This window comes from Actinacidiphila yanglinensis (assembly GCF_900107965.1).
Taxonomy (GTDB): Bacteria; Actinomycetota; Actinomycetes; order Streptomycetales; family Streptomycetaceae; genus Actinacidiphila; species Actinacidiphila yanglinensis.
On the sequence record NZ_FNVU01000002.1, the window covers coordinates 1 to 56,451 of the forward strand.

Genomic DNA, 56,451 nt, shown 5'->3' on the forward strand with positions numbered 1-56,451 from the left:
CGGATGGCGGCCGGTGGGGGGCCGATCCAGGTGAGGTCGGCGTCGAGGACGGCTTGGGCGAATTCGGCGTTCTCGGAGAGGAAGCCGTAGCCGGGGTGGATGGCGTCGGCGCCGGATTCCTTGGCGGCTGCCAGGACTTTGCCGATGTCGAGGTAGCTGGTGGCGGGGGTGTCACCTCCGAGTGCGTATGCCTCGTCGGCCACGCGGACGTGGACCGCGTCGCGGTCGGGGTCGGCGTAGATCGCGACACTGCCGATACCGGCATCCCTACACGCACGAGCGACACGGACCGCGATTTCACCGCGGTTGGCGATGAGCACCTTGCGCACGATGGCTCCCTCCTTGGAACAAGCAGAGTTTAGGCAATGGCCACACTTGAAACCGAGGCACCCCTGCACGTGAGGTTGCCCACACGGAGGGTGATCCAGGGGCCCGGGGAACCCATGAAAGCCTGCTCCTCCCAAGGTACGGCGCGGGTCGGCGCAATGTCCCGTACTCCCGCGTGTGCGGCGGATCTCGCACACCGGTGGGCCCTTCGGGCGCCGATCCTTTGTCGAGTTCCTACGAAGAGAGCGCGGAAAGTTTGCCGCCCCACCTCCCCGGACGAGTGGTTGTGCCCGGGGCCTTGCCGCGGGCGATACCCGTGAGTAGCCTGCGAGCCGCGGGGTACCAGGGGTAACTCCCTTGATATACCCGGCGGGTCGGCCCGCCGCCGGATCACGGCACGGGCCGCGCCCGGACCGCACACGAGAAGGGGGACAGGGTGCGCAGAGGAATAGCCGGCGCCACCGCCGTGGTGCTCGTACTCGACGCTCTCACCATCGCCCTGGTGAACTGGATACTCGGGCTCGCGGTCCGCCGCCAGCGGATGTCGCTCGGCGGGCTGCACGCGCACGCCATGGCCCTCGGGTCGTGGGTGGCCGGCGGCGTCTTCGCCCTCTTCCTGCTGTGCTGCGCGGTGCTGGTGGCCCGTATCGCGCTGCGCGACCGCATGGCCGGCCGGGTCGGCCGGATCGTCCTCATCGTCTGCGCCGTCATCCACGGCGTGCTCGGCGCCGCCGTCGTCGGCCTCGTCGGCTGGTACGCCTTTGCGGTGATGATGGTGATACTCGCCCTTCTGGTGGGCACCCTTCTGCTCTACGCGCCCGAGGACGAGCCGGCCAGCCAGGCAGCCCCGGCCACGTAGCCCGTCCGGCCACGTAGCCCGTACGGCCCCCCGGCCCCCGCCCGACGGGCTACGTCCACAACGCGGTGATGCGGATGTCCAGTTCGGCGAGCAGTGCGCGCAGCAGCGGCAGGGAGAGCCCGATGACGTTGCCCGGGTCGCCGTCGATCCCCTCGATGAAGGGCGCCGAGCGGCCGTCGAGCGTGAAGGCGCCGGCGACGTGCAGCGGCTCGCCGCTGGCGACGTAGTCGGCCACCTCGGCGTCGTCGGGGGAGCCGAACCGCACCGTGGTGGAGGCCGTGCGCGAGCGGCGGCGGCCGGCCCGCGTGTCGATGACGCAGTGTCCGGTCCGCAGGACCCCGGTACGTCCGCGCATGGCCCGCCAGCGCTCGGTCGCCTCGGCCGCGTCCTTCGGCTTGCCCAGCGCGTGGCCGTCGAGGTCGAGCACGGAGTCGCAGCCGACCACCAACTCCCCGCCGTCCAGCAGCCCGCCGTCCGCGACCGCGGTCGCCTTCGCCTCGGCCAGCACCCGGGCCAGCTCGGCGGGGGAGGGCGCGGTGATCGCCTCCTCGTCGACGCCGGAGACCACCACGCGGGGGTCGAACCCGGCCTGCTGCAGCAGCCCCAGGCGGGCGGGCGAGGCGGACGCGAGGACAAGGGTGCGGCGGGGTGATGACGTCATCGGGCCATCGTAGGGATCCCGGGGCGCGACGGGTGCACGGGAGCCGCCGGCTCACGCCCGCCAGGCGGTGAGCGCCGTCACCACGGCCGCCGCGATCGCGAGCACCAGCATCGCCCGGCGCACCCTCACCTGGGCCCGGCGCAACTCCTCGTCCCGTGCACGCGGTTGATCATCGGACCAGAGCATGCGGACAAGGGTGGACCGCGCCGCGGCCTCCCGCCTGAGTACGGGTACTCAGCCGGGCGGGCGGCGTGACCGCAGGTCAGGGGATGTTCAGGCCGGCCAAACCGACCTGCGCCACGCGGTCGGCCCCGGCCGCGGCACGGCGCCGGGCACCGTACGGGCCGGGTCGGACCAGGCGCCGCGGGCGGCCGGCGGGCCGCCGGTGCCCGGCTCCAGCGCGGCGGCCCGCGCCTGGACCAGCGCGACGACCGCCGCCAGTTCCTCCGGGGTCGGCCGGCCCCGTTCCACCTTGATCATCATCTGTCCGGTCCTCCCTACAGCGGGATGTTGCCGTGCTTCTTGGGCGGCAGGCTCTCCCGCTTGTTGCGCAGCGTCCGCAGCGCCTTGACGAGTTGGGCGCGGGTCCTGGACGGCTCGATGACGGCGTCCACGTAGCCCCGTTCCGCGGCGACGTAAGGATTCAGCAGGGTGTCCTCGTAGTCGGTGATGAGCTGCTGGCGCAGCGCGTCGGCCTCCTCGGGGGTGGCCGCCTCGGCGAGGGTGCGGCGGTGCACGATGTTGACGGCGCCCTGCGCGCCCATGACCGCGATCTGGGCGGTCGGCCAGGCCAGGTTCAGGTCGGCGCCCAGGTGCTTGGAGCCCATCACGTCGTACGCGCCGCCGTACGCCTTCCGCGTGATGATCGTGATGAGCGGGACGGTCGCCTCGGCGTAGGCGTAGATCAGCTTGGCGCCGCGCCGGATGATGCCGTCCCACTCCTGGCTGGTGCCGGGCAGGAAGCCGGGGACGTCGACGAAGGTCACCACGGGGATGTTGAAGCTGTCGCAGGTGCGCACGAAGCGCGCGGCCTTCTCGGAGGCGTTGATGTCCAGGCACCCGGCGAACTGCAGCGGCTGGTTGGCGACCACGCCCACCGGCCGCCCCTCGATCCTGCCCAGGCCGGTGATCACGTTCGGTGCGAAGAGTGCCTGGGTCTCCAGGAACTCCCCGTCGTCCAGCACGTGTTCGACGATCTTGTGCATGTCGTACGGCTGGTTGGCAGAGTCCGGGATGAGCGTGTCCAGCTCGCGGTCCTCGTCGGTGGTGGCGAGGTCGGACTCGGCCGGGAAGGCGGGCGGCTCCTCCAGGTTGTTGCTCGGCAGGTAGGACAGCAGCGCCTTGACGTACTCGAACGCGTCCTTCTCGTCGCCCGACAGGTGGTGGGCGTTGCCGGAGGTGGTGTTGTGGGTGCGGGCGCCGCCCAGCTCCTCCATGCCGACGTCCTCGCCGGTGACGGTCTTGATCACGTCCGGACCGGTGATGAACATGTGCGAGGTCTGGTCGACCATCACCACGAAGTCCGTGATCGCCGGCGAGTAGACCGCGCCGCCCGCGCACGGGCCGACGATCAGGCTGATCTGCGGGATCACCCCGGAGGCGTGGGTGTTGCGGCGGAAGATCTCGCCGTACAGGCCGAGCGAGGTGACGCCCTCCTGGATCCGCGCGCCGCCGGAGTCGTTGATGCCGATCACCGGGCAGCCGGTCTTCAGCGCGAAGTCCATCACCTTGACGATCTTCTCGCCGAACACCTCGCCCAGCGCCCCGCCGAAGACCGTGAAGTCCTGGGAGAACACCGCGACCGGGCGGCCCTCGACGGTGCCGTAGCCGGTGACCACGCCGTCGCCGTACGGGCGGTTCGCCTCCAGCCCGAAGTTCGTCGACCGGTGCCGGGCCAGCTCGTCCAGCTCGGTGAAGGAACCCTCGTCCAGCAGCAGGTCGATCCGCTCACGGGCGGTCAACTTGCCCTTGGCGTGCTGCTTCTCCACCGCCCGGACGGACCCCGCGTGCGTCGCCGCCTCGATCCGGTGGCGCAGGTCGGCGAGCTTCCCCGCAGTCGTATGGATGTCGTACTCCGGCTCGGCCATGGAGGTGGCTCTCCTGCTCTCGGCGGGTCGCACGCGTACGGTCCGCGCGTACGTGACTGGCGAGTAACGCTGCTGAGTAGCGTAGTGGTGACGCATCCGTACGAGCACTGCGGCGTTCACCACATCGCCGGCGGGGTTCCCGCGGCCGAACTCGTAGGGTGGGGGGATGACGTCCAGCCGCTGGTCCGACCTGGAACGACCGCCGCTCAACGCCGGTGCCCTGCGCAAGGCGGTGGTCACCCCGGAGGCGGTATGGACCTCGCTGGAGGTCGTCGAGGCCACCGGTTCGACCAACAGCGACCTGTCCGCCCAGGCCGCGCGGGGCGCGCCCGAGGGCGCGGTCCTCGTCGCCGAGGAGCAGACCTCCGGGCGCGGCCGGCTGGAGCGGCGGTGGAGCGCGCCGGCCCGCTCCGGGCTGTTCTTCTCCGTGCTGCTGCGCCCCGGTGAGGCCGTCGCCACCGCCGACGGCATCCGCGGCCCGGTCCCGGGGCACCGCTGGGGCTGGCTGCCGCTGCTGGCCGGTGTCGCCACCGCGACCGCGCTGTCGCGCGCCGCCGGCGTGGACACCGCACTCAAATGGCCCAACGACCTGCTGGTCACCGTCGACGGCGAGGAGCGCAAGGCCGGCGGCATCCTCGCCGAACGCGTCGGCGAGAGCGCCGTCGTCGTCGGGATCGGCGTGAACGTCTCGCTGCGCGCCGAGGAACTGCCGGTCCCCACCGCCACCTCGCTCGCGCTCGCCGGCGCCCCCGGCACCGACCGCGACCCCCTGCTGCGGGCCGTCCTGCGCTCGCTCGCCGACTGGTACGACGCGTGGCGGGCCGAGGGCGGCGACCCGGCCGCGTCCCGGCTCCAGCAGACCTACGCGGCCGGTTGCGCCACCCTCGGCCGCCAGGTGCGGGCCGAGCTGCCGGGCGGCCGGGAGCTGTCCGGCACGGCGGTCGCCGTCGACGGCGACGGGCGGCTGGTGATCGCCGGGGCGCACGGCGAGCAGCCGGTCGGCGCGGGCGACGTCGTCCATCTGCGCCCTGTGCGCCCCACCGAGGGAGAGTGAGCCAGGGCACACCTGCCGTATCGTTGAGGGGCTGCGTCGTCTCGATGATCGGAAGGGCTGTGCGCAGGGACTCTTCAGGGGCCGGGCGGTAGACGTGGACAACGACAGCCCCCCACCGACCTCCTCCGGCGGCGACGCCGCCCCCGACGGTGTGCGTGCCGCCTCCGACGGCGATGCCGCGCCCGCCGATGCCCGCCGTGACGCCTCCGGCGATGCGGCCGGGCAGGAACCCGAGGGCGCCGGACCCGACAGTCCGCGTGCCGAGAGCGACGCGGAAGCGGAAGCGGGGCCGGCGGGCGGGAGCGACGGCGGACCCGGCGACGCGGCCGGGCAGTCGGGCGGGCCGGATGATCCCGGCTCGGGTGATTCCGGTTCCGGTGATCCGGGTGATCCGGGTGAGGCAGAGGGCGGCGAGGGGTTCGGCGAGTCCGGGCCGGAGCGCGGCGAGCACCCGCTGGCGCTGCGGCTGGAACAGCTGATCCTGGGCGCGCCGCGCCGCTACACCCCGTTCCAGGCCGCCCGCACCGCGGGCGTCTCCATGGACCTGGCCTCCCGCTTCTGGCGGGCCATGGGCTTCGCCGACATCGGCCAGGCCAGGGCGCTGACCGAGGCGGACGTCCTGGCGCTGCGCCGCCTGGCGGGACTCGTGGAGGCGGGCCTGCTCAGCGAGTCGATGGCGATCCAGGTCGCGCGCTCCACCGGGCAGACCACGGCGCGGCTCGCCGACTGGCAGACCGACTCGTTCCTGGAGGGCCTCACCGAGCCGCCCGAGCCCGGCATGACCCGGGCCGAGGTCGCCTACCCGCTGGTCGAGTTGCTGCTGCCCGAGCTGGAGGAGTTCCTGATCTACGTGTGGCGCCGCCAGGTCGCGGCCGCCACCAGCCGGGTCGTCCAGTCCGACGACGAGGAGGCCGTGGACCGCCGGCTCGCCGTCGGCTTCGCCGACCTGGTGGGCTTCACCCGGCTCACCCGGCGGCTGGAGGAGGAGGAACTCGGCGAGCTGGTCGAGGCGTTCGAGACCACCGCCGCGGACCAGGTCGCCGCGTACGGCGGCCGGCTGATCAAGACCCTCGGCGACGAGGTGCTCTTCGTCGCCGACGACCCGGGTACGGCGGCGGAGATCGGCATAAGGCTGATCGAGACGCTGACCGGGGACGAGACGATGCCCGCGCTGCGGGTGGGGATGGCCTTCGGCACCGTCACCACGCGGATGGGCGACGTGTTCGGCACGACGGTCAACCTCGCGTCCCGACTCACTTCGATAGCGCCCCGTGACGCGGTCCTCGTCGACGGGGACTTCGCGGAGGCGCTCGGGGCGGCCGGCGAGGCTCCGCTGTCGGAGGCCGACGTCGACGCGGCCTCGGAGAAGTACCGCTTCGCGCTCCAGCCGATGTGGCGCCGCCCGGTGCGCGGGCTCGGCGTGGTCGAACCCTGGCTGCTCTCCCGCCGGGAGAGCTGAACCGACCTCCCCGGACCTCCCCGGACGGCCCCTCGCCGCCCCAGGCAGCGCCCCTCCCGGAGCGCGTCTCCGCGCCCGGACCGCGTGACAGGATGAGGAAATGGCTGACCAAAGGTTCGGGGAGTTCGTGATGGTGCGGCGGCACGCGGAGCGTGTCGCCGAAGTGGTGCTGGACCGTCCCGGGGCGATGAACGCGGTCTCGACGCAGATGGCCCTCGCCCTCGCGGAGGCGTGCGGGACGGTCGCGGCCGACGACACCGTCAGCGTGGTGGTGCTGACCTCGTCGAGCGACCGCGCCTTCTGCGCGGGGGCGGACCTGAAGGAGCGGAACTCGCTGAGCGACGCGGAGCTGCTGCGGCAGCGCCCGCGGACCAGGGCGGCGTACGGCGGCGTACTCGACCTGCCGATGCCCGCGATCGCCGCGGTCGGCGGCTTCGCCCTGGGCGGCGGGTACGAGATCGCGCTCGCCTGCGACCTGATCGTCGCCGACGAGTCCGCGGTGCTCGGCCTGCCCGAGGTGTCGGTCGGGGTCATCCCCGGTGGCGGCGGCACCCAGTTGCTGCCGCGCCGGGTCGGTGCGGCCCGGGCCGCCGAACTCGTCTTCACCGCGCGCCGGGTGCCGGCCGCCGAGGCGCTGGAACTCGGCATGGTCGACCAGGTCGTCCCGGCGGGTGAGGCGCGCGGCGCCGCGCTCGGCCTCGCGGAGCGGATCGCGGGCAACTCCCCGGTGGGACTGCGCGCGGCCAAGCGGGCGCTGCGGCTCGGGCACGGGATGGACCTCCCGGCAGGGCTCGAGGTCGAGGACGCGGCCTGGCGCACCGTCGCGTTCTCCGCCGACCGGGCGGAGGGCGTCGCGGCCTTCAACGAGAAGCGGTCCCCTTCCTGGCCGTGACCCGCCGCGGTGCCCTTCCCGATCGTCGCCGCGCGCCATCGCCGCGTCGCAGCCCAGCTCGGCCACCAGCCGCTCGGCCTTTCGCGCCGAGCCGGTCGTGCCGGTCACCCGCCCCGCGCCCAGCAGCCGCGCGATTCTGTCCGGCGAGGCCGCCCACGGCGCCGGCCGCACCCGTGACGCCGGCTGCGGGACCCCGTCGCGGGCGGCGATCCGTACCCGAAACGGCGCCTTTCGCGGTGCGCAGGTCCGTTCGGCCCAGCGGCACGCGGCTCGGCGGTCGCGGCGGCGAAAAGGTCCCTAGCCTGGGGTGATGGCGGAAGGGACAGCCGACGCGCGGCTGCGGGCGGTGGTGGAGCTGGCGCAGGCGCTGGCGACGGCGCAGACTCCGCGCGCGGCTGTGCGGGCCGGGGCGCGCCGGGCCCGGCTGGCGATGCAGGGCACCTTCGCCGCGGTCTCCGCCTGGGAGCGGGAGACGGGCCGGCTTCGGGTGCTGGTGAACGACGGCGAGCTCGCCCCGGGCGAGGAGGCGGAGCCCGCCGACGAGTCGTACTCGGTGCACGACTTCCCGGAGATCGCCGAGTTCCTGCACGGGACCTGGGCCGCGGGGGGCGAGCCGCACGCCTGGGTGGAGACGCGCGAGGCGTCCGGTACGTCGCCGGGCGGCGGGAGCTGGGGTCGCGCGGCCGCACTGCGGCGCCGTGGGCGGGGCAGCTGCGTGGTCGCCCCGATCGTGCTGCACGGCCGGGCGTGGGGCGAGCTGTACATCGCGCGCCAGGTGGGGGAGCCGGGCTTCGACCGTACGGACGCCGACTTCGCCACCGTGCTGGCCGCGCTGATCGCCTCCGGCATCGCCCAGAGCGAGCGGCTCGCCGAGGTCCAGCTGCTCGCGTTCACCGATCCGCTCACCGGCCTCGGCAACCGCCGGGCGGTCGACGTGCGGCTGGACGAGGCGCTGGAGCTGTACCGGGAGCAGGGCGCGGTGGTGAGCCTGGTGGTCTGCGACCTCAACGGGCTGAAGCAGGTCAACGACCAGCTGGGGCACGCGGTCGGCGACAGGTTGCTGGAACGGTTCGGCTCGCTGCTGTCGCTGTGCGGGGCGATGCTCCCCGGCAGCCTGGCGGCCCGGCTGGGCGGGGACGAGTTCTGCATCGTGGCGGTGGGCCAGACCGCGGACGAGGTGGTGCGGGCCGCGGACGAGTTGTGCGTGCGGGCGGCCGAGCTGGAGGTCGGCGACGGGGTGGCGTGCGGGATCGCCTCCACCGGGGACCCGATCGGGCCGGTGCGGTCCGCGCGGCGGCTGTTCCGGCTGGCGGACGCGGCGCAGTACCGGGCGAAGGCGCTGCGCGCCGGGCACCCGGTCGTCGCGGGCCGGGAGGGGCCGCAGGATCCGGTGGTGCGGCTCGCGGATTCGCCTCCGGCGCGGCCCGAGGGTGAGCGGCGCCACCTCCGTGGGCGGCGGCCCTGAATTTTCGGGGTGCCCCTGACCCGCCCGGCTGCCCCGTCCTGCCGGTTGAGGGACCTTGCGGTCCGCCGTGGCTTTTCGCGCAGTTCCCCGCGCCCTGGGTAGGTGCGGCTCCCTCCGCGAAAAGAAGCGCCACCACTCCCAGGGTGGGTGCGGGTGCCTCCGCGAGAAGAGGGTCACCACCAAGGGGCGCAGGGAACGGCGCTCCCCCAGAGCTCCGCCTGGGTGGGGGTGTCCCCGGGGGAGCCAGGGGGAGTACTCCCAACCCGCCACCGGCAGGTGGTCCCGGAACCGGCGGACCGGGGCAGCCCGGGGGGACAGGGGGCCGCCGATGACAGCGCGGGATTCAGTGCTTAGGGTGCGTGAATATGGATATGCAGAACGTGGTGGTGGGCGCCCGCGGCGTCGCGGCGGAGGACGTGCTCGCGGTCGCGCGCGGGGGAGCGCGCGTGGAGATCTCGGCGGACGCGCTGGAAGGGGTGGCGCGGGCGCGGGACGTGATCGACGCGCTGGCCGCCAAACCGGAACCGGTCTACGGCGTGTCGACGGGCTTCGGCGCCCTGGCGGTACGCCACATCAGCCCGGAACTGCGGGCGCAGCTGCAACGCAGCCTCGTCCGTTCGCACGCCGCGGGGATGGGCCCGCGGGTGGAGCGCGAGGTGGTGCGCGCGCTGGCGTTCCTGCGGCTGAAGACGCTCGCGTCGGGCCGAACCGGGGTGCGCCCGGTGGTCGTGGAGACGATGGCGGCGATCCTCAACGCCGGCATCACCCCGGTGGTGCACGAGTACGGCTCGCTCGGCTGCTCCGGCGACCTCGCGCCGCTCGCGCACTGCGCCCAGGTGCTGATGGGCGAGGGCGAGGCGGAGGGTCCGGACGGCGTGGTGCGCCCGGTGGCCGACCTGCTCGCCGAGCACGGCATCGAGCCGGTCGAGCTGCGCGAGAAGGAGGGCCTGGCCCTCATCAACGGCACCGACGGCATGCTCGGGATGCTGGTGATGGCGTGCGCCGACCTGGCCGCGCTGTTCACCGCCGCCGACGTCACCGCCGCGCTGACGCTCGAAGCGCTGCTCGGCACCGACCGCGTGCTCGCGCCGGAACTGCACGTGATCCGCCCGCACCCCGGGCAGGCGGCGAGCGCGGACAACATGCTCAGGGTGCTGGCGGGGTCCGGGCTGACCGGGCACCACCAGGACGACGCGCCGCGCGTGCAGGACGCGTACTCGATCCGCTGCGCGCCGCAGGTCGCCGGCGCCGGGCGGGACACCCTCGCGCACGCCCGGCTGGTCGCCGACCGCGAACTGGCCGCCGCCATCGACAATCCGGTGGTCATCGACACCGGGGGTCCCGAAGGCGCCCGCGTCGAGTCGAACGGGAACTTCCACGGCGCCCCGGTCGGCTACGTGCTGGACTTCCTCGCGATCGCCGCGGCCGACCTCGCGTCCATCGCGGAGCGGCGCACCGACCGGCTGCTGGACAAGAACCGCTCGCACGGGCTGCCGCCCTTCCTCGCGGACGACCCGGGGGTCGACTCCGGCCTGATGATCGCGCAGTACACCCAGGCGGCGCTGGTCAGCGAGATGAAACGGCTCGCGGTGCCCGCCTCGGTCGACTCGATCCCGTCCTCGGCGATGCAGGAGGACCACGTGTCCATGGGGTGGTCGGCGGCCCGGAAGCTGCGTACCGCGGTGGACGCGCTGACCAGGGTTGTCGCGGTCGAGATGTTCGCGGCCACCCGCGCGCTGGAGATCCGGACGACCGGTACCGAGCTGCGGCCGGCGGCCGCCTCCGCGGCCGTTCTCGCGGCCGTCCGCGCCGCCGGGATCCCCGGGCCCGGGCGGGACCGCTTCCTGGCCCCCGACCTGGAGGCCGCGTACGTCTTCGTCCGCGACGGTTCCCTGGTCCGGGCCGCGGAGAGCGTGACGGGGCCGCTGGCGTAGGGCGGGTCGCGCGAGCTGCGGGTCCGCGAGGTGACTGCCGTTCCCCACGGGTGAACGGCGCGTCCTCGCGGGCCCGTTGGCATGTCCGGCGGCAGGTGGCCGCGGCGGGGCGGGCTCGCGTTTGACAATAGGCAGGTAATTACCTGCATAATAGAGGGGTGAGCCTCGAAGCAGGAGCGATCGACTCGGTCTTCAAAGCGCTGGCCGACCCCACCCGGCGCAGGATGCTGGACCGGCTGCGCGAGCAGGACGGCCAGACGCTGCGCGAGCTGTGCGAGCGCCTGGACATGGCGCGCCAGTCGGCGACGCAGCACCTCGACGTCCTCGGGCGGGCCGGTCTCGTGACCGTCGTCCGGCGCGGGCGGGAGCGGCTCCACTACCTCAACCCCGTGCCGATCCAGCAGATCGAGGAGCGCTGGATCTCGGAGTTCGACAGGCCCCGGCTGCAAGCGCTCAGCGCCATCAGGAACCAGGCAGAGGAGTACGCCATGACCGACACCACCACCACCGTGCCGAGCTACGTCTACGTCACCTACATCCGGGCGAACGCCGAGCAGGTGTGGAAGGCCCTGACCGACGCCGACCTGACGGCGCGCTACTGGGGGCACGCGAACGTCTCGGACTGGCAGCCCGGTTCACGCTGGGAGCATCGGCGCGTCGACGGGTCGGGCGCGGTCGACGTGGTCGGCACCGTCGTCGAGGCCGAGCAGCCGACCCGCCTGGTGATCACCTTCGAGGACAGCCCCGACGCCGAGCCCGCGCGGGAGCCGTCCGTGGTCACCTTCCTCGTCGAGCCGCACGAGGACATCGTGCGCCTCACCGTGACGCACGAGAAGCTGCCCAACCTGGAGATGTTCGGCGGCATCTCGCAGGGCTGGCCGGCCGTGCTGGCGAACCTCAAGTCGCTGCTCGAGACCGGCGACGTCCTCCCGCAGTCGCCCTGGGACATGCGCCCCGCCCACACCTGAGACCGCCATGTGCCGCGTGGCGCCGTCCCGCCCCGCGGGCTCCGCCCGGGGTCCGGCGCTCCGGGTGCCGCGCGGCACGCGGCGTACGACCGAAGAAGGCGGCGTAGGACCGCGGAAGGACGAGGAGATGCTGGACACCACCCCGCTCCACCACGCGTACGGCGCGCTGCTGTCGGCCGCCGATACGGTGACCGGCACCGGCGGGTGGCCGGCGCCCGCACCGCCGGACGGCGAATGGAACGCCGGCCAGATCCTGGCGCACGTCTCCCTGATCAACGCGGCCACCCTCGCGGCCGTCTGCGCCGTCTCCGCGGCGGCGCCCGCGACGTACGACACCCGCACCGCGCACGACACCTGGACCCTCGCCCGGGTGATCACGCGCGCCGGGGGCGCCGCGGGGCTGCGCGAGCGCATCCGCCGCCAGGGCGAGGCGCTCTGCACGCTCGGCGGGCCGGCGCTGAGCGAGGCCGAACTGGACACGCCGGTACCCGCGCTGCTGCTGTCCGGCGGCGCTGTCCTGGTCGATCGGCCAATGCCGCTGCGCGACCTGATCACCGGCCTCGCGGAGGCCGAACTTCCCGGGCACGCTGAGCAGTTGCTGGCGCTGCGGGCCTAGGGTCCGCGCTTCCGGGGCGCAGGGCGCCGCCGCTGAGGAGCGCACGGCAGGGACGTCGGCCGCAGGCGGCGGTGGCGGCGCAGGGCGCAGGCTACCCGCGGACGGGTGCGCGTGAGGGTCCTGTTTCCCTCCGTGCACGGAAGATGCCAGGCTGTCGCCGTGAAGGGGAACGTTCCTCAGGAGACGACGAGCTTCGTCGGCCGTGGGCCCGAACTCGCCCGGCTGGACGAGGCATTGGCCCAGCACCGGCTGGTGACGCTGACCGGTGCGGGCGGCGTCGGCAAGACCCGGCTGGCACAGCGGGCGGCGGCGGGCGTGGCGGCCGGGCGGGTCGCGGCCGACCGGCGGCGCACGGCCGGCGAGTGGGCCGGCTCCGCCGACGGCACCGGGGGCTCCCGGTTCCCCGACGGCGCGTGGTGGGCCGACCTCAGCACTCTCGACAGCTCCGAGCTGCTGCTCGCCACCGTCAGCGACGCCGTCGACCTCGCCGACCACTCGCTGCGGATGCCCGTCGAGGCGCTGAGCGAGTGGCTCGCCGACCGGCGGCTCCTGCTCGTCCTCGACTCCTGCGAGCATCTGGTGGAGGCGTGCGCCCATCTCGTCGGGGAGTTGCTGACCGTCGCCCCCGGCCTGACGGTGCTGGCCACCAGCCGCCGCCCGCTGCAGTCGGCCGCGGAGCAGTTGCTGGAGGTCCTGCCGCTGCCGGCAGGCGGCTCCGAGGCGATGGCCCTGTTCACCGACCGGGTGACGGAACGGCTGGGCGTGGCGCCGCTGCACGAGCCGGGTGCCACGGCGGCGGCCGAGGCGATCTGCCGCCGCCTGGAGGGCATCCCGCTGGCGATCGAACTGGCCGCGGCGCAGGTCGGGCCGGTCCCCGTCACCACCGTCGCCGAGGGGCTCGGCTCGCGCTTCGACACCCTGGCCGCCTCGGGGTTCGTCTGGCCGCGGCGGCACCGGGCGCTGCGCACCACGATCGGCTGGAGCCACGAGCTGTGCGCGCCGCTGGAGCGGCTGCTGTGGGCCCGGTTGAGCGTCTTCCGCGGCTCCTTCGACCTCGCGGCCGCGCAGGCCGTCGCTGCTGGGGGTCCCCTCCGCGCCGAGGACGTGGCGGCGACGCTGGACCGGCTGGTCGCCCAGTCCGTGGTGCACCGGGTGGGTGCGGCGCCCGTGTCCGCGGCCACGCCCGGGTCCGTTCTCCCGTCCGCCCCCGCCTCCGGAGCGGCGCCCGGCTCCGGCGGCCGCTACCGCATGCTCGACACCATCCGCGAGTTCGGCCAGACCTGGCTGGAGGAGCTCGGCGAGGTGGCCGGCACCGCCGAGCGGCACGCCGACCACTTCACCCGGCTCGCTCGCCGGGCCGACGCCGGCTGGTCCGGCCCCGACCAGCTGCTCGGCTACCGGATGATCGAGGACGCCCACCCGGACCTGCGCGCCGCCCTCGACCACTGGCTCGTCCACGACCCGGCGACGGCCGCCGAACTCGCGGGCCTGCTGGTCTACTTCTGGACCTGCTGCGGCCACCTCAAGGAGGCCAGGTCCACGCTTGAACGGACCCTGGCGGCGCACACCACCCCCGACACCGCCCACGTGCGCGCCCTCATCGGCCTCGGCGCGACCGTCACGCTCCTGGGGGATTACGAGCACGCGGCCGAGATCGACGACCGCGTGCAGGCCATGATCGCGGCGGACGGCGACGCCGACGACCGGATCGCCGCCGCCTGCCTGACCGGCCTGCTCGGCCTCCTCACCGGGCGGTCGCAGAAGGCGCTGGACGCCGTGCGCGAGGCGCTGGGGTCCGCCGGGTCCGCTGCGGGCGCCGCCCTCGACACCCCGGACCGGCTGCGCTGCCGCCTGGTCGAGGTGCTCGCGCTCACCGCGCTGGGCGACTTCGCCGAAGGGCGGGCTCGCGCCCTGGAGTTGCGCCGGCACTGCGTGGCGATCGGCGAGCTGTGGACGCGCTCGTACCTGGACTACCAGCTCTCCGTCGTCGCCCTCTTCTCCTCCGCGCCCGCGGAGGCCGTCGCCTACGCGCGGACCATGCTGGAGAGCAAGCAACTGCTCGGGGACGCCTTCGGCATCGCGCTCGGCCTCGACCTGCTGGCCGCGGCCCTGGCCGCCGCCGGCCGTCCCGAACAGGCCGCGTCGGTCTACGGAACCGGCGGAGCGTACTGGCGCAGTGTCGGCCACCCGCAGCGCGGGGCGCCGGAGCTCCAGCCGGTCCGGGAACGCTGCGAGCAGACGTCCCGGGCCGCGCTGGGCGACGACGGGTACGCCGACGCCTACGCCCGGGGTGCCGCCGCCGACGGGCCGACCGCCCTGGCCGCCGCCCTCGTGCCCGACGGCGTCGGCCAGGACTGACCGGCCGCCGGGCTCCGGAGGGGGCGTCAGATCCGGTTGAAGATGGTGGAGTAGGCGTAGCCGGCCGGCTTGTCGTACGCGTCGACCTCCCAGAAGGCCAGCTCCTGCACGCCCTTCGAGGCGGCGAAGCTCTCCAGGCTGGAGGCGTCGGACTGGGTGAAGTCCTCGTCGTCGTCGTTCTGGCCGGCGATGGGGGTCAGGCCCATCCGGGCCCAGTTCTGCGCGGCCGAGCCGCCGTAGATGCTCGCGAACTGCTTCTCGGCGGCGGTGGCGCCGGACTCCGCGTCCGCCAGCGGGTTCTCGCCGTCGCCGAAGTCCATGGTCATGAGGTTCACCGCGGTGGTGTTCACTCCCGCCGACTTCGCGTTCTTGAGCAGGGTGGTGACGTCCGACTCCATCCCGTCGGGGTCCACGGCCACCGTCCAGTCGACCTGCACGGACGGGTCGGCCTGCTGGAGGGCCGCCAGGGCCTGGTCGCGGCGCTGGTTGGCGTTGCCGTCGCCGAGGGTGTCGCCCTCGATGTCGAAGTCGAGACGGGTGACGCCGTAGGTGCTGACCACCTTCTGGTAGGCGGCGGTGAGGCTGGAGACGGTGGTGCAGGTCTGGGCGAGTTCGTTGCTGCCGGCGCCGCCGAAGGAGATGATCACGTTCCCGCCGGCCGACTTGACCGCGTTGATCTGCGAGCTGAACGCGCCGACGGAGTCCCCGCCGTCCTCCCACTGCAACGTGCAGCCGGACTTGGAGGTCAGGAAGGCCAGCGTGTAGTTCTTCAGCCCGCTCTTGCTCTGGTCGGCGGCCATGTCCTTGGCCGTGGAGGAGTCGATCTGCAGGTACGGCGCGGCGAACTGCGCGGGCAGGGCGGCCGGGGCGGCGGCGTGGGCGCCGGGGGAGGCGACGAGCATCGCGAGCACCGGGCCGACGGCCGCGGCGGCGGCGAGGGCAGGGCGAACGGGGGACTTGGCCATGGTGAAACCTCTCGTGGGGGCGGAGGAGACAGTGGGGGGCAGCGCAGGACGGCAGGGGCGGACCGGGCCCCGGCGGCGCCGGACAGACCGGTTAGGAAGATTTCCTAACCATCAGGATGGTTGATCTGTTGGCCCGTTCACGTCAAGGGGCGCGCGGAGGGAAATCCGTCGCGGGCATTCAGGTGAATGAACCGCGGCCATGTTCCTGACCGCGGTTCGGGGATGATGCAACGGCGCCGCGACGCTGTCATGAGGGCGTCGCGCGGGGTGTCGCGAGTGTCTGTCGCGGGAGTTCAGAGGCTCCCGGGCTCGGCGCTGTCCGGCTCGCCGTCGTCGGCCGCTTCGGCCGCCTCCAGGGCGTGGCGGGAGCGGCGGGTGGCGTTGACCACGAGGCCGGCGCCGGCCAGCAGGAAGACCGCGCCACCGATGACGTACGGCTTCGTGTCGATCATCCCGGTCTCGGCGAGCCCCCCGGCCGGATCGGCCTGGGTGGTGGCGGCGGACCGGGCGGGCGCGGCGCCGGACGTCGCGGCCGGGGCCGCGTGGGCCGAGGGGACGAAGTAGAGCGCGGCCAGTACGGCAGCGGCGGCCGCGGCGACGTACGGGCGGGGCGAGGCCATCTGATCCCCCAGCGGATGCGGCGAGTTGACCGTGGGGGCCGATCGTAGTGACTCCCGGTGGCCGGGGGGAAGCCGTGGACGGGGTCGCGGGTGGTGCGCGGGGCGTGACCGGGGCGTCGCGGAACGCCGCGTGACGGTCATCACGGATGGTGCGTGTCAAAGCCCACAATTTCCCTGAGAACGGACATATCTGGCGTCGGTCCTGTTTCCATGGATGACGGAAGAAGCCCCGCGCCGCTCGCTCGGCCGCGGGTGACCGCGACCATGGGAGAGATGCGTGACGCCGCCCGACACCGGAAACACCCCCGCCTCCGAAGCCCCCGACGAGCACGGCCCCAGCGTGGCCGCGCGCCGCAGGCGGACGGTCTTCCGCCGCGGCACCCTCGCGGCGCTCGCGGTCGTGGCCGGTGGCGCGGTCGCGCTCACGGCATGCGGCGGGCACAGCGGCAAGAGCAGCAGCCAGCACGCCGCCGCGACCGTGTCCTCGACGCCCAGCAGCTCCGCCAGTACTACCGCCTCCGCGCAGGCCACCCAGTCCCGTGAGGACGCGCAGGCGGCCAAGCACACCTCGGACGCGAAGATCACCATCTCGCCGAAGAACGGCACCACGGAGGCCGCTGTCAGCGGGGCCGTGAAGGTGAGCGTCACCGGCGGGAAGCTGACCAAGGTGACGATGACGGCGACGTCGTCCGGCCACACCGTGGCCGGGAAGATATCCGCCGACGGCAAGACCTGGCAGCCGAACGCGGCGCTCGGGCACGGGCTCCAGTTCAAGATATCCGCCGAGGCCGGCGACGCGCAGGGCCGGACCGCCGCCGCTCAGGCCACGTTCGCCACCAAGGCGGTCAGCGGCAGCTTCGTCGGCTACTTCACGCCGGAGGACGGCTCCACGGTGGGCGTGGGCATGCCGGTCTCGATCAACTTCAGCAAGGCCATCTCGACCTCCGACCGGGCGGACGTGCAGCGCGGCATCAGCGTGCAGTCCAGCAGCGGCCAGCAGGTCGTCGGCCACTGGTTCAGCTCCACTCGGCTCGACCTGCGGCCGCAGACCTACTGGCAGGCCGGCTCGCACGTCACCCTGAACCTGAACCTGGCCGGCGTCGAGGGCGCCCCGGGCGTCTACGGGACGCAGCACAAGACCGTCGCGTTCGACGTGGGCCGCTCCCAGGTCTCCACCGTGGACGCCGCCACCCACATGATGACCGTGGTCCGCGACGGCCAGGTGATCCGGACGGTGCCGATCTCCGCCGGCGGCACCGGGCACACCACCTACGACGGCCAGATGGTCATCGAGGAGAAGGACCAGACCACCCGGATGAACGGGGCGACGGTCGGCTTCACCGACGACGACGGCAAGGGCGAGTACGACATCCCCGACGTCCCGCACGCCATGCGGCTGAGCAACTCCGGCACGTTCATCCACGGCAACTACTGGTCCGACAAGTCGGTGTTCGGCACCGCCAACACCAGCCACGGGTGCATCGGGCTGAGTGACGTCAAGGGCGGCAAGGACGGCACCACCGACGCGGCGTGGTTCTACAACAACTCGCTGCTCGGCGACGTGGTCGTGGTGAAGAACTCGCCGGACAAGACCATCCAGCCCGACAACGGCCTCAACGGCTGGAACATGTCGTGGAGCCAGTGGGTGGCCGGCTCCGCGCTGTGAGTCAGTCCGCGGTGTGTATCCAGGCGGCCGGGTCGTCCAGCACGGCCCGGACCGCGCTGTAGGCGGCGCCGCGCAGCACACCGTCCCGGCCGAGCCGTGAGGTGACCACGTCCTCCGGGCGCCACTGGCGGTCGGTGACGCGGTCGGCCAGCTCGCGGCGGACGCCGGGCAGCAGCCACGGCGCGAGGTCCGCGAGCGGGCCGCCGACCACCACGGCCTGCGGGTCGAGCAGGTTGACGGCCCCGCTCAGCGCGATGCCGAGGGCCGCGCCGGCGTCCTCCAGGGCCCGGATCGCCACCGGGTCGCCGCCGGCCGCGGCCCGGCGCAGCTCCCGCGGGGTGCCGGCGCCCGCCGACCGGAGCAGGGCCTCCTCGCCGGCGAAGGTCTCCAGGCAGCCGTGCGCCCCGCACGAGCAGAGCGGCCCCTCCGGGTGCACCGGGACGTGGCCCAGCTCCCCGGCGAAACCGCGCGCGCCGCGGAACAGCCGGCCCTCCACAATGAGGGCGGCACCGATGCCGATCTCGGCGGAGACATGCACGAAGTCGGCGAGCCGGTGATGGTCGCCCAGCCACAGCTCGGCGAGCGCGCCGAGGTTCGCCTCGTTCTCCACGACGGTCGCGTGCGGGCCCAGCGCGGTGGCCACGGCGACGTCCTCCCAGCCGAGGTTGGGGGCGCGCAGGACGGTGCCGCGGTCGCGGCTGACCAGGCCGGGGACGGCCACCGTGGTGCCCACCGGCCGCAGGTCCAGCGCGCCGGCCTCCTTCGCGACCTGCGCGATCAGCTCCGCGAGTTCGGCCAGCACGGACGCGGCGGGCCGGCCCCGGTTCGCGGCGGGGGACTCCGTACGGCAGCGCACCTCGCCGCGCAGGTCCACCACGCAGGCGGCGAGGTGGTCGATGCCGATCTCCGCGCCGATGCCCGCGGGGCCGGTGCCGGCCAGCGCGAGAGCCGTGCCGGGGCGGCCGACGGTGCCGGGGCGGCGGGCGCCGCGCTCCTCCAGCAGGCCCGCCGCGAGCAGCTCGTCCACCAGCGTGGACACGGTTGCCCTGGTCAGGCCGACCTCGGCGGCGATCGTGGCACGGGTGAGGTCGTCCTCCGTGGCCAGGGCGCGCATCACCAGGGAGAGGTTGCGGTGGCGCAGTTCCGATTGGGCGCCGGTGCGTTTGACCACGGTTCTCCTTTCTGGGCCGAGCTAAGTATGTGCGGGGCCTTCGGGTTCGGCGGTCCCCCCCGGGGTGGCCGTTCGCGTTGTCGCGGGACCTTGCGGTCCGTTGTGGTTGTTCGCGCAGTTCTCCCCCAGCCTGGCGGCTGGGAGGTGCCCCCACGCGCCCCTGGGGGTCTGCCCGGGCTTCGGGGGAGTGAGGGTTGCCGCAGGGGCGCGGGTGGTGTGGGGGTCAGCCGGCGAGGGGGAGGGTTTCGGCGAGGCGGGCGAGGGTGGCGTCGTCGCGGGGGAGGGCGGGGAGGAGGGGGCCCTCGGAGGTGCCCCAGCGCGCGGCGATCGCCGACGGCTCCTCCCCGGTGAGCAGGACCGTCGCCTGGACCGCCGCGCCGAGGGCGACCAGTTCGGAGGCGACGGGCACCCGGACCGGCCGGCCGGACAGCCGCCGTACCGTGTCCCGCCACGCACTTCCCTTCGCTCCGCCGCCGATCAGCACGATCGGCTCGTCCGTGGCGGCGGCGCCCCCGTCGACCGCGAGCACCAGGTCGAGCGCCGCGAGCAGCGCGTACACCGCGCCGTCGTACGCGCCCTGGAGCACCTGCCCGGCGGTGGTGTCGTGCCGCAGGCCCGTGAGCAGGCCGGAGGCGTACGGCAGATTCGGGGTGCGCTCGCCGTCGAGGAAGGGCAGGAAGGCGACCGAGCCGCCGGGGTCGACCTGCTCGCGGTCCCGGCCGAGCAGCTCGGCGACCTTGTCCACGGCCAGCGTGCAGTTGAGCGTGCAGGCCAGCGGCAGCCAGCCCCCGTCGGCGGCGGCGAACCCCGCGACCGTGCCGGACGGGTCGGCGGGGCGCTGCCTGGCGACCGTGTAGACGGTGCCTGAGGTGCCGAGGCTGAGCACCGGACGGCCCGGGGTGAGCCCGAGGCCCAGCGCCGCCGCCGCGTTGTCGCCGGTGCCGGCGCCGACCAGCGCCCCGGCCCGTACGCCGGCGCCGTCCCGTACCGTCCCGGCGGCCTCGCCGGGGCCGAGCACCGCGGGCAGCAGCGCGGGGTCCAGACCGGCCTCGCCGAGCAGTTCCTCGTCGTACGCGCCGGTGCTCGACGCCCACCAGCCGGTGCCGGACGCGTCCCCGCGGTCGGTGACCGCGGCGCCGCTGAGCCGCTCGGTGAGGAAGTCGTGCGGCAGCCGCACCGCCCGCGCGGCCGCGGCCGCCTCGGGCTCGTGGGCGCGCAGCCACTCCCACTTGGCGAGGGTGAAGCTCGCCCCGGGCACCGACCCGATCCGCTCGGCCCACCAGGCCGCGCCGCGCCGCTCCACCAGTGCCTCGGCCTGCGGGGCGGACCGCACGTCGTTCCACAGCAGGGCGTCGCGCAGCGGGCGGCCCCGGTCGTCGAGCACGACCAGGCCGTGCTGCTGGCCGCCGACCGCGACCGCGTCGGCCCGCGCGGCGTACTCGCCGAGCTGGCCGAGCGCGTCCTGGAGGGCACGCCACCACACCTCGGGATCGGTCTCGCGGCCGGCGCCCGTGCTGACGGTGTGCGGGGCCTGGCCGCGGGCCAGCACCTCGCCGCTGGCGACGTCGACCGCCAGCACCTTCGTGGACTGCGTGGAGCTGTCCACGCCGAGCACGATCTGTCCCTCTCGCGCCATGTGATCCCGGTCCTTTCGCGCGGTTGCCACTTCCCATCATCGGGCTCGCATACTAATTTGTTCAACAGTCTGACGAATAGGAGCCGACCGCAATGACTTCCGAGACGAACCTCACCCCCACCCCGGCCGACAAGTTCACCTTCGGGCTGTGGACGGTCGGCTGGCAGGGCCGGGACCCCTTCGGCGACGCCACCCGCGCGCCGCTCGACCCGGTCGAGTCGGTGAACCGGCTGGCCGAGCTGGGTGCGTACGGTGTGACGTTCCACGACGACGACCTGATCCCGTTCGGTTCGTCCGACGCCGAGCGCGACGCCCACATCAAGCGCTTCCGGCAGGCACTGGACGCCACCGGCATGAAGGTGCCGATGGCCACCACCAACCTCTTCACCCACCCGGTGTTCAAGGACGGCGGCTTCACCTCCAACGTCCGCGAGGTGCGCCGCTTCGCGCTGCGCAAGGTGATCCGCAACATCGACCTCGCCGTCGAGCTGGGCGCGGAGACCTACGTCGCCTGGGGCGGCCGCGAGGGCGCGGAGTCCGGCGGCGCCAAGGACGTGCGGGTCGCCCTGGACCGGATGAAGGAAGCCTTCGACATCCTCGGCCAGTACGTCACCGAGCAGGGCTACCAGCTGCGCTTCGCCGTGGAGCCGAAGCCGAACGAGCCGCGCGGCGACATCCTGCTGCCGACCGTCGGCCACGCGCTGGCGTTCATCAACTCCCTGGAGCGCCCCGAGATGGTGGGCGTCAACCCCGAGGTCGGCCACGAGCAGATGGCCGGGCTGAACTTCCCGCACGGCATCGCGCAGGCGCTGTGGCACGGCAAGCTCTTCCACATCGACCTCAACGGCCAGACCGGCATCAAGTACGACCAGGACCTGCGCTTCGGCGCCGGTGACCTGCGGTCGGCCTTCTGGCTGGTCGACCTGCTGGAGCGCGGCGGCTACCAGGGCCCGCGGCACTTCGACTTCAAGCCGCCGCGGACCGAGGACATGAGCGGCGTGTGGGCGTCGGCGGCCGGCGGCATGCGCAACTACCTGATCCTCAAGGAGCGTGCCGCGGCCTTCCGGGCCAACCCGGTGGTCCAGGAGGCGCTGCGCGCGTCCGGGCTGGACGAGCTGGCGCAGACCACGCTCGGCGCCGGCGAGTCGCTCGCCGACCTGATCGCCGACCGCAGCGCGTACGAGGACTTCGACGCGGACGCGGTCGCCGAGCGCGGCATGGCCTTCGAGGCGCTGGACCAGCTGGCGATGGACCACCTGCTCGGCGTGCGCTGACCCGCAGAACGACGGACCAGACTCCAGGACGAACCTGGGACCCGGCTGTGAACAGGCCGTGCACGGCCTGTTCAAGGAAGAAATAACCTCCCGCTCAGCCGGGCCTCAGGTTCGCGTGCTCTTTCTCAAGCCCCGCTCACCTTCGCCTCACCGCACCCTCACCGCCGATTCCTACCGTTGCGCGGCAGTGGGAGCAGGGGCGGACGCCTCCCTCCTCGCGTTCGCCCCGCTCTCCGCACCCCACCCGGGGTGCATTCCACTGCCTTCCTGCCAACCACGAGGAATCGGATGTTCTTCACGTATCTCCGGCGCGAGCTGCGCCGCCGGCGCAAGGCGGCGCTCGTGGTCGCGCTGGGCCTCGCGCTCGGCATCGGCCTCGTCATCACCGTCGACTCGGTCTCGTCCGGCATGGACCAGGCCCAGGGCAAGGTGCTCAAGTCGCTGTACGGCCTCGGCACGGACATGACCGTCACGAAGGCGGCCCCGGCCTCCGGCACCGGGTCCACCACCCGGCCGAAGTTCGACTTCGACGCGAACAGCAGCGGCACGTCGCAGAGCAGCGACCGGGTCATGGTGCAGGGCTTCCAGACCCTGTCGTCCTCGGTCGTCAGCACCGTCGGCAAGCAGAAGGACGTCGCCGGCGCGGTCGGCGGCCTCAACCTCCAGGTGCTCAAGATCAACGGCACCTTCACGCAGGGCCAGTTCCAGCAGCGCCAGGGCTCCTCCTCCGGGGGCGGCTTCCCCGGCGGTGGTGGCAGCAGCAGCACCCCGCAGGGCGAGGTCAAGGGCGGCGGCGCCCAGTTCGACGCGAACAGCTACACGCTCTACGGCGTCGACGTCTCCGACCTCTCGATGGGCCCGCTGACCTCCTCCAAGATCACCTCGGGCAGCACCTTCACCGCGGCCGACGCCAACGCGAAGGTGATGGTCGCCGACTCCGCCTACGCCAAGCAGAACAAGCTCAAGGTCGGCTCCACGGTCACCGTCAAGGGCACCAAGTACAAGGTGATCGGCATCGCGACCGCCGACAGCGGCGACGCGGCCGCCAATCTCTACCTCCCGCTGAAGCAGGCGCAGACCCTCTCCTCCTCGGCGAGCAAGATCACCACGGTCTACGTCAAGGCGTCCGACTCCCAGCAGATCTCCACGGTCAAGTCCGAGATCCAGCACAACATCTCCGGCACCACCGTCACCACGTCCGCGGACCTGGCCTCCACCGTCTCCGGCTCGCTGTCCACCGCCTCGTCGCTGGCCACCAACGTCGGCAAGTGGCTGTCCATCGCGGTGCTGATCGCCGCGTTCCTGGTCGCCGGTCTGCTCACCTCCTCGGCGGTCAGCCGCCGGGTGCGGGAGTTCGGCACGCTCAAGGCGCTGGGCTGGAAGAGCGGCCGGGTCACCCGGCAGGTCATGGGTGAGGCCCTGGTCAACGGCCTGATCGGTGGCGCGCTCGGCATCGCCCTCGGCCTGGCCGGCGCATTCGCCGTCACCGAGATCAGCCCCACGCTCAGCGCCCAACTCGGCTCCTCCGCAAGCACCGGTGGCGGCCAGGGCGGTCCCGGTGGCGGCGCCCCCGGCGGCTTCGGCGGCGGCGCCCGGCAGGCCGCGTCCAAGACCCTCGACGTCGCCCTGAGCGCGCCGGTGAGCGTCGGCACCATCGTGCTCGCCGTCGGCCTGGCGCTCGGTGGCGGCCTGATCGCCGGCACCTTCGGCGGCTGGCGCGCGTCCCGGCTGCGCCCGGCGGACGCGCTGCGCCGCGTCGAGTAGCCGCGGGTCCGCCAGGCCGCCCAGCGGCCTGGCGCCCGGCCACCCCCTCTTCCGACCGCTCCCCAGGAGTCCACCCATGTACCAGCTCAGCGGCGTCACCAAGCGCTACCGCCGGGGCAAGACGAACGTCGACGCCCTGCGCGGCATCGACCTGACCATCGCCGACGGCGACCAGCTCGTCATCCAAGGCCCCACCGGCGGGGGCAAGTCCACCCTGCTCCAGATGCTCGGCGCGCTCGATCGCCCGACCTCCGGCGTCATCGAGTTCGACGGCACCGACCTGGCCAAGCTCAGCGAGGCCCGGCTGACCAAGGTCCGCTCGGAGAACATCGGTTTCATCTTCCAGAGCTTCAACCTCATCCCGACCCTCAACGCGCAGGAGAACGTCGAGACCGCCCTCGTGCCGATGGGAGTCCGCCCGGCCGACCGGCGCGCTCGCGCCGCGGCCGCCCTGGAGTCCGTCGGGCTCGGCGAGCGCCTCACCCACCTGCCCTCCGAGCTCTCCGGCGGCCAGCAGCAGCGCGTCGCCATCGCCCGCGCCCTGGTCAAGGAGCCCAAGGTGCTGCTCGCGGACGAGCCGACCGGCAACCTCGACGAGGGCACCCGCGACGACATCATGGCGCTGCTCGAAGGGCTGTGGCGGGACCGCGGGCTGACCTTCATCCTGGTCACCCACGACTCGACCATCGCCAAGCGCGCCCCGCGGCTGGCCACCCTGCGCAAGGGCACCCTCACGGTGCGGGAGTCGTCCCGGACCTGAGGGCCGCCGAGCTGTCGGTACGCCGTGCGAGGCTTCGGGCATGACCGCCACGGCTGAGGACTACCTCTGGTTCCCCACGCAGTTCCCCGAGCTGGCCGAGGCATACTGCCTCACCCTGGTCCGCGGGGTGCCACCCGGCACCCTGCTGACCAGGCTGGCCGCGGAGCCGGCCGAACCCGCGACCGGCGCCGCGGACCTGGTCGAACGCAGCTACGACGCCTGGGACACCTACGACTCCGACCGGCTGCTCGTCGGCGCCACCGCCCTCGGCGACTGGACCCTCGTGGCCGAGGCCAACGGCTACGTCGGGATCACGGAGGCGCTGATCCGCCCGCTCTCCGCGGGCACCACCGTCGTCTCGCACTTCCGCAACATCAACGCCGTCGACCACTTCACCTGGTGGGAGGACGGCGACCTGCGGCTCGACTTCGAGCCCCTTTTCGCCCACCAGCGCTCCGGCAGCACCCCCGACGCCCTGGTCGACGCCATGCGCGCCGTCGGGTTCGACCTCGACGACGGCCCCGACCGGGACTTCGCCCACCACACCGAGGCCGCCTTCGCGCTCGCCGAACACCTCACCGCGACGCCGCTCACCCCCGCCCACCTCGCCGCGGCCCCCTTCACCTGCGGCCTGGTCTCCCCGCGCTGACCGCGGGCCCGGCCCGGCGGTCGGGCGCGGGGAGACCGGGGCGCGGTCAGCGCCCGTCGGACTCCCACCACACCTGGTGGGCGGCGGTCTCCGCCGCCGGCTCGACGATCTCCCACGCCTCGGCGATCCGCCCGTCGTCGAACCGCCAGATGTCGACGACCTCGACGCCCGGCCCGGCGCCCGGGATCCGGCGCCGCGAGTGCATCACGACGTGGTCGCCCTCGGCCAGCACGTGGTCGATCTCGACCTTCATCTCGTCGAGCGGACCCTCGCGGACGAGGGCGAGCCACTCCGCCTTCGTGCGCGTGGTCGCGTCCGGCCGGTGGTAGACGAAGTCGTCCTTCAGCAGCGGCACGAGCGTGTCGGCGTCGCCGGTACTGATCAGCTCCGCCAGCGCCCGTTGGATGAGGGTCTTGTTGTCTGTGGTCATGTGGCCAGCATTGCCGCTGTTGTGAGGGTTGTCGATGAAGTCGGATTTCATGGCGTACGGCGCCGCGAGGCTCTAGCCTCGGTGAGCGTGGATACGGTCGGTGAGTTCCTGCGGCAGTGGCGGCAGCGGCGGCGGCTCAGCCAGCTCGACCTGGCGATCGCCGCCGACGTGTCGGCACGCCATGTCAGCCTGGTCGAGACCGGCAAGTCCAACCCGAGCGCCGAGATAGTCCTCCGGCTGGCGGATCAGCTCGACGTGCCGCTGCGCGAGCGCAACCGGCTGCTGCTCGCGGCCGGTTACGCGCCCCGGTACGCCGAGCGCCCGCTGGAGGGGGACGCGCTGTCCGCGGCCCGGGCCGCGGTGGAGAGGGTGCTGCGCGCCCACGAGCCGTACCCGGCGGTGGTCTTCGACCGCCGGTGGAACATCGTGCTGACCAACCGCGCACTCGACCCGTTCCTCGCGGACGTTCCCGGCGACCTGCTGCGGCCGCCGGTCAACATGGTGCGGCTGGCCCTGGACCCGCGCGGGCTCGCCCCCCTGGTGGTCAACCTGGCCGACGTGCGGGCGATGTTCCGTACCCGCGTCACCCGCCAGCTCTCCACCGCCCCGGACGCCGAACTGACCGCGCTGTACGAGGAACTGCTGGCGCCGGTGCCCGACGAGCCGGGGTACCCGATCGAGTCCGAGGTGGTGATCCCGATGATCATCCGCTTCGGCGGGCGGGAGCTGCGGCTGTTCTCGACCATCACCACCTTCGGCACCCCGCTGGACATCACCCTGGACGACGTCGCGATCGAGTCGTACTACCCGGCGGACGCGGAGACCGCCGCCTACTTCACCGGGTCGGCGGCACCCGGTGGGGCGGGCGGGCCCGGCGCGCCGCGGCCCTGAGCGGAGGGACCCGCCCGTTCAGCCCGCGGCGCGGGTGGCGGCACGCTCCTGGGCTTCGAGGAGTTCCTCGCCGTGGTCCCGGGTCCAGTCGCCCATCGCCCGCATCGGGCCCTCCACCAGGCTGGTGCCGAGCGGGGTCAGGCCGTAGTCGACCCGCGGCGGCGCGGCGCGGAAGGTGCGACGCTCGATCAGGCCGTTGGCGAGCAGCCGGCGCAGCGACTCGGTGAGCACCTTGTCGCTGATCCCGCCGGACAGCGCCAGCAGCCCGGCGCGGCGCATCGGTCCCTCGCTCAGACCGGCGAGGACCACCGGGTCCCAGGTGTGGGCGAAGAGTTCGGTCGCCGCGCGCAGCCGGCAGTCCACGAGCGAGCGTTCGCAGGAGGCGTCCGCGGCGCGGCGGGTGGTACGGCCGTGCGGCGGAAGGGTCACGGGGGTGGCGTGGTCGTCGTCCATCGTGCGGCCATTCTCCCGCGCCGTCTCCTACCGTCCGGTGCGTGTCGGCCCTCCTACGGTTGGCGGTCCCGCGGCGGCCACCACCGGCAGGCCGCCCGCACCCTCAGGAGCACACGATGAGGATCGGAATTCTCGGCACCGGCGTCCTGGCCACCGCCCTCGGCACGGCCTGGGTACGGGCCGGACGCGACGTGGTGGTGGGCGGCCGCTCTCCGGAGAAGGCCGCGGCGGCGGCAACCGCCATGGCGGGCGCGGCCGGTACGGCCGAGGGCGGCGGCACGGCCCGCGCGGCCGGCAGCCCCGGCGAGGCGGTCGCCGGACGCGACGCCGTCCTGCTCGCCGTCCCCTGGGCCGGCGTGGCGGACGTCCTGCGCGCGGCCGGCGCCGGCGGCGGCTCGCTGGCCGGTACCGCCCTGATCGACCCGGTCAACGCGGTCGACCACGGCATCGGCGAACACCTGGTCGCCGACGGCCGCGCCGCCGCCGAGCACGTCGCGGACCTCGCCCCGGGGGCGCACGTGGTCAAGGCGTTCCACCTCTTCCCCGCCGGTCACTGGGCGCAGGGCCGCGAACCGGTCACCGTGCCGCTGGCCGGGGACGACGAGGCGGCCCTGCGCACCGTGGCCGATCTGGTCCGCGCGGCGGGCGCCGACCCCGTCACCGTCGGACCGCTGCGCCGCGCCCGCCAGTTGGAGGAGGTGGCCGGTCTCGTCATCGCCCTGGTCTTCGCCGGGCACGACCCGAACGCGGCGATCCCGCGGGTGCCGTCCCGCCCGACCGGACGGGCCTGAGCCCCCGCGTCCGGATACCGGGGCGCGCGGTCCGGTGCGGCGGCGTCCGCCGTCCGGCCGCGCCCCCCGGCGGCTACGCTCGGCGGCATGAACAACAGCCCTCACTCCCCGCGTGCGCACCAGCACTTCGAGACCCTGGCGATCCACGCCGGACAGCCGGCCGACGCGCAGACCGGTGCGGTGGTCACGCCGATCTACCAGGTGTCGACGTACAAGCAGGACGGCGTCGGCGGACTGCGCGGCGGGTACGAGTACAGCCGCTCGGCCAACCCGACCCGTACCGCGCTCGAAGAGAACCTCGCGGCGCTCGAAGGCGGCAGCCGCGGCCTCGCCTTCGCCTCCGGCCTGGCGGCGGAGGACTGCCTGCTGCGGACCGTGCTGACGCCGGGCGACCACGTGGTCATCCCCAACGACGCCTACGGCGGCACCTTCCGGCTGTTCGCGAAGGTCGCCGAGCGGTGGGGCGTGCAGTGGTCGGTCGCCGACACCTCCGACGTGCAGGCGGTGCGCGACGCGGTACGGCCGCAGACGAAGCTGATCTGGGTGGAGACGCCGTCCAACCCGCTGCTCGGCATCACCGACATCGCCGCGCTCGCCGGGGTGGCCCGCCAGGCCGGGGTGCGGCTCGTGGTGGACAACACCTTCGCCAGCCCCTACCTCCAGCAGCCGCTGGCCCTGGGCGCGGACGTGGTGGTGCACTCCATGACCAAGTACATGGGCGGGCACTCCGACGTGGTCGGCGGCGCGCTGGTCACCTCCGACGCCGAACTCGGCGAGGAACTGGCGTACCACCAGAACGCGATGGGTGCCGTCGCCGGGCCGTTCGACGCCTGGCTGGTCATGCGCGGCATCAAGACGCTCGCGGTGCGGATGGACCGGCACAGCAGCAACGCCGGGCGGATCGCGGAGATGCTCAGCGGCCACGCGAAGGTCACCCGCGTCTACTACCCCGGGCTGACCTCGCACCCCGGGCATGAGATCGCGGCGAAGCAGATGCGTGACTTCGGCGGGATGGTGTCCTTCCAGGTGGCCGGTGGGGAGGAGGCGGCGGTGGCGGTCTGCGACCGCGCGCAGCTCTTCACCCTCGGCGAGTCCCTCGGGGGCGTCGAGTCCCTCATCGAGCACCCGGGCCGGATGACGCATGCGTCGGTCGCCGGGTCGGCGTTGGAGGTTCCCGCGGATCTCGTGCGGATCTCCGTGGGGATCGAGGCGGTGGACGACCTCATGGAGGACCTTCGCTCGGCGCTGGCCTGAGCGGACCCCCCGGGCTGCCCCATCCTGCCGGTTTCGGGACCACCTGCCGGTGGGTGGTTGCCCGCGCAGTTCCCCGCGCCCCTGTCCCTTCGGGGTGGGTGGTGCGGCCGGTTCCGGGACCACCTGCCGGTGGGTGGTTGCCCGCGCAGTTCCCCGCGCCCCTGTCCCTTCGGGGTGGGTGGTGCGGCCGGTTCCGGGACCGCCTGCCGGTGGGTGGTTGCCCGCGCAGTTCCCCGCGCCCCTTACCCCAGGGGGGGCCGGTCCTGACCGTGACGGGACCTTGCAGTCCGGCTGTGGTTGCTCGCGCAGTTCCCCGCGCCCCTTGGTGGGTGCCCTCTTTTCGCGGAGGGCCCGCACCCATCCAGGGGTGTGGGCGCTCTTTTCGCGGAGGGAGCCGCACATACCAGGGGCGCGGGGAACTGCGCGACAAGCCACCGCGGACCGCAAGGTCCCGTAATACCGGGGACGGGGCACCCTGGAGGGTCAGGCGGCAAGCACGAGCGCTGTCGTCGCGGCGGCGAGGAGGAGAAGGCAGAGGGCGTAGCGGACCACGCGGCGGTGGAGCAGGAGGCGGCGCCCCCCTCGCACCGCACGCGCGGCCAGATCCGCGGGCAGCAGCGGATGCGGCGTGTCGAGGAGCCGCCGCACCTCGTCCTCACGCCGGTTCGGCGGCAGCCCGCTACTCACGGCCCGACCGCCCAGGTCGCCCGCGGGCGCGGACGCGGGGACCCGGGCGGCGGTGCGGGCCGGCTCCGCAACGTCGCCCCGCCCCGCGCGGCGATCGCCGCGACCCGCTCCCTCGCCATGCCGAGCAGCGCCGCGGTCTGCTCCTCGCCGATCCCCTCGAAGTACCGCATGGTGACGATGAGCCGCTCCTGCGCGGTGAGCCCGTCGAGGAGCCCGCCGCGCGGGTGGTACCACCAGGGCCGGTAGGCGTACCGCACGAACAGCTCGCAACGCGCCCACTGGTACGGGTCGTCGCCGTCGAGCCGCAGCCATGCGGCGTAGAGCCGGGCGAGCGCCGTGCCGAGCAGCCGGTCGGCGTCCTCGGGATCGCCCGCCAGGAGGGTGGCGGAATGGAGCAGGCGCCCGCCCGCACCCGCGACGAACGCCGCGAACTCGGCGTCCCGGCGGGTTTCCGCAGCCGCCCGGCGCTTGCCCACGCGGCCATGGGACGGCACCCCCGGGTCCCAGGTCAAGACTCGTGCGTGACCCGGGTCACACCCGGGCGGACCGGCGTGCGGCCCGCCCCGATGTCAGCGGCCGATGACACCTTCCCGGTGGTCCCGCTCGTCGCGCTGGCCGAGCCCCGAGTGCCAGTCGGCGAGCGCGGTGTTGAAGCGGACCAGCAACTCCGTGAACAGCTCCCGCTCCCGCGGCGACCAGTCCCCGGTCACCTCTGCCATCAACTGCCGCCGGGAGTCGCGGACCTCGTCCAGCCGGCCGCGCCCGCGCGGGGACAGCGCCAGGACGACCGCGCGGCCGTCCTCGGGGTGCGACGTGCGCTTGACCAGGCCGGTGTCGACGAGGGGCGCGACCTGGCGGGTGACCGTGGAGGAGTCGATGCCCATCGCCTCGGCGAGTGCCTTGACGCCCATCGGGCCCTCGTGGTCGAGCCGGTTGAGCAGGAGATAGGCGGCGCGGTCCATGGAGTTGCGTGCCTTGCCGACCCCGCCGAGCCGGGTCTGTTCGGCGCGGCGGGCGAAGAGGGCGACCTGGTGCTGGAGGCTCTCAAGGAGTTCGGTCGAGGTCTCCGGAGGGTTGGACATGACCTTCAAGCTCGCGTTCTGTCGGTCCGGTGAGGGTTCCGGTGGAGGTGCGGGTACGGATGGGCGACGATGACCGCGCGGGGACGGCGGGAAGTTGGGAGAAGAGTACGCGGCTGCGGTGGGCGCGGGGTGCTTCTGCCGACTTCGTGGACAAACCGTTGGCCCGGATCGTGGAGGCGGGCTGCGAGACTGGGCGCATGGACAACAAGCGGTCCCAGTCGGTCACCCTCGATGACGTGCGCGGAGCGCACAAGATGCTGTCCGGGGTCGCGCGGATCACTGCCATGGAGACCTCCCGCCACTTGTCGTCGCTGGTCGGAGCACCGGTGCACCTGAAGTGCGAGAACCTCCAGCGCACCGGGTCGTTCAAGATCCGCGGCGCGTACGTGCGGATCGCCGGGCTGACCCCGGAGCAGCGGGCCGCCGGCGTGGTGGCGGCCAGTGCCGGCAACCACGCGCAGGGCGTGGCGCTCGCGGCGTCCCTGCTGGGCGTGCGCTCGACGGTGTTCATGCCGGTGGGCGCCCCGCTGCCGAAGATCGCCGCGACCCGTGACTACGGCGCCGAGGTCCGGCTGCACGGCGCGGTCGTGGACGAGACGCTGCAGGCGGCGATCGGGTACGCGGAGCAGACCGGCGCGGTCTTCATCCACCCCTTCGACCACCCGGACATCATCGCCGGTCAGGGCACGGTCGCCCTGGAGATCCTGGAGCAGTGCCCCGAGGTGCGGACCATCGTGGTCGGCACCGGCGGTGGCGGCCTGGTGGCGGGGATGGCGGTCGCGGTCAAGGCGCTGCGGCCGGACGTGCGGATCGTCGGGGTGCAGGCGGCGGGCGCGGCGGCGTATCCGCTCTCGCTCGCGGCCGGCCGGCCGATAGCGCTGGACCCGGTGTCGACCATGGCCGACGGCATCATGGTCGGCCGCCCGGGAGACGTACCGTTCGGGCTGGTCAAGGAGTTGGTCGACGACGTGGTGACGGTCTCCGAGGACGACCTGTCCTCGGCGCTGCTGCTGTGCCTGGAGCGCGCGAAGCTGGTGGTCGAGCCGGCCGGGGCCAGTTCGGTGGCGGCGCTGCTGGCGGCGCCCCGGTCGTTCGAGGGGCCGGTGGTCGCGGTGCTGTCGGGCGGCAACGTCGATCCGCTGCTGCTGCAGCGCATCCTGCGGCACGGCATGTCGGCGGCGGGCCGCTACCTGTCGTTGCGGCTGCGGCTCACCGATCGCCCCGGCGCCCTGGCGACGCTCATGGCCGTGCTGTCGGAGGCCGACGCCAACGTGCTCGACGTCAGCCACATGCGCACCGATCCGCGGCTCGGGCTCACCGAGGCCGAGGTCGAGGTGCACCTGGAGACGAAGGGGCCCGAACACCGCGGTGCGGTCGCGGCCGCGCTGGAGAAGGCCGGCTACACGGTGATCGGCTGAGCCGGGACGAGGGTATGGGAAAAACCGGTTGACGCGATATATCGCGTCTGGCATGCTCGCGGACTATCGCGAGCTTGCGTCCTCGCGGGAACCCGTGCGCGCGGACCGATGAGTTCGGGCCGCCGCAGCGGTCGAACGTGCAGACGCAGCGGGCCCGGCCGCGGAGACGCGGCGGCCGCTCACACAGAAAACCGACGGGAGCGAGAAGACATGGCGGGCGCCATCTACGCCGAAGGTCTGGTCAAGACCTTCGGAGACGTCAGGGCACTGGGGGGAGTGGATCTCGACGTGCCGGAGGGCACCGTGCTCGGCATGCTCGGCCCCAACGGCGCGGGGAAGACCACCGCGGTCCGTGTCCTGACCACCCTGCTCCGCCCCGACAGCGGCAAGGCCGTCGTCGCGGGCATCGACGTGCTCAAGCACCCCAACGAGGTCCGCCGGCACATCGGGCTGTCCGGCCAGTTCGCGGCCGTCGACGAGTACCTGACCGGGCGCGAGAACCTCCAGATGGTCGCGCAGCTCTACCAGATCGGCGCGAAGCAGGCCAAGGCGCGGGCCGACGAGCTGCTGGAGCGGTTCAACCTCACCGACGCGGCCAACCGCGTCTCCAAGACCTACTCCGGTGGCATGCGGCGCCGCCTCGACCTGGCCGCGGCGCTCGTGGTCAGCCCGCCGGTGATGTTCATGGACGAACCCACCACCGGGCTCGACCCGCGCAACCGGCAGCAGCTGTGGGAGGTCATCCAGGAACTGGTCTCCGGCGGCACCACCCTGCTGCTGACCACGCAGTACCTGGAGGAGGCCGACCACCTCGCGCACGACATCTGCGTCATCGACCACGGCCTGGTGATCGCCCGCGGCACCTCCGACGAGCTGAAGGCGCAGACCGGCGGCGAGCGGATCGAGGTCGTCGCCCACGACCCGGGCCGGATCGAGGACTCCGTGGCGGTCCTCGCCCGGCACGGCAAGGGCGGCCGGGAGGGCATCAGCGTCGAGCGGCACACCCGGATGATCACCGTCCCGGTGTCCGGCGGCGCCAAGCTGCTCGCCGAGGTGATCCGCGACCTGGACGCCGAGGGCATCGAGATCGACGACATCGGGCTGCGCCGCCCCACCCTCGACGACGTGTTCATCTCGCTCACCGGACATGCCGCCGAGGAGCCCGTGGCCGGGTCCGGCGACGACGAGGAGGACCAGGACGGCGGGAACGCCGACGGCGCCTCCCGTTCCGGCTCCGGCTCCGGTGACGACCCGCAGGCCGCTTCGTCGAAGGAGAGCGTGAAATGAGCGCCGTCACCGGCACCCCCGAGACCTCGCACACCACCCTCGCGCCGACCCCGCGCGGCGGTCCGCTCGGCTCGGTGCACGACTCCCTGGTCGTCGCCAAGCGCAACCTGCTGCGGATGATGCGCATCCCCGAGGTCATCATCTTCGGCCTCTTCCAGCCGATCATGTTCGTGGTGCTGTTCAGCTACGTCTTCGGCGGGTCGGTCAACGTCGGCGGCTCGTTCAGCGCCTCGGACTACCGCAACTTCCTGATGGCGGGCATCTTCGCGCAGACCGTCACCTTCGCCACCGCCGGCGCCGGCGCGGGCATCGCCGACGACATGCACAAGGGCCTGATCGACCGGTTCCGCTCGCTGCCGATGTCGCGCGGCGCGGTGCTCACCGGCCGTACCCTCGCCGACCTGGTGCAGACCGCGCTGACGGTCGTCGTGCTCGCCGTCGTCGGCGTGCTGGTCGGGTGGCGGATCCACCACGGCGTGCCCAAGATGTTCGCCGCCTTCGGGCTCCTCCTGCTGCTGGGCTACGCCTTCTCCTGGATCGGCGCGCTGATCGGCCTGACCGTGCGCACGCCGGAGGCAGCCACCTCCGGCGGCCTGATCTGGCTCTTCCCGGTCACCTTCGTGTCCAACGCGTTCGTCTCCCCGGAGAGGATGACGCCCTGGCTGCGGCACGTCGCCGAGTGGAACCCGTTCAGCGCCACCGTGCAGGCGTGCCGGAGCCTGTTCGGCAACCCGGGCGTGGTCCGCTCCACGGCCTGGCCGATGGAGCACCCCGTGTGGGCCTCGCTGGCCTGGTCGGTGGTCATCGTGGTGGTCTTCCGCACCCTCGCGGTGCGCAAGTACCGCTCCGCGACCGCCTAGTCACGCTCCCGCGGCGCCGCGGAACGCAGGCAGCCCCGGCCGTCACCCGACGGCCGGGGCTGCGTGCTGTGTGCACCATCCGCGGAAACGGGGTGCCCCGGGCTCAGCCCTGGTACGGCTTGACGTCGAGGACCTTCACCTTGGCCGTCTTGCCGTTCGGCAGCTCGTACGTGGCGTCCTCGCCCGTCCTCTTGCCGGTCACCCCGCGGCCGAGCGGGGACTGCGGCGAGTACGTGTCGAGGTCGCTGCCGACACCCTCGCGCGAGCCGAGCAGGAAGGTCATGGTGTCGTCCGGGTCACCGTCGAAAGCGATGGTCACCACCATGCCGGGGGCCACCACGCCGTCGTCGGCCGGCGCCTCGCCGACCTTCGCGGTCTCCAGGATCTGGTTGAGCTGGCGGATGCGCAGCTCCAGCTTGCCCTGGTCCTCGCGCGCCGCGTGGTAGCCGGCGTTCTCCTTGAGATCGCCTTCCTGGCGGGCTTCCTCGATCTTGGCGACGATCTCGGCGCGGGCCGGACCAGACAGATGCTCCAGCTCGGACTTGAGCTGGTCGTACGCCGCCTGGGTGAGCCAGGTGACGTTGTCGCTGGTCTGGGTCACAGGTGCTCCTCGTCGGTACTGTCGTGCGGTATGCGTATGCCTGTCCCTTCCCGGTGAACAAGTGCATTGCCACCCGGCACAGGGACGAAACCACGAGCCTAACAATTCCTGACCCTCCAGGCTGCCTCGTCCTGCCCGACCGGGGCCAGTGCCGCGAGCCGTCCCCCCGTCCGGCCCGGTGGCTTCCGCGGCCACGGATCGGACCGACATGTTCCGGCGACCCGGGACGGATACGGGGAGAACCACCGCATATGCGGTTACATCGTGCGAAGCGACGACTCCGCGCGAAGGGCGGGCAGCGTGCCGGACGACCCTGGACGTGACACGACGGGCGCCACGAGCGGCGACACGAGCGGCGCCCCCCTGGGCGTGCCCATCCAGCGCCTGCTGTTCGGCGGCGTGTACGGCACCGTGCTCGCCAGTTCCCTCGCGTCCGCCCTCGACGACGACAGCGGCCACCCCAATCCCGGCTACGACGCGCTGTGGATCCTGGTGGCCGCGGTGGCGGCCGCGGCGGCCCACGGCTACGCGCACGCCATCGCCCACTGGTCGGCAGGCGGCCGGAAGGCCACCGCCGAGACCGTCCGGTCGGTGCTGACCGAGTGGCCGCTGGTCGCCGCCGCGGTGCCGACGCTCTTCGTGCTCCTCGGCGCCTCCGCCCACTGGTGGAGCGAGTCCGGCGGCATCAACGCCGTCCTCGTCGTCAACACCGCGGCGCTGTTCGGCTGGGGGCTGTGGGCGGCCCGCGCGGCCGGTCAGGACTGGGCGGCCGCCTGCCGCGTGGGCGGGGTGGACGTGCTGCTCGGGCTGTTCATCGTGAGCGCGAACGCCCTGAGCCACTGACGGGCCCGGGCAACCGGGACGCGGGTCAGCTCGTCGAGGACTTCGGGGCGTTCTGGCAGCCGACCAGCTCGCCGGTGGTGCCGCGGGACGTGGTGCGGAGGGTCACGACCGTGTCGACCTCCTTGGCGTGCTCGGTGATGCGCACGTCCTTGCGGCCGACCTCGTTGTGGTCGGCGTCCTCGGAGCGGACGGTGCAGATCGCCACCGCGCCCGCGCCCTTGTGGACTTCGAGGTGGATCTCCAGCGACTGGTCCGAGACCGCCTTGAAGGCCACCACTTGGGCGCTGATCCTGCTCGGCTCCAGGGTGTGCCAGGCGAAGTAGCCGACGACGACCGCCAGGAGGCTGCCCAGGACGATCGCGAGCCGGCGCAGCGTACGGTCCGCGCGCGCGTCCGCGTCTGGGCCGCCGCCGTAGCGCCCCTGGGGCACCGGCTGCGTCGCGCCCGGCTGCACGGCCGTCATGATCGTTCCTCCCGTTGGGGAACCGCGGAATTATTCGCCCCCGTCTCCCGTCACTATAGGGAGGCATCCCCCGGGCACTTTTCAGGGGGCTCCAGCCTGTCGTGAAGACCGAGGACCTAAGGAAGCCAGCCTTGACCGATCAGCTTCGACTGATGGCCGTGCACGCCCACCCCGACGACGAGTCGAGCAAGGGTGCGGCCACCATGGCCAAGTACGTGTCAGAGGGGGTCGACGTGCTGGTGGCGACGTGCACCGGCGGCGAGCGCGGCTCCGTCCTCAACCCCAAGCTCCAGGGCGACGCCTACATCGAGGAGCACATCCACGAGGTCCGGGCCAGGGAGATGGACGAGGCGCGCCAGATCCTCGGGGTGAAGCAGGCGTGGCTCGGCTACGTCGACTCCGGCCTGCCCGAGGGCGACCCGCTGCCGCCGCTGCCCGAGGGCTGCTTCGGCCTGCAGGACGTGGACACCGCGGCCGGCACGCTCGTGAAGCTCATCCGCGAGTTCCGGCCGCACGTCATCACCACGTATGACGAGAACGGCGGTTACCCGCACCCCGATCACATCATGACCCACAAGATCTCGGTGGTGGCCTTCGAGGCGGCGGGGGATCCCGAGCGCTACCCCGAGGCGGGCGAGCCCTGGACCCCGCTGAAGCTCTACTACAACCAGGGCTTCAACAAGGCCCGCACCCTTGCCCTGCACGAGGCGCTGCTCGCCCGCGGCCTGGAATCCCCCTACGGCGACTGGATCAAGCGCTTCGAGGACTCCGACCGTCCCGAGCGCAACCTGACCACGCACGTGCCGTGCGGCGAGTTCTTCGAGATCCGCGACAAGGCACTGCTCGCGCACGCCACCCAGATCGACCCCGACGGCGGGTGGTTCCGGGTGCCGATGGACATCCAGCGCGAGGTCTGGCCCACCGAGGACTACGAACTGGCCCGCTCCCGGGTGGACGTCTCCCTGCCCGAGGACGGCCTGTTCGCCGGCGTTCGCGGGGCCTGACCGCAGCGGCCCGCACGGCCTGAGCAACAATGGGGGGCGTGACTGACTACCACGCCCTCCACCACCTCGTCCCGCTCGCCCAGGAGCTCGACGAGAACAAGGTGACTCCCGGGCTGCTCGGCTTCGTGGTCTTCGCCGTGATCGCGGTGGCGCTCTGGGCGCTGATGAAGAACATGGGCAAGCACATGAAGAAGATCGACTTCGAAGAGGAACCCCCGGAGGCCAAGCCCAAGGTCCCCGCCGCCCGCAAGTAGCGCGGGGCAAGGAGCGCGGAGCCGCGCCCGCCCGCCCCGCACGGGGCGCAGGACCCTCAGGGCACAAGGGCGGGCCGGGGCACCCCGGAGGGCCGGGGCGCCCTCCCTACGTGGGGACCGCCATCACCATGCGGGCCGCCCTCTTCGGCGTCATGCCCAGGCGCCACGCGTCCCACGGCGAGCCGGGGACGATGGAGCCGCGGGCGAGCAGCAGGGTGTGCGCCTCGGCGTACTCGGTGAGGTCGGGATCGCGCTCGGGGTAGGGCTCCGCGAGCAGGGCCCGCAACTCCTCACGCGCCCGGGTGGCGCCGTCGGGTCCGGCCGGGTCCGGCGGCAGCAGCGGCAGCACCGTGGCCCGCAGGAAGACCGCCCAGTCCAGGCCGCGCCGGTCGCCGAGCGCGGTGAACAGCTCGCCCGCCTCGTCCAGCAGCGTCAGCGCCTCCAGCAGCCGCCCGTTGCCCGCGTCGATCACCGCCAGCTCCACGCAGGACCACGCCTCGCCGTGCTCCACCCCGATCCGCCGGAAGTCGTGCCGCGCGTCCTGCAGCAGCTGCCGGGCGAACCCGCTGTTGCGCAGGTTCCCGGTACGGGCCGCCCGCTGGTCGCGGGTCACCCGGGCGGAGTGGTGCCGCGCGCAGGCCAGCCCGTACACGTCCCGCATCCGGGAGAACATGCTGCGCGCACGCTCCAGGGTGCGCAGCGCCGCGTCGGTGTCCCCGCTCTCCTCCAGCGCGTGCCCGAGGTAGTACAGCGTCCACGCCTCGCCGCGGGCGTCCTCGCTGGTCCGGTGCCGCTGCACCGCCTCGTCCAGGTCGCGGGCCGCCTCCCGGGCCTCGCCGCGCATCAACCGCGCCCGGGCCTGCTGGGTGAGCGTCCAGGCCGTGCCGCGCGAGTCCCGGGCCAGCGCGTACGACCGCCCGGCCGCGCGCAACTCCTCCTCGCCCGCGTCGAGCCGGCCCAGCCGCAGGTGGACCTGGCCGAGTTGGAGGTGCGCCCACGCCTCGCCCTGCACGCTCTCGTTCTCCCGGTGCAGGGTGAGCGACTCCTCCAGCAGCGGGATCGCCTGCTCGACCCGGCCCATGTCGCGCAGCACCGCGGCGAGCGCGTGCAGCGTCCAGGCGCGGTCCTCCTCCAGCCCGGGCGCCGCCTGGATCTCGACCGCCTCGCGCAACCGCTGCTCGGCCTCCCGCAGGTTGCCCTGGTGGTGCAGGGTGATGCCGAGGCTGTCCAGGGCGCGGGCCGCGCCGGCCGGGTGCTCGGCCTCGAAGTACAGGTCCACCACCGCGCTGAGCGTGGACTTGGAGCGGTCCAGCTCGCCGAGCTGGCGGGCCGCGATGCCGGTGCGCCACTGCACCGACCGCACCAGCACCGAGCGGTCGCCCTCCGTGCCCGAACGCAGCCCAGCGGCCTGCTGGGCCTGCGCCATCTCGCTGATCTCGCCCAGCCGGTAGAGGTCGCCGCGCAGCAGGCAGTAGTCGCACAGCGCGCCCAGCAGCGCCTGGACGGCGGACTGCTCGACACCCTGGGTGTCGCGCAGCGCGGCGGTGATGAAGGAGGACTCCTCGTCCAGCCAGCGCAGGGCGAGTTCGAGGGACGAGAAGCCGTGCTGCCCGAACCGGCCGGCCCGGGTCGAGGTCTTCCCCTCGACCAGCCGGATCACGGTGTTGGCCAGGTCCGCGTAGGAGCGGATCAGCCGCTCGTGGGCGGCGGCCCGCTCGACCGGGTCCTCCTCGTCGAGCAGCCGCTCCAGGGCGAAGGACCGGACCAGGTCGTGCGGCCGGTAGCGGCTGCCCCGGACGTTCTCCAGCAGTCCGGCGCGCGCGAGTTCGGCCAGCCGGCGACCGGCCTCCTGCTCGTCGGTGGCCAGCAGCGCCGCCGCCGCGGCCGCCCCGAAGCTGGCCCGCCCGGCCAGCGCCAGCCGGCGCAGCAGCCGACGGCCCGGCTCGGGCTGGTCGTGGTAGCGCAGCGCGAGCACCCGGTCGACCGGATCGCGCGGCCCGAACACCTCGATGTCGGCGGCCAGTCCGGCCGCGCCGCCGTGCTCGGCGAGCCCGGAGGCCGAGATCCGCAGCGCGATGGGCAGGCCCCCGGTCAACTCGCGCAACCGCTCGGCCTGTTCGGGGGGCGCGGTGTCGGTGCCGGCCGCGTCGGCGATCTCGCCGAGCAGTTCGAAGGTGTCGTCGAGGTTCAACGGGCCGACCGGCAGGTGGTGCACCACCGCGCCGGGCAGGTCCAGGTCGAACGGCTCGGCCGCGGTGACCAGCACCAGGCTCTCGGAGCGCTCGGGCACCAGCGGCCGGACCTGCTCCGCGTCGGTCGCGTCGTCCAGCACGATCACCACCGGCACCCCGGTGAGGTGCTGCTGGTACTGCTCGGCCAGCCGGCGCAGGTGCTGCCCCTGGTCCTGCCGCTCGGGCCGCTCCCGGAACAGCAACTGGTCGCGGGGGGCGCCGAGCCGGTTGAGCAGGTGCAGCAGGCCGTCCCTGACCGGCAGCGGGGCGGCGCCCGCGCCGCGCAGGTCCACCACGCAGGCGCCCTTGAACTGGTCCTTCAACTCCCGTGCCGCACGCACCGCCAGAGCGCTGCGCCCGCTGCCCGCCGGACCGTGCAGGACCACGACGGTGGGCCGTACGGCAGTTGAGGCGCGGGCCTGGTGCACCCACTGGGCGATCCGGGCCAGGTGCCCGCGCCGCCCGGCGAACGGACCCTCGGCCTCAGGGAGTTGGGCGAAGGACTGCTCCATGACGGCCCGGGTACGGGCGGCCGCACTGCGGTCGCTGCTGCCGCGCCGCGCCGACCCGACGGCGCCCTGCTGCGGTGCGGCCGCGGGTACGGGAGCGGGGGCGGGCGCCGGCGCGCTCCGGCGGGCGGGCGGGGGTGCTGCGGCGCGCGGCGGCTCCGCCGCGGCGGTCCGGTGGCCGGTGGCCGGGCCGGCCGATGCCGGGTCCTGCACGAACGGCCCTATCCCGCGCTGCTCCACCGCCGCGAGCCAGGCCGCCTTGGCCTGCGTGGCGCCGGCCGGCAGCGCCTGGTGGGCGCGAAGGGTGCGCGCGGCCGCGACGCAGAAGGTCGCCGCGCCCGTGACGACGCCGGTGACCACCGCCGCGCCCGCCGACAGCCCGTGGCCCAGGTCGAGCCCGAAGGACACCACCGCGGCGACGATCGCCGCGAGCCCCGGCACCGCGCCGGGGGCGAGCGCGGACACGTTCGAGGCGGCCCGGCCCTCGTGCAGCGCCCTGCGGTAGGCGGTGTACTCCTCCGCCGCGGTGCCCGCCAGGTCGTCCAGCCGCTCCCGGCCGCGCGCCAGCAGCGCCCGCGTGTCGACGGGGGCACCCCCGCCGCTGCCCCGCTCGGCCACCGCGCGCCGCAGCAGCCGCTCCACTTCCGCCCGGTCCGCCGCCCGCAACGCGCTCCGCGACTCCGCCACATGCCCTCCCATCGCCGGACCCCCGTAAAGGACGACAGTCCACGGGTACTTGGAGGTTCCCGTGCCGGGCCCACCTCAACCCCCGTCCGGTGCTGCGCCGTTGACCAACGTCCGGAGCGGCCCCCGGCGTGCGGCGCCGCACCCGGGTCAGCCGTCCTGCGGCAGCCCGCCGACGACCACGCCCACCAGCGCCCCGCGCGGCACGTACCCCCACGTGCGCGAGTCCGTACTGGCGTCGGGGTTGTCACCGAGCAGCACCAGCATCCCCCTGGGCACCCGATCGCCCGGGCGGGCGCGGACCGCGGCCAGCACAGCGGCCGGTACGGGGTCGCCGCCGCGCGCGGCCAGCCGTTTCACCACCAGCGGCATCGGGGCCCGGCTCCCCGGGTGCCGCCGCGCCGAGGGCGCCCGGGCGGACTCCGGCAGCCGGAACACCACCGCGGCGCCCGGCGTGGCCCGCGCCAGGGGAGTCCGTACCACCAGGAGGCGGCGCCCCTGCGGATAGGTGGGGAGCATGCTCGCACCGGTGACGTGCACCACGAGGAGGAGCGCCCGCGTGGCGCCCACGAGGCCGAGCAGCACCGCGCCGACCGCGACCGGCAACCGTCTCACGACCCGACGCCCCCCTCTTCCGGCTCCCCCGGACCCTCCTCCGGGGCACGGCAGGCCCTCCGGTGCCGAGCCGAGGTGCGCCCCGCGCCCGTTCGGCGACCCTGGCACGCCACTTCGCGGCCGGTCAACGCGGCCGGGCGGAACGTCACTTGTCAGTTCGCGGCGCCGCGCCGGCCGCCCGCCCGCCGCCGCAGCAACGCCCGCTCGGCGTTGTTGCGGGGCAGGCCCGTGGCGCGCGCTCCCCGGCGGCGCGCGCCACAGCGGCGGGCCGCCCTACGCGGGCTCCTCGATCCGCCGGATCTCCGAGGTCATCTCCCACGCGTCGCCGTGCACCGACAGGAAGCGCGAGGCCCACTCCACGGCCTCCTCCTGCGACGTCACCTGCACGATGCAGTAGCCGCCGACGATCTCCGTGGGCTCGGTGAAGGACCTGTCCAGCACGGTCTGCTTCCCGCCGGAGAGCCGCAGCACTGCGCCCTCCTCCAGCGGCCGCAGCCCCGCGGTGTCCAGCAGCACCCCGGCCTTCGCCATGTCGTCGACGAGCTTGCCCACCTCCGTCATCAGCTCCTCGCTCGGCCCCGCCGCGGGCGCCTTCGAGGGGTCCATCTTCACCAGCATCATGTAACGCATCGCGTCCCCTTTGTCGGTCCGGTCGCGGGACCTCCTCCCGCTCCCACCAGTGCGTCGGACCGGGGACCCGGGAATCGACACGACGGCCGAACTTTTTCCGGTGGTGGCCGCAGCCGCGTTCAGACCGCCCGGAGGTCGACCTCGACCGGAAACGGCGCGGCCGCCTTGATCACGCCGGTGCACACGTCACCCTCGCGGTAGCGGCCGAGCGCCGGGTCGAGGAGATAGGTGTACGCGATGCGGGCGGCGCTGGCGATCTGCTCGATCCGCCAGTACACGGGAATCCCGGCGCGGGCGTACTGGGCCGGCTTCACCGTGCGGTCGGTGGTCTCGGACCCGGGCGGGACGACCTCCACCACGAGGAGGACGTGCTCGGGGCGCATGGGCGCCGCGTCGATCCGGTCCGCCCGATACACCACGACGTCCGGGCGCCGGTTGGTGAGCGGCACGTCCTGGAGGCGTACGTCGAAGTCGGTGTCGGCGTTCCACTCGGGACCCGCTGCTTGCGTCGAGAGCGTTGGCGATGATCCGGCAGAGCCGCTTGTGCCGCACGGAAACGGTCGGTCTCTTGACGACCGTCCCGTCCACGATCTCGATGCCGGCGCACCGCTCCTCCGACCAGGAGTCGTATTGCTCCGCGCTGATCTGCGGGTGCATCCACGTGGGCGCCACCATCCCTGCGGTCCGCCTCCTTCGAGGGGTCTCGACAGTTCCGGCGCTGCCGGGATCAGCCTACTGTCCGGCGCTGACGGGACGCCCTCTCCCGGAAGAGTGCCATCGCCCGGGTTGCACGACACCTCCACGCGCGCGGGCGCGGAGGGTCGCGGGGCCGTGAGAAAGTGGCCGGGTGAACCGACTTGGTGACGCGACGTCGCCCTATCTGCTGCAGCACGCGGACAACCCGGTGGCCTGGTGGCCCTGGGGGGAGGACGCGTTCGGTGCCGCCCGCAAGAGGGGTGTGCCCGTGCTGTTGAGCGTCGGGTACAGCAGTTGCCACTGGTGCCACGTGATGGCGCACGAGTCGTTCGAGGACGAGGCGACCGCCGCGTACCTCAACGAGCACTTCGTCGCGATCAAGGTCGACCGCGAGGAACGCCCCGACGTCGACGCGGTGTACATGGAGGCGGTGCAGGCCGCCACCGGCCAGGGCGGCTGGCCGATGACCGTGTTCCTCACCCCTGAGGGTGAGCCGTTCTACTTCGGCACGTACTTCCCACCCACCCCGCGCGGCGGCATGCCCGGGTTCCGGGAGGTGCTGGAAGGCGTGGTCGCCGCTTGGCGCGAGCGTCGCGAGGAGGTCGGCGAGGTGGCCGGCCGGATCGTGCGGGAACTGTCCGAGCGGGCCGGTGCGTACGCGAGCGCCGCCGGCGAGTCCGCGGGCGAGAGCGAACTCACCGCGGCCCTGCTCGGCCTGGCCCGGACGTACGACGGGACGCACGGCGGTTTCGGCGGCGCGCCGAAGTTCCCGCCGTCGATGGTGCTGGAGTTCCTGCTCCGCCACTACTCCCGCACCGGCGTCGAGAGCGCGCTGCAGATGGTCCGCGACACCTGCGAGGCGATGGCCCGCGGCGGGATCTACGACCAACTCGCCGGCGGCTTCGCCCGCTACAGCGTCGACCGCGCCTGGGTGGTGCCGCACTTCGAGAAGATGCTCTACGACAACGCGCTGCTCACCCGCGCGTACGCCCACCTGTGGCGGGCCACCGGCTCGGACCTGGCCCGCCGGGTCGCGCTGGAGACCGCGGACTTCATGGTCGCCGAACTCGGCACGCCCGAAGGCGGTTTCGCCTCCGCGCTGGACGCCGACAGCGACGACGGCACCGGCCGCAGCGTCGAGGGCGCCTACTACGTGTGGACACCCGCCCAGCTCGTCGAGGAACTCGGCACCGCCGACGGGGAGTTCGCCGCCGGCTACTTCGGGGTGACCCAGGAGGGCACCTTCGAGGAGGGTGCCTCGGTGCTGCAACTCCCGCAGGGCAACGGCGTGGTGGACGCCGACCGGGTCGGCTCCGTGCGCGAGCGGCTGCTGACCGCGCGGTCGCGGCGGCCTCGCCCGGGCCGCGACGACAAGGTGGTCGCCGCCTGGAACGGCCTGGCCATCGCCGCGCTCGCCGAGACCGGCGCCTACTTCGACCGGCCCGACCTGGTGCAGGCCGCGGTCGACGCCGCCGACCTGCTGGTGCGGGTGCACCTCGACCCGCGCGGCAGGCTGCTGCGCACCTCCCGCGACGGCGCGCCCGGCCCCAACGCGGGCGTGCTGGAGGACTACGGCGACGTCGCCGAGGGCTTCCTCGCGCTCGCCTCAGCCACCGGGGAGGGCGTCTGGCTGGACTTCGCCGGGCTGCTGCTCGACGGCGTGCTGGATCACTTCGCGGCCCCCGACGGCTCGCTGTACGACACCGCCGACGACGCCGAGACGCTGATCCGCCGCCCGCAGGACCCGACGGACAACGCGGTGCCCTCCGGCTGGACCGCCGCCGCGGGCGCCCTGCTGTCGTACGCCGCGCACACCGGTTCCGAGCGGCACCGCGCCGCCGCGGAACGCGGGCTCGGCGTGGTCGGCGCGCTGGCCGCCCGGGCGCCGCGCTTCGTCGGCTGGGGCCTGGCCGTGGCCGAGGCGGTGCTCGACGGGCCGCGCGAGGTCGCCGTGGTCGGGCCGACCGGTGACCCGCTCACCGACGAGCTGCACCGCACCGCGCTGCTCGGCGCCGCCCCCGGAGCGGTGGTCGCCATCGGAGAGGAGGGCTCCGAGGAGTTCCCGCTGCTGCGCGGCCGTCCCACCCGCGGCGGCCGCGCCGCGGCGTACGTCTGCCGCCGCTTCGTGTGCGACGCGCCCACCTCCGACCCCCGTGCCCTGCGCTCGCAGCTCCGCGTCGAGTCCTAGGCCCGCGTCGGGCCCTGGGCCGTGTCCGGTCGTGGGCCGCGTCGAGCCCGGGCCGGTCCCGCGCACCCCGGGCGGGCTACTCCTTCGGAAGGTCGAGGCCGCGGCGGAGGAGGCCCAGCGCGCGGTCGAGGAGCGCGACCAGGTCCTCGGAGCGGTCCTTCTCGACCCAGTACATCGTGGTCTCGTGCAGCGCGCCGAAGACCGCGGCGGTGAACACCCGCACCTCCAGGTCGTCCGCGGCCCGCCCGGTCCGGTCGGCGATGATGCCGCCGAGCAGCCGGCCGGTCGCGGAGAACGCCTCGTGCGCGCGGGCCCGGATCGCCGGCACGTCGCGCACGAGTTCCTCGCGCCGCACCATGTCCGCCCGCATCTCCGGGTCGGCCAGCATCCTGCCGAGCACCTGGTGCATGATCTGCCGGACCGACACCAGCGGGGGTTCGTCGAGCGGCCGGTCCCGCAGCACCTGCGCCATCTCGTCGTCGTACTCGTCCGTGAGGACGATGTCCTCCTTGGTGGGGAAGTAGCGGAAGACGGTGCTGGGCGAGACGTCCGCCTCCGCGGCGATCCGGTCGACCGGCGTCGCGTCGTACCCCTGCTCGGCGAAGAGCCGGTAGGCGGCCTTGCGGATGGCCTGGCGGGTCTGGACCTTCTTGCGCTCCCGCAGGCTGCCCTGGGGCGAAGCGGAGGTGGGCGTACGTGGACACATGCCGCTCATTGTCGGGCATCGGTGCCCGGGGGTGCCATGGAGGCGCCGGCCTGCGTCCGGTCGCCGTGCCGGGCCGGACCGGCGGTTCGCTCCTGCTCGGAGGTGGTGGCGGGCGCCGCGGGGGCCGAGCCCTTCCCGGCAGCCGCGGCGGCGGGCGGGTCGGGCAGGAAGACGGCGACCAGCACGGCGGCGGCGAGGGCCGCGCCCCCGCACGCGGCGATCGCGACGTCCATGCCGTGCACGTACGCGGCGTTCGCGGACGCGGCGAGCGCCCGGTCGCCGAGCGCCGCGGCCACGCCGTGCGCGCCGATCACGGAGTCGCGGGCGCCGTGTGCCGCCGAGGCGGTCAGGTGCCGCGTGTCGAGCCGGTCGCGGTAGCCCGCCGCCAGCAGGCTGCCGAGGACCGCCACGCCGATCGCCGAGCCGGTCTGCCGCAGCGTCTGGAGCAGCCCCGTTCCGCTGCCGGCCCGCTCCCGGGGCAGCGCGCCGAGCGCGCCTTCCACTGACGGCACGACCGCCAGGCCGAAGCCGAGTCCGGCCGGTACCTGCCACAGCACGCAGGTGCCGTAGCCGTCGCCGCTGCCGGTGGTGGCGCCGAGGAAGGCGGCGGCGGCCAGCACGACCAGGCCCGCGCTGATCACCGGCCGCGGTCCGAACCGCCGGACCAGGGTGCCGTTGAGCCGGGCGGTCACCATCAGGCCGCCCATCATCGGCAGCAGCCGCAGGCCGGTGCCGAGGGCTCCGTGGCCGAGCACGGTCTGGAGGTAGGACGGGAGCACGAAGAGCAGGCCGGTGAGGATCAGGGTGACCAGGGTCGCGGCGACGGCGTTCCACAGGAAGGTGCGCCGGCGCAGCAGGGCCAGGTCGAGCATCGGACGGTCCACGCCGCGTTCGCGCAGCACCAGGCCGGCGATCAGCACGACGGACGCGGCGATCGGGAGCAGCACCAGCGGGGCGGTCCAGCCGCGGTCGGGCGCCTCGATGATGCCGTAGACGAAGGCGCCCAGGCCCGCGGCGGCGCACACCGTGGTGAGGGCGTCGACGCGGGGCGCGGCGGGGTCGCGGGTCTCGGGGAGCAGCAGCAGGCAGGCGGCGATGCCGATCGCGACCAGCGGGATGTTGATCAGGAAGACCGACCCCCACCAGAAGTGCGCGAGCAGCGCCCCGCCGATGATCGGGCCGAGCGGCATGCCCAGCGCCATCGCGGTGCTGGTGATGGCGACCGCCTTGGGCCGCTCGGCCGGGCCGAACAGCGAGGGGATCACCGACAGGGCGAGCGGCATCACGAACGCCCCGCCCAGGCCCATCACGGAACGGGCCGCGATCACCGGGCCGGTGCTGTGCGCGAGAGTGCCGATCAGTGCGCCGGCCAGGAAAACCGCGAGGCCGGCCACCAGCATGCGGCGCCGCCCGAACCGGTCGCCGAGCAGGCCCGCGGGGAGCATCGCGGCGGCGAAGACCACGGTGTACGCGTCGACGATCCACTGCAGGTCGCCGGTGTTCGCGTGGATCTGCGCGGCCATGCTCGGCAGTGCCACGTTGAGGACGGTGATGTCGAAGCCGATGACGAGGGTGCTGGCGACGAGCGCGCCGAGGGCGAGCCATCGCCTCGGGTCGGGCTGCGCGGGGGCCGCGGCGGGTGGTGCGGAGGGAGTGGTCATCTCGGGATCTTCCGCTAGTGCGTGTCAAATAAGAGTGACTCCCAAAAAAGAGTAGCTGTCACTACGGGCATGCGAAAGCCCCGCACCCCCGGTGCCGGGGATGCGGGGCTTCGTGCCGATGGGGGCGCGTTCCGCGCTAGTTGTGGGTGTACGCGACCAGCGAGATGCCGACGTAGTGGACGATGAACGCGGCCAGCGTGAAGGAGTGGAAGACCTCGTGGAACCCGAACCAGCGGGGTGAGGGGTTCGGGCGCTTGAAGCCGTAGACCGCCGCGCCCGTGCTGTAGAGGATGCCGCCGACGATCACGCAGACCATCACCGCGACGCCGCCGGTGCGCAGGAAGTCCGGCAGGAAGAACACCGCGACCCAGCCGAGCGCGATGTAGCAGGGCGTGTAGAGCCAGCGGGGCGCGCCGACCCAGAAGACCCGGAAGGCGATGCCGGCCAGCGCGCCGGCCCAGACCAGCCACAGCAGCAGCTCCGAGGTGGCCCCGGGCAGCAGCAGGATCGTCAGCGGCGTGTAGGTGCCCGCGATGATCAGAAAGATGTTCGCATGGTCAAGTCGTCGCAAAATTCCGGCGCCGCGCGGGCCCCAGTTGCCGCGGTGGTACAGCGCGCTGACTCCGAAGAGCGCACAGGCGGTGACGGTGAAGACGGCACAGGCGATCCGCCCCCGCGTGCTCTGCGCGAAGGCGGTCAGCACCACGCCGGAGATCAGCACGGCGGGGAACATTCCCGCGTGCAACCACCCTCTGAGCTTCGGCTTTGTGATGTTGGGCGAATCGACCGGATCGGCGGCGAGGGGTACGTCGTCGGTCTCGTCCAGGGCGGTCATGAGCCAATCTTACCTACGCCACCGTAAGTTACCCGTAAGTAGTGATGCCGCTCTCCGAGTGGTGATGCTCACTCGCGGTCCCCTGGACAGATGCATTTGAACGGGACCACACTCATATGAGTGCGGTCGGCACCGGATGAGCACTCCACGAACGCGTCCGGGCCGCAGCCCCCAAGGGGCCGAAGACAACACCCTCAACCCACGCCGGTCTGTGCGGACCCGGCGGGACGGAGCGATCGTGGCGCGCGGTAATGCGGCTCCCACCAACCATCAGGAACTGATCAGCTGGGTCGGCGAGATCGCCGAGCTCACCCGGCCGGACGAGGTCGTGTGGTGCGACGGCTCGGAGGAGGAGTACCACCGCCTCGCCGAGGAACTCGTGGTCAAGGGCACCTTCACCAGGCTCGATCCGACCCTTCGCCCCAACTCGTACTACGCCGCCTCCGACCCCACCGACGTGGCGCGGGTGGAGGACCGGACCTTCATCTGCTCGCGGCGCGAGGCCGACGCCGGCCCGACCAACCACTGGAAGGCTCCCGCGGAGATGCGGGAGATCTTCACCGGCCGCGCGGGTGACGGCGAGCCGGGCGGCCCCGACGGCTCCGGTGGCCTGTTCCGCGGTGCCATGCGCGGCCGGACCATGTACGTCGTGCCCTTCTGCATGGGGCCGATCGGATCGGAACTGTCCGCGATGGGCGTGGAGATCACCGACTCCGCCTACGTCGCGGTGTCCATGCGCACCATGACCCGGATGGGCAGCCAGGTCCTGGAGGAGCTGGGCAGCGACGGCGCCTTCGTCAAGGCCGTGCACTCCGTCGGCGCCCCGCTGGCCGACGGCGAGGCCGACGTCCCGTGGCCGTGCAACGCGACCAAGTACATCTCGCACTTCCCCGAGGACCGCGAGATCTGGTCCTACGGCTCCGGCTACGGCGGCAACGCCCTGCTCGGCAAGAAGTGCTACGCGCTGCGGATCGCCTCGGTGATGGCCCGCGACGAGGGCTGGCTCGCCGAGCACATGCTCATCCTGAAGCTGACGCCGCCGCGCGGCGAGGCGAAGTACGTCGCCGCGGCCTTCCCCTCGGCCTGCGGCAAGACCAATCTCGCGATGCTCGAACCCACCATCTCCGGCTGGAGCGTGGAGACCATCGGCGACGACATCGCCTGGATGCGGTTCGGTGCGGACGGCCGGCTCCGCGCGATCAATCCCGAGGCCGGCTTCTTCGGCGTCGCCCCCGGCACCGGCGAGCACACCAACGCCAACGCGATGAAGACCATGTACGGCAACTCGGTCTTCACCAACGTCGCGCTCACCGACGACGGCGACGTGTGGTGGGAGGGCATGACCGAGGAGCCGCCCGCCCACCTCACCGACTGGAAGGGCAACGACTGGACGCCGGCCAGCGACACCCCGGCCGCCCACCCCAACGCCCGCTTCACGGTGCCCGCCGCCCAGTGCCCGATCATCGCCCCCGAGTGGGAGGACCCCGAGGGGGTGCCGATCTCGGCGATCCTCTTCGGCGGGCGGCGCGCCTCGGCGGTGCCGCTGGTCACCGAGTCCTTCGACTGGCAGCACGGCGTCTTCCTCGGCGCCAACATCGCCAGCGAGAAGACCGCGGCCGCCGAGGGCAAGGTCGGCGAGCTGCGCCGCGACCCGTTCGCGATGCTGCCGTTCTGCGGCTACAACATGGGCGACTACTTCGGCCACTGGATCAAGCTGGGCAAGGAGCACGACCCGGCGAAGCTGCCCCGGATCTACTACGTCAACTGGTTCCGCAAGGACGCCGGCGGGCGCTTCGTGTGGCCCGGGTTCGGCGAGAACAGCCGCGTGCTGAAGTGGATCGTGCAGCGGCTCAACGGCGAGGCGGAGGGGGTGCGCACCCCCATCGGCATCCTGCCGGCCGACGGCGCCCTCGACACCGCGGGGCTCGACCTGAGCCCGGCGGACCTGGAACTGCTGCTGAGCGTCGACCCGGAGATCTGGCGCGACGAGGCGTCCCTGGTCCCGGCCCACCTGGAGACCTTCGGGGAGCACACCCCGCCCGAGCTGTGGGCGGAGTACGAGGCGCTGGTCGCCCGCCTGGGCTGACCGGCCGGTGCCGGCCCGCTCCCCCCTGCGCGGGGGGAGCGGTTCCGCACGCCCGCGGGGCCTACGGCTGGCTGTAGCTCTCCAGGAAGCGGCCGATCCGGCCCACCGCCTCGCGCAGGTCCTCCGCCCGCGGCAGCGTGACGATGCGGAAGTGGTCCGGCTCCGGCCAGTTGAACCCGGTGCCGTGCACGATCATGATCTTCTCCGCGCGCAGCAGGTCCAGCACCATCTGCCGGTCGTCCTTGATCTTGTACACCTGCGGGTCGAGCCGCGGGAAGGCGTACAGCGCGCCCTTCGGCTTGACGCAGGTGATCCCGGGGATGGCGGTGAGCGCCTCGTAGGTGGCGTCGCGCTGGGCCAGCAGCCGGCCGCCGGGCAGCAGCAGCGAGTTGATCGACTGGTGGCCGCCGAGCGCGGTCGCGATGGCGTGCTGCGCCGGCATGTTCGCGCACAGCCGCATGTTCGCGAGGATGGTCAGCCCCTCAATGTAGCTGGCCGCGTGCTTCTTGGGGCCGCACACCGCCAGCCAGCCGCTGCGGAAGCCGGCCACCCGGTATGCCTTCGACAGGCCGTTGAAGGTGAGCGTGAGCAGGTCGGGGGCGATCGCGGCGGTGGGGGTGTGGGTGGCGTCGTCGTAGAGGATCTTGTCGTAGATCTCGTCCGAGCAGATCACCAGGCGGTGCCGGCGGGCGATGTCGGTGATGCCGCGCATCATCTCGTCGTCGTAGACGGCGCCGGTGGGGTTGTTCGGGTTGATGACGACGATCGCCTTGGTGCGGTCGGTGACCTTGCGCTCGATGTCGGCGAGGTCGGGCATCCAGTCGGACTGCTCGTCGCAGCGGTAGTGCACCGCGGTGCCGCCCGCCAGCGAGACCGACGCGGTCCACAGCGGGTAGTCGGGCGCGGGGACCAGCACCTCGTCGCCGTCGTCGAGCATCGCCTGCATCGACATCTGGATGAGTTCGGACACGCCGTTGCCGAGGTAGATGTCCTCGACGTCCAGCGGGATGCCCTTGGTCTGGTAGTGCTGCATCACCGCGCGGCGCGCCGAGAGCAGCCCCTTCGCGTCCCCGTAGCCATGCGCGTCACCGAGGGTGCGCAGCATGTCCTCCAGGATCTCCGGCGGGCACTCGAAACCGAAGGGCGCCGGGTTGCCGGTGTTCAGCTTGAGGACGCGGTGCCCGGCCGCCTCCAGCCGCATCGCCTCCTCAAGAACCGGACCCCGGATCTCGTAACAGACATTTGCGAGCTTCGTGGACTGGATCACCTGCATGCCGGTCACCTTACGGCGGCCCTCCGCGTGCCGCGCGGTGTTTTCCACCACGTGGACACCCGTGGACGGAGGACCGATTTCGCCGGGCGGCCCCGGCGGGCGGGCCCGGCTGGGACACTCGGGGGATGGCGCACCCACCGTCGCACGGCCTTCGCCCCGCGGTGCCCGGCGCCGTCGAGATGCGGACCCGCAGCGGGCTGGCGCTGCTCAACGACGAACCGGTGTCCGCCCCGGACGCCGACCAGCTGGGTGCCGGGTGGGCGGCGGCGCAGCTGTCCGCCCTGCTGCTGGCCTCGCGGGACTCCACCCCCTTCTCCCTCGCGGTGGAGGCGAGCTGGGGGATGGGCAAGAGCAGCCTGATGCGGCTGATGGACGCGCAGCTGCGGGAGACCGGCGGCGTCCACACCGTCTGGTACAACGCGTGGAGCTCGACCGGCGCCGACGCGCTGGAGGGGCTGATCAAGTCCGTGCTGGCGCAGTTCGACCGGAACATCCTGCGCCGCGCGCTGCGCCGGATGCAGGGCCGCGGCGGGGCGGCCCGGCTGCTCCGGGCGCTCACCCTGGTGGCCGCCGGGCCGCTCGGCGTCGCGGGCATGGTCGACGCCCTGTGGCGCGCCCTGTCCGCGGACGCCACCACGCGCAACGACATGCGCGAGGCGCTGCGCACCCTCGTGGCCGAATGGACGGCCGCACCGCGCCGGGGAGCTCCCGGCCGGCTGCTGGTGATCTTCATCGACGACCTGGACCGCTGCTCCCAGGAGACGGTGCTCACGCTGTGCGAGGCGCTCAAGGTCTACCTGGACGTGCCGGGCCTGGCCTTCGTGATCGGCTGCGACCGCGAGGCGATGAGCGAGGGCGGCATGCTGGACAACCTCTCGCCCGCCGGCACGGCCTTCATGGAGAAGATCTTCCAGACCAGTTACCGCATCCCGGCCCCGAGCAGCCGCGACATCGAGCACTACGTGCAGTCGTGCGCCGAGGCCGCCGGGATCGCCGACCTCCTCGACCACCGGCTGGTCGTCCTTCTCGGCTACCGTGCCGCGCGCAACCCGCGCCGGGTCAAACGCCTGGTCAACGGGCTGCTGCTGGAGGCGAACCTCAACCCGATCTGGTACGGCCTCAGCACCGAGGCGGTCATCCGCACCCTGCTGCTGCAATACCTGTACATCGACTTCTACCGGTTGATGACCACGCAGAACGAGCCGGGTTCGCAGCCCGAGGTCGTGGACACCTTCGTCGAGTACACCGCGGTCCGCCGCCTGCTGCGGGCCGGCGAGCGCTGGGGCCCCGAGGAGACGGTGCGGGTCGGCCGGCTGCTGAGCCGGTATGCCATGGCCCTGCCGGAGGGGGACGACCCGCAGGGCCGCACCCCCGTGCTGCGCAGGCTGGAGGGCGAGCTGCCCGAGCTGTTCCCGACACTGGCCGCCGACCCCATGTTCGTGTCCCTGCTGAGAGGGCTGATGGACCTGGAGGGCGCGCAGCTGGTGCTCCAGCGGCTGCGGGAGGGGGTGGACATGCCGACGCTGTTCGACGGCGAGTGGCAGTGGGAGGGCGAGCTGCCCGCCGCGACCCGGGGCGATGCCCCGGGCAGGACGCTGCCGCCGCAGGGACGGCGGGGCGAGGACCGCGTCCCCGGCGCGGACCGGGCGAGCGGTGAGCCGGCCGGCGCGGGGACGCACGAGGGCCGGCCGGCCGGGGACCGCGGGGAGCGGCCCAGCGGGGACCGGGTGAGCGGGGACCGGCCGGGCGGGGGCCGGACCACTTCCGAGCAGGCGCCCGACTGGAACGCGGTGACCACGCGGAGCGAGCGGCCGGCGGGCACCGGGCAGCCGGCGCCGCGTACCCCGTCGCAGCAGCCGCCCCGGCCGGCCGGGCCCGCCGACCCGGTCAGCACCGCGCTCGACCCGCTGGACACCGACACCTTCCCGCCCGGCTACGCGCCGCCGGCCGGCTACGCCCAGCGCACCCCGCCCTCGTCGCGGACCAGCACGGACGGAAGGGGCACGCGGCGGCGCCCGGTCGTCGTGGTGGTGGGCTTCCCCGGCGCCGTGTCGGGCCCGGTCGCGCTGGCGCTGGACCGGCGCGGTCTGGACAGCGAGCAGGCGTTCAACCAGGTGGTGTGGGACCGGTGGCTCGCCCGCCGGCCGCAGGCCGTGCTCTGCCACGTCGCCGCGTTCGGCGTGCGCGGCCAGGGTTTCGAGCTGGTCCGGGCGGCCCGGCGGGCGGGGTACGACGGTGCCGTGGTCTTCCACACGCCGTCGCTGACCCCGAACGAGCGGCGCGCGGCCGAGGAGCTCGGTGCGGGCATCGCCCATGACACGGACGAGGCGGTCGGCCTGCTGCTGGCCGCGCTGGGGCAGGCCACGGCCGATCCGTCCGCGTCCTCGGGCTGAGCAACTCCCTCTTCCGGGCGGCTTCTTCCGGCGGTTCCTCCGGGGCGGTGTCCTCTTCCTACCGCCCTTGGCCGGCGCGGGCCGGCGACCTGCGGACCGAGCGGCCGGCGAGCACTCCCGTGCGCCGCCCGTCCTCCATGACGAACCGCCCGTCGATCAGCACGTGCGGAATCCCGGTGGGCAGGGTGCGCGGGCGGTCGAAGGTGGCGCCGGCGGCGACCGTGTCCGGGTCGAAGAGCACCAGGTCGGCGCGGTGGCCGGGGCGGACCAGGCCGCGGTCGGCCAGCCGCAGCCGGGCCGCGGGCCGGCCGCTCAGGTGCGCCACGCACTCCTCCAGCGTCAGCACCCCCAGCTCGCGGACGTAGCGGCCCAGGTACTCGGGGAAGGTGCCGTAGGCGCGGGGGTGCGGTTTGGCGCCGCGCAGGATGCCGTCCGAGCCCGCGGTGTGCGCGCGATGGCGCATGATCGTGCGGACGTTGGGCTCGTCGCCGACGTGCTGGAGGATCGTGGTGCCCAGGCGGTCGTCGAGCAGCAGGCGGCGGGCGGTGGGCCAGCCGTCCACCCGGGTGCCGATGCGGGCGGACAGCGCGGGGTCGGTGACGCCCGAGATCTCGACGGTGGACCAGTCGACGGGCACCCCGTGGCAGCCGTCGGAGCCCTCGATCTCCAGGGTGCGGCGGATGGCCTCGGCGCTCGTGTCGTCGCGCAGCCGCGCCAGCGTGGCGTCCGGCCCGCCCTCCGCGGCCCAACTCGGCAGCAGCGCCACCAGGGTGGTGCAGCCGGGGGTGTACGGATACGTGTCCAGGGTGACGTCGACGCCCGAGTCCAGGGCGCGGTCGAGCAGGGCCAGCAGTTCGGGGGCGCGGCCGGAGTTCTCGTCGAAGTTCATCGTGGCGTGCGCCAGGTGCAGGGCGCATCCCGACTGCCGGGCGAGCGTGACCATCTCCTCGTACGCGTCCAGCGCCCCGGCGCCGTACGACCGGTGGTGCGGGCAGTAGTAGCCGTCGTAGTGGGCCACCACCCGGCACAGCTCGGTGAGTTCGCCGTCGGAGGCGTACATCCCCGGGGTGTAGGTCAGCCCCGACGACATCCCCACCGCGCCCTCGGCCAGGCCGCGCGCGACCTCCTCCTTCATCCGGTCCAGCTCGCGTTCCGACGGCGGCCGGTCGGTCCAGCCCATCACCATCGCCCGCACAGTGCCCTGGGGGACCAGGTAGGCGGCGTTCACCGCGATGCCCCGGTCCAGCCGGTCCAGGTACGCGCCGACCCCGCGCCAGCCGAACTCCAGGCCGTCGCCCGGGCCGTTCCACCCGGCGATCTGGGTGCGCAGCTCCTTGAGGGTGACGTCGTCCACCGGCGCGTAGGACAGTCCGTCCTGCCCCAGCACCTCCAGGGTCACCCCCTGGGCCGCCTTCGCCTCGTGCGCGGGATCCTCCAGCAGCGCGAGGTCGCTGTGCGCGTGCATGTCGATGAATCCCGGTGCCAGCGCCAGTCCCGCCGCGTCCACGACCCGCCGCCCGCCGAGCCGCCGCGACCCGTCGCCCTCCCGCCGGATCTCCGTGATGCGTCCCCGGTCCACCGCCACGTCCGCGACGTACGCCGGCCCACCGGTCCCATCCACCACCCGCGCCCCGCGCACCACCAAGTCCATGAGCAGCCGCTTCCCTTGCGAAACCGAACAGGTCCAGACCATTCTGCGCCGCGCGCACCCGGGCCGCCGCGGTGGTCGCGGGCCGGCCCGGGGCGCTCCGGGCGCAGGATCAGAAGAACGTGCGGACGTACGAGGTGACCGTGCCGTCGGCCCGGGTGACCGGGATGAGGGGCCACTTGTCGAACGTGGTGCACGGGTGCGACAGGCCGAGGGCGACCCAGTCGCCGACCTCCAGGACGTCGTCCGAGGGGACGCGCAACCAGGCGTGCTGGTCGGAGAGCTTCGCGACCTCCAGCCCCTCCGGGGCCGGCCGCGAGGAGCCGTCGCGGGCGGAGCGGACGGTGCGCGGCACCGGCAGCCCGAGGTCGTAAGGGGCGTCCCGCTTGCCGGCGTTGAGGAACGCCTGGTCCGGCGCCGGACGGGAGACCACCTGCGCCCACAGCCGGAAGGCGGGCTGCAGGTCGCCGTCCTGCGGCACCCGGTTGAACGGGGTGATCTGCCGGTAGTGGTCGTCGTCGTGGGTGACGTACGCCCCCGAGCGCAGCAGCGGCAGCACCGGCCGGGACAACTCCGGTACGTCCGTGAAGACGTCGGCGACCGCGTCGAACCACGCCGACCCGCCCGCGCTCACCAAGATCTCCGCCGCGTCCGCGAACCGGCCGGCCCGGTCCAGCGTCGCGGCCAGCCCGACCAGGCGGCGCAGGTAGGCCCGCACCCGCTCCGGATCGGCCCCGGGCACCTCGCCCTCGTAGCCGGCGACGCCCACCAGCCGCAGCGAGCCGGTCGCCGC

51 protein-coding genes and 1 pseudogene (1 of these 52 only partly in view) are annotated in these 56,451 nt (G+C 73.5%); 26 read left to right on the forward strand and 26 right to left on the reverse strand.

Going from position 1 to position 56,451, the window contains the following annotated elements:
- Window positions 1-329, reverse strand: a 329-nt coding sequence (locus tag C4U44_RS03925) for a biotin carboxylase N-terminal domain-containing protein (protein WP_322973548.1), incomplete at its 3' end; no start/stop codon positions are given.
- A gap of 434 nt (window positions 330-763) precedes the next feature.
- Between C4U44_RS03925 and C4U44_RS03930 the strand changes: the two genes are divergently transcribed.
- Window positions 764-1,186, forward strand: coding sequence for a hypothetical protein (locus tag C4U44_RS03930; protein WP_103884207.1), 423 nt, complete (start codon window positions 764-766; stop codon window positions 1,184-1,186).
- 49 nt (window positions 1,187-1,235) lie between these two features.
- On the opposite strand, the gene C4U44_RS03935 is transcribed toward C4U44_RS03930, so the two are convergent.
- From C4U44_RS03935 to C4U44_RS03945, 4 genes are all read right to left on the reverse strand, one after another.
- Entirely contained in the window at window positions 1,236-1,847 is a 612-nt protein-coding gene (locus C4U44_RS03935) for a Maf family protein (protein WP_103884208.1), read from the reverse strand.
- A 51-nt stretch (window positions 1,848-1,898) separates the two neighbouring features.
- Window positions 1,899-2,033 carry a morphogenic membrane protein MmpB gene (mmpB, locus tag C4U44_RS43190; protein WP_265737306.1) on the reverse strand — a complete coding sequence of 45 codons (135 nt, stop codon included), beginning with the start codon at window positions 2,031-2,033 and terminating at the stop codon, window positions 1,899-1,901.
- A gap of 87 nt (window positions 2,034-2,120) precedes the next feature.
- Window positions 2,121-2,330 carry an acyl-CoA carboxylase subunit epsilon gene (locus C4U44_RS03940; protein WP_103884209.1) on the reverse strand — a complete coding sequence of 70 codons (210 nt, stop codon included), beginning with the start codon at window positions 2,328-2,330 and terminating at the stop codon, window positions 2,121-2,123.
- Window positions 2,331-2,344: 14 nt separating this feature from the next.
- The gene (locus tag C4U44_RS03945) at window positions 2,345-3,934 is read right to left on the reverse strand and encodes an acyl-CoA carboxylase subunit beta (protein ID WP_103884210.1); all 1,590 of its coding nucleotides are present in this window, start codon (window positions 3,932-3,934) and stop codon (window positions 2,345-2,347) included.
- Window positions 3,935-4,100: 166 nt separating this feature from the next.
- On the opposite strand from C4U44_RS03945, the gene C4U44_RS03950 reads away from it, so the two are divergent.
- The 8 genes from C4U44_RS03950 (at window position 4,101) to C4U44_RS03990 (ending at window position 14,680) form a co-directional block, all read left to right on the forward strand.
- Window positions 4,101-4,988 carry a biotin--[acetyl-CoA-carboxylase] ligase gene (locus C4U44_RS03950; RefSeq protein ID WP_103884211.1) on the forward strand — a complete coding sequence of 296 codons (888 nt, stop codon included), beginning with the start codon at window positions 4,101-4,103 and terminating at the stop codon, window positions 4,986-4,988.
- Between the two features lie 151 nt (window positions 4,989-5,139).
- Window positions 5,140-6,447 (forward strand): adenylate/guanylate cyclase domain-containing protein, encoded by a 1,308-nt coding sequence (locus C4U44_RS03955; RefSeq protein WP_407642790.1) that lies wholly within the window; start codon window positions 5,140-5,142, stop codon window positions 6,445-6,447.
- Between the two features lie 100 nt (window positions 6,448-6,547).
- A complete protein-coding gene (locus C4U44_RS03960) occupies window positions 6,548-7,339 on the forward strand; it encodes an enoyl-CoA hydratase/isomerase family protein (RefSeq protein ID WP_103884213.1) in 792 nt (263 codons plus the stop codon).
- Between the two features lie 310 nt (window positions 7,340-7,649).
- Complete coding sequence (locus tag C4U44_RS03970) at window positions 7,650-8,804, forward strand: GGDEF domain-containing protein (RefSeq protein ID WP_103884214.1); 1,155 nt, start codon at window positions 7,650-7,652, stop codon at window positions 8,802-8,804.
- Between the two features lie 365 nt (window positions 8,805-9,169).
- Window positions 9,170-10,738 (forward strand): histidine ammonia-lyase, encoded by a 1,569-nt coding sequence (gene hutH / locus C4U44_RS03975; protein WP_103884215.1) that lies wholly within the window; start codon window positions 9,170-9,172, stop codon window positions 10,736-10,738.
- Between the two features lie 179 nt (window positions 10,739-10,917).
- A complete protein-coding gene (locus C4U44_RS03980) occupies window positions 10,918-11,706 on the forward strand; it encodes an ArsR/SmtB family transcription factor (RefSeq protein WP_103884725.1) in 789 nt (262 codons plus the stop codon).
- A 127-nt stretch (window positions 11,707-11,833) separates the two neighbouring features.
- On the forward strand, window positions 11,834-12,322 hold the full coding sequence (locus C4U44_RS03985; RefSeq protein ID WP_103884216.1) for a hypothetical protein: 489 nt from the start codon (window positions 11,834-11,836) through the stop codon (window positions 12,320-12,322).
- A 159-nt stretch (window positions 12,323-12,481) separates the two neighbouring features.
- Entirely contained in the window at window positions 12,482-14,680 is a 2,199-nt protein-coding gene (locus C4U44_RS03990; protein WP_103884217.1) for an ATP-binding protein, read from the forward strand.
- 26 nt (window positions 14,681-14,706) lie between these two features.
- On the opposite strand, the gene C4U44_RS03995 is transcribed toward C4U44_RS03990, so the two are convergent.
- Together C4U44_RS03995 and C4U44_RS04000 are read right to left on the reverse strand one after the other, a co-directional pair.
- Window positions 14,707-15,645 carry a glycoside hydrolase family 18 protein gene (locus C4U44_RS03995; protein ID WP_103884218.1) on the reverse strand — a complete coding sequence of 313 codons (939 nt, stop codon included), beginning with the start codon at window positions 15,643-15,645 and terminating at the stop codon, window positions 14,707-14,709.
- A gap of 293 nt (window positions 15,646-15,938) precedes the next feature.
- On the reverse strand, window positions 15,939-16,265 hold the full coding sequence (locus C4U44_RS04000; protein WP_103884219.1) for a hypothetical protein: 327 nt from the start codon (window positions 16,263-16,265) through the stop codon (window positions 15,939-15,941).
- Window positions 16,266-16,605: 340 nt separating this feature from the next.
- Between C4U44_RS04000 and C4U44_RS04005 the strand changes: the two genes are divergently transcribed.
- Window positions 16,606-17,931 (forward strand): L,D-transpeptidase, encoded by a 1,326-nt coding sequence (locus tag C4U44_RS04005; RefSeq protein WP_103884726.1) that lies wholly within the window; start codon window positions 16,606-16,608, stop codon window positions 17,929-17,931.
- Between the two features lies 1 nt (window position 17,932).
- Here the strand turns inward: C4U44_RS04005 and C4U44_RS04010 are convergent, their stop codons facing one another.
- Both C4U44_RS04010 and xylB read right to left on the reverse strand, forming a co-directional pair.
- Window positions 17,933-19,045, reverse strand: a complete 1,113-nt coding sequence (locus tag C4U44_RS04010) for an ROK family transcriptional regulator (RefSeq protein WP_103884727.1) — start codon at window positions 19,043-19,045, stop codon at window positions 17,933-17,935.
- A gap of 280 nt (window positions 19,046-19,325) precedes the next feature.
- Window positions 19,326-20,738 carry a xylulokinase gene (xylB, locus tag C4U44_RS04015; protein ID WP_103884220.1) on the reverse strand — a complete coding sequence of 471 codons (1,413 nt, stop codon included), beginning with the start codon at window positions 20,736-20,738 and terminating at the stop codon, window positions 19,326-19,328.
- 92 nt (window positions 20,739-20,830) lie between these two features.
- Between xylB and xylA the strand changes: the two genes are divergently transcribed.
- The 4 genes from xylA (at window position 20,831) to C4U44_RS04035 (ending at window position 25,185) form a co-directional block, all read left to right on the forward strand.
- Entirely contained in the window at window positions 20,831-22,012 is a 1,182-nt protein-coding gene (gene xylA, locus C4U44_RS04020; RefSeq protein WP_103884221.1) for a xylose isomerase, read from the forward strand.
- A gap of 288 nt (window positions 22,013-22,300) precedes the next feature.
- A complete protein-coding gene (locus C4U44_RS04025; protein WP_103884222.1) occupies window positions 22,301-23,776 on the forward strand; it encodes an ABC transporter permease in 1,476 nt (491 codons plus the stop codon).
- Window positions 23,777-23,852: 76 nt separating this feature from the next.
- On the forward strand, window positions 23,853-24,536 hold the full coding sequence (locus C4U44_RS04030; RefSeq protein WP_103884223.1) for an ABC transporter ATP-binding protein: 684 nt from the start codon (window positions 23,853-23,855) through the stop codon (window positions 24,534-24,536).
- 40 nt (window positions 24,537-24,576) lie between these two features.
- A complete protein-coding gene (locus tag C4U44_RS04035) occupies window positions 24,577-25,185 on the forward strand; it encodes a DUF6461 domain-containing protein (RefSeq protein WP_103884224.1) in 609 nt (202 codons plus the stop codon).
- Between the two features lie 46 nt (window positions 25,186-25,231).
- On the opposite strand, the gene C4U44_RS04040 is transcribed toward C4U44_RS04035, so the two are convergent.
- A complete protein-coding gene (locus tag C4U44_RS04040) occupies window positions 25,232-25,615 on the reverse strand; it encodes a nuclear transport factor 2 family protein (RefSeq protein WP_103884728.1) in 384 nt (127 codons plus the stop codon).
- Window positions 25,616-25,702: 87 nt separating this feature from the next.
- Here C4U44_RS04040 and C4U44_RS04045 point away from each other — a divergent pair, with 87 nt between their 5' ends.
- Window positions 25,703-26,506 carry a helix-turn-helix transcriptional regulator gene (locus C4U44_RS04045; RefSeq protein ID WP_103884729.1) on the forward strand — a complete coding sequence of 268 codons (804 nt, stop codon included), beginning with the start codon at window positions 25,703-25,705 and terminating at the stop codon, window positions 26,504-26,506.
- Between the two features lie 18 nt (window positions 26,507-26,524).
- Here C4U44_RS04045 and C4U44_RS04050 read toward each other — a convergent pair whose 3' ends face one another.
- Window positions 26,525-26,959, reverse strand: coding sequence for a winged helix-turn-helix transcriptional regulator (locus tag C4U44_RS04050; RefSeq protein ID WP_103884225.1), 435 nt, complete (start codon window positions 26,957-26,959; stop codon window positions 26,525-26,527).
- A gap of 116 nt (window positions 26,960-27,075) precedes the next feature.
- On the opposite strand from C4U44_RS04050, the gene C4U44_RS04055 reads away from it, so the two are divergent.
- Both C4U44_RS04055 and C4U44_RS04060 read left to right on the forward strand, forming a co-directional pair.
- On the forward strand, window positions 27,076-27,750 hold the full coding sequence (locus C4U44_RS04055; RefSeq protein ID WP_103884226.1) for an NADPH-dependent F420 reductase: 675 nt from the start codon (window positions 27,076-27,078) through the stop codon (window positions 27,748-27,750).
- 87 nt (window positions 27,751-27,837) lie between these two features.
- Window positions 27,838-29,004 (forward strand): cystathionine gamma-synthase, encoded by a 1,167-nt coding sequence (locus tag C4U44_RS04060; RefSeq protein WP_103884227.1) that lies wholly within the window; start codon window positions 27,838-27,840, stop codon window positions 29,002-29,004.
- Between the two features lie 483 nt (window positions 29,005-29,487).
- On the opposite strand, the gene C4U44_RS04065 is transcribed toward C4U44_RS04060, so the two are convergent.
- The 3 genes from C4U44_RS04065 to C4U44_RS04075 all read right to left on the reverse strand — a co-directional run bounded on the left by C4U44_RS04065 (window position 29,488) and on the right by C4U44_RS04075 (window position 30,773).
- Window positions 29,488-29,691 (reverse strand): hypothetical protein, encoded by a 204-nt coding sequence (locus C4U44_RS04065; protein ID WP_200823136.1) that lies wholly within the window; start codon window positions 29,689-29,691, stop codon window positions 29,488-29,490.
- On the reverse strand, window positions 29,688-30,167 hold the full coding sequence (locus C4U44_RS04070) for a sigma factor-like helix-turn-helix DNA-binding protein (protein WP_103884731.1): 480 nt from the start codon (window positions 30,165-30,167) through the stop codon (window positions 29,688-29,690). The genes C4U44_RS04065 and C4U44_RS04070 overlap by 4 nt, the downstream gene beginning before the upstream one ends.
- 93 nt (window positions 30,168-30,260) lie before the next feature.
- Entirely contained in the window at window positions 30,261-30,773 is a 513-nt protein-coding gene (locus tag C4U44_RS04075; RefSeq protein WP_103884732.1) for a MarR family winged helix-turn-helix transcriptional regulator, read from the reverse strand.
- A gap of 197 nt (window positions 30,774-30,970) precedes the next feature.
- Here C4U44_RS04075 and ilvA point away from each other — a divergent pair, with 197 nt between their 5' ends.
- The 3 genes from ilvA (at window position 30,971) to C4U44_RS04090 (ending at window position 34,338) form a co-directional block, all read left to right on the forward strand.
- Window positions 30,971-32,191, forward strand: a complete 1,221-nt coding sequence (gene ilvA / locus C4U44_RS04080; protein ID WP_103884228.1) for a threonine ammonia-lyase — start codon at window positions 30,971-30,973, stop codon at window positions 32,189-32,191.
- A gap of 210 nt (window positions 32,192-32,401) precedes the next feature.
- A complete protein-coding gene (locus C4U44_RS04085) occupies window positions 32,402-33,478 on the forward strand; it encodes an ATP-binding cassette domain-containing protein (protein WP_103884229.1) in 1,077 nt (358 codons plus the stop codon).
- Window positions 33,475-34,338, forward strand: coding sequence for an ABC transporter permease (locus C4U44_RS04090; protein WP_103884230.1), 864 nt, complete (start codon window positions 33,475-33,477; stop codon window positions 34,336-34,338). Before C4U44_RS04085 ends, C4U44_RS04090 begins: the two co-directional genes overlap by 4 nt.
- 103 nt (window positions 34,339-34,441) lie before the next feature.
- Here C4U44_RS04090 and greA read toward each other — a convergent pair whose 3' ends face one another.
- A complete protein-coding gene (gene greA / locus C4U44_RS04095) occupies window positions 34,442-34,939 on the reverse strand; it encodes a transcription elongation factor GreA (RefSeq protein WP_103884231.1) in 498 nt (165 codons plus the stop codon).
- Window positions 34,940-35,203: 264 nt separating this feature from the next.
- Here greA and C4U44_RS04100 point away from each other — a divergent pair, with 264 nt between their 5' ends.
- Window positions 35,204-35,782 carry a hypothetical protein gene (locus C4U44_RS04100; protein ID WP_235031797.1) on the forward strand — a complete coding sequence of 193 codons (579 nt, stop codon included), beginning with the start codon at window positions 35,204-35,206 and terminating at the stop codon, window positions 35,780-35,782.
- A gap of 25 nt (window positions 35,783-35,807) precedes the next feature.
- Here C4U44_RS04100 and C4U44_RS04105 read toward each other — a convergent pair whose 3' ends face one another.
- Window positions 35,808-36,245, reverse strand: coding sequence for a DUF4307 domain-containing protein (locus C4U44_RS04105; RefSeq protein WP_103884232.1), 438 nt, complete (start codon window positions 36,243-36,245; stop codon window positions 35,808-35,810).
- Window positions 36,246-36,376: 131 nt separating this feature from the next.
- Here C4U44_RS04105 and mca point away from each other — a divergent pair, with 131 nt between their 5' ends.
- Both mca and C4U44_RS04115 read left to right on the forward strand, forming a co-directional pair.
- Entirely contained in the window at window positions 36,377-37,249 is an 873-nt protein-coding gene (mca, locus tag C4U44_RS04110) for a mycothiol conjugate amidase Mca (protein WP_103884233.1), read from the forward strand.
- Between the two features lie 29 nt (window positions 37,250-37,278).
- Window positions 37,279-37,503 (forward strand): hypothetical protein, encoded by a 225-nt coding sequence (locus C4U44_RS04115; RefSeq protein ID WP_103884234.1) that lies wholly within the window; start codon window positions 37,279-37,281, stop codon window positions 37,501-37,503.
- Between the two features lie 106 nt (window positions 37,504-37,609).
- Here C4U44_RS04115 and C4U44_RS04120 read toward each other — a convergent pair whose 3' ends face one another.
- The 4 genes and pseudogenes from C4U44_RS04120 to C4U44_RS04135 form a co-directional block, all read right to left on the reverse strand.
- Complete coding sequence (locus C4U44_RS04120; protein WP_407642774.1) at window positions 37,610-40,930, reverse strand: tetratricopeptide repeat protein; 3,321 nt, start codon at window positions 40,928-40,930, stop codon at window positions 37,610-37,612.
- Between the two features lie 147 nt (window positions 40,931-41,077).
- On the reverse strand, window positions 41,078-41,542 hold the full coding sequence (locus C4U44_RS04125) for a S26 family signal peptidase (protein ID WP_146088191.1): 465 nt from the start codon (window positions 41,540-41,542) through the stop codon (window positions 41,078-41,080).
- A 273-nt stretch (window positions 41,543-41,815) separates the two neighbouring features.
- Window positions 41,816-42,172, reverse strand: coding sequence for a YciI family protein (locus C4U44_RS04130; RefSeq protein ID WP_103884237.1), 357 nt, complete (start codon window positions 42,170-42,172; stop codon window positions 41,816-41,818).
- Window positions 42,173-42,291: 119 nt separating this feature from the next.
- Window positions 42,292-42,847, reverse strand: a pseudogene (locus C4U44_RS04135) (Uma2 family endonuclease).
- A gap of 172 nt (window positions 42,848-43,019) precedes the next feature.
- Here C4U44_RS04135 and C4U44_RS04140 point away from each other — a divergent pair.
- Window positions 43,020-45,056, forward strand: a complete 2,037-nt coding sequence (locus tag C4U44_RS04140; RefSeq protein ID WP_103884238.1) for a thioredoxin domain-containing protein — start codon at window positions 43,020-43,022, stop codon at window positions 45,054-45,056.
- A gap of 76 nt (window positions 45,057-45,132) precedes the next feature.
- Here C4U44_RS04140 and C4U44_RS04145 read toward each other — a convergent pair whose 3' ends face one another.
- The 3 genes from C4U44_RS04145 to trhA form a co-directional block, all read right to left on the reverse strand.
- Window positions 45,133-45,762 carry a TetR/AcrR family transcriptional regulator gene (locus tag C4U44_RS04145; RefSeq protein WP_103884239.1) on the reverse strand — a complete coding sequence of 210 codons (630 nt, stop codon included), beginning with the start codon at window positions 45,760-45,762 and terminating at the stop codon, window positions 45,133-45,135.
- A 5-nt stretch (window positions 45,763-45,767) separates the two neighbouring features.
- On the reverse strand, window positions 45,768-47,423 hold the full coding sequence (locus C4U44_RS04150; RefSeq protein WP_103884240.1) for an MFS transporter: 1,656 nt from the start codon (window positions 47,421-47,423) through the stop codon (window positions 45,768-45,770).
- Window positions 47,424-47,559: 136 nt separating this feature from the next.
- Window positions 47,560-48,258 carry a PAQR family membrane homeostasis protein TrhA gene (gene trhA, locus C4U44_RS04155; RefSeq protein WP_103884241.1) on the reverse strand — a complete coding sequence of 233 codons (699 nt, stop codon included), beginning with the start codon at window positions 48,256-48,258 and terminating at the stop codon, window positions 47,560-47,562.
- A gap of 238 nt (window positions 48,259-48,496) precedes the next feature.
- Between trhA and C4U44_RS04160 the strand changes: the two genes are divergently transcribed.
- Entirely contained in the window at window positions 48,497-50,344 is a 1,848-nt protein-coding gene (locus tag C4U44_RS04160; protein ID WP_103884242.1) for a phosphoenolpyruvate carboxykinase (GTP), read from the forward strand.
- A gap of 61 nt (window positions 50,345-50,405) precedes the next feature.
- Here the strand turns inward: C4U44_RS04160 and C4U44_RS04165 are convergent, their stop codons facing one another.
- A complete protein-coding gene (locus tag C4U44_RS04165; protein WP_103884734.1) occupies window positions 50,406-51,617 on the reverse strand; it encodes a pyridoxal phosphate-dependent aminotransferase in 1,212 nt (403 codons plus the stop codon).
- A 125-nt stretch (window positions 51,618-51,742) separates the two neighbouring features.
- Between C4U44_RS04165 and C4U44_RS42255 the strand changes: the two genes are divergently transcribed.
- Window positions 51,743-54,010 (forward strand): P-loop NTPase fold protein, encoded by a 2,268-nt coding sequence (locus C4U44_RS42255; RefSeq protein WP_235031799.1) that lies wholly within the window; start codon window positions 51,743-51,745, stop codon window positions 54,008-54,010.
- Window positions 54,011-54,068: 58 nt separating this feature from the next.
- Here C4U44_RS42255 and C4U44_RS04175 read toward each other — a convergent pair whose 3' ends face one another.
- Together C4U44_RS04175 and C4U44_RS04180 are read right to left on the reverse strand one after the other, a co-directional pair.
- Window positions 54,069-55,661, reverse strand: coding sequence for an N-acyl-D-amino-acid deacylase family protein (locus C4U44_RS04175; RefSeq protein WP_103884243.1), 1,593 nt, complete (start codon window positions 55,659-55,661; stop codon window positions 54,069-54,071).
- Window positions 55,662-55,770: 109 nt separating this feature from the next.
- Window positions 55,771-56,451, reverse strand: partial view of an alanine racemase gene (locus C4U44_RS04180; RefSeq protein WP_103884244.1) — the 3' portion only. The gene runs 603 nt beyond the window's last position; 681 of the gene's 1,284 nt are visible here — the last part of the coding sequence; the start codon falls outside the window, past its right edge; the stop codon is at window positions 55,771-55,773.

Bases quoted from the DNA above. Each gene is read 5' to 3' on its own strand.
- C4U44_RS03935 (WP_103884208.1), bottom strand. From the start codon at position 1,847: ATGACGTCATCACCCCGCCGCACCCTTGTCCTCGCGTCCGCCTCGCCC.
- mmpB (WP_265737306.1), bottom strand. From the start codon at position 2,033: ATGCTCTGGTCCGATGATCAACCGCGTGCACGGGACGAGGAGTTGCGC.
- C4U44_RS03940 (WP_103884209.1), bottom strand. From the start codon at position 2,330: ATGATGATCAAGGTGGAACGGGGCCGGCCGACCCCGGAGGAACTGGCG.
- C4U44_RS03945 (WP_103884210.1), bottom strand. From the start codon at position 3,934: ATGGCCGAGCCGGAGTACGACATCCATACGACTGCGGGGAAGCTCGCC.
- C4U44_RS03950 (WP_103884211.1), top strand. From the start codon at position 4,101: ATGACGTCCAGCCGCTGGTCCGACCTGGAACGACCGCCGCTCAACGCC.
- C4U44_RS03960 (WP_103884213.1), top strand. From the start codon at position 6,548: ATGGCTGACCAAAGGTTCGGGGAGTTCGTGATGGTGCGGCGGCACGCG.
- C4U44_RS03970 (WP_103884214.1), top strand. From the start codon at position 7,650: ATGGCGGAAGGGACAGCCGACGCGCGGCTGCGGGCGGTGGTGGAGCTG.
- hutH (WP_103884215.1), top strand. From the start codon at position 9,170: ATGGATATGCAGAACGTGGTGGTGGGCGCCCGCGGCGTCGCGGCGGAG.
- C4U44_RS03985 (WP_103884216.1), top strand. From the start codon at position 11,834: ATGCTGGACACCACCCCGCTCCACCACGCGTACGGCGCGCTGCTGTCG.
- C4U44_RS03995 (WP_103884218.1), bottom strand. From the start codon at position 15,645: ATGGCCAAGTCCCCCGTTCGCCCTGCCCTCGCCGCCGCCGCGGCCGTC.
- C4U44_RS04000 (WP_103884219.1), bottom strand. From the start codon at position 16,265: ATGGCCTCGCCCCGCCCGTACGTCGCCGCGGCCGCCGCTGCCGTACTG.
- C4U44_RS04010 (WP_103884727.1), bottom strand. From the start codon at position 19,045: ATGCGCGCCCTGGCCACGGAGGACGACCTCACCCGTGCCACGATCGCC.
- xylB (WP_103884220.1), bottom strand. From the start codon at position 20,738: ATGGCGCGAGAGGGACAGATCGTGCTCGGCGTGGACAGCTCCACGCAG.
- xylA (WP_103884221.1), top strand. From the start codon at position 20,831: ATGACTTCCGAGACGAACCTCACCCCCACCCCGGCCGACAAGTTCACC.
- C4U44_RS04025 (WP_103884222.1), top strand. From the start codon at position 22,301: ATGTTCTTCACGTATCTCCGGCGCGAGCTGCGCCGCCGGCGCAAGGCG.
- C4U44_RS04030 (WP_103884223.1), top strand. From the start codon at position 23,853: ATGTACCAGCTCAGCGGCGTCACCAAGCGCTACCGCCGGGGCAAGACG.
- C4U44_RS04035 (WP_103884224.1), top strand. From the start codon at position 24,577: ATGACCGCCACGGCTGAGGACTACCTCTGGTTCCCCACGCAGTTCCCC.
- C4U44_RS04040 (WP_103884728.1), bottom strand. From the start codon at position 25,615: ATGACCACAGACAACAAGACCCTCATCCAACGGGCGCTGGCGGAGCTG.
- C4U44_RS04050 (WP_103884225.1), bottom strand. From the start codon at position 26,959: ATGGACGACGACCACGCCACCCCCGTGACCCTTCCGCCGCACGGCCGT.
- C4U44_RS04055 (WP_103884226.1), top strand. From the start codon at position 27,076: ATGAGGATCGGAATTCTCGGCACCGGCGTCCTGGCCACCGCCCTCGGC.
- C4U44_RS04060 (WP_103884227.1), top strand. From the start codon at position 27,838: ATGAACAACAGCCCTCACTCCCCGCGTGCGCACCAGCACTTCGAGACC.
- C4U44_RS04075 (WP_103884732.1), bottom strand. From the start codon at position 30,773: ATGTCCAACCCTCCGGAGACCTCGACCGAACTCCTTGAGAGCCTCCAG.
- ilvA (WP_103884228.1), top strand. From the start codon at position 30,971: ATGGACAACAAGCGGTCCCAGTCGGTCACCCTCGATGACGTGCGCGGA.
- C4U44_RS04085 (WP_103884229.1), top strand. From the start codon at position 32,402: ATGGCGGGCGCCATCTACGCCGAAGGTCTGGTCAAGACCTTCGGAGAC.
- C4U44_RS04090 (WP_103884230.1), top strand. From the start codon at position 33,475: ATGAGCGCCGTCACCGGCACCCCCGAGACCTCGCACACCACCCTCGCG.
- C4U44_RS04105 (WP_103884232.1), bottom strand. From the start codon at position 36,245: ATGACGGCCGTGCAGCCGGGCGCGACGCAGCCGGTGCCCCAGGGGCGC.
- C4U44_RS04115 (WP_103884234.1), top strand. From the start codon at position 37,279: ATGGGGGGCGTGACTGACTACCACGCCCTCCACCACCTCGTCCCGCTC.
- C4U44_RS04130 (WP_103884237.1), bottom strand. From the start codon at position 42,172: ATGCGTTACATGATGCTGGTGAAGATGGACCCCTCGAAGGCGCCCGCG.
- C4U44_RS04145 (WP_103884239.1), bottom strand. From the start codon at position 45,762: ATGTGTCCACGTACGCCCACCTCCGCTTCGCCCCAGGGCAGCCTGCGG.
- C4U44_RS04150 (WP_103884240.1), bottom strand. From the start codon at position 47,423: ATGACCACTCCCTCCGCACCACCCGCCGCGGCCCCCGCGCAGCCCGAC.
- trhA (WP_103884241.1), bottom strand. From the start codon at position 48,258: ATGACCGCCCTGGACGAGACCGACGACGTACCCCTCGCCGCCGATCCG.
- C4U44_RS04165 (WP_103884734.1), bottom strand. From the start codon at position 51,617: ATGCAGGTGATCCAGTCCACGAAGCTCGCAAATGTCTGTTACGAGATC.
- C4U44_RS42255 (WP_235031799.1), top strand. From the start codon at position 51,743: ATGGCGCACCCACCGTCGCACGGCCTTCGCCCCGCGGTGCCCGGCGCC.
- C4U44_RS04175 (WP_103884243.1), bottom strand. From the start codon at position 55,661: ATGGACTTGGTGGTGCGCGGGGCGCGGGTGGTGGATGGGACCGGTGGG.